56 protein-coding genes, 2 tRNA genes and 1 other RNA gene (1 of these 59 running past the window's edge) are annotated in these 57,671 nt (G+C 63.4%); 33 read left to right on the top strand and 26 right to left on the bottom strand.

What is annotated here, in order from left to right; translation table 11 throughout:
• The 5 genes in view from OES25_07745 to OES25_07725 are tightly spaced (at most 21 nt apart) and all read left to right on the top strand, a layout consistent with a single transcriptional unit that may run on beyond the window.
• Nucleotides 1-88, top strand: the final stretch of a protein-coding gene (locus OES25_07745) for an aspartate kinase (GenBank protein ID MDH3627534.1). 1,307 nt of this gene lie to the left of the window's left edge; 88 of the gene's 1,395 nt are visible here — the last part of the coding sequence; the start codon falls outside the window, past its left edge; the stop codon is at nt 86-88.
• Nucleotides 85-804 carry a hypothetical protein gene (locus OES25_07740; protein MDH3627533.1) on the top strand — a complete coding sequence of 240 codons (720 nt, stop codon included), beginning with the start codon at nt 85-87 and terminating at the stop codon, nt 802-804. The genes OES25_07745 and OES25_07740 overlap by 4 nt, the downstream gene beginning before the upstream one ends.
• A 21-nt stretch (nt 805-825) precedes the next feature.
• Nucleotides 826-1,716 carry a 4-hydroxy-tetrahydrodipicolinate synthase gene (dapA, locus tag OES25_07735; protein ID MDH3627532.1) on the top strand — a complete coding sequence of 297 codons (891 nt, stop codon included), beginning with the start codon at nt 826-828 and terminating at the stop codon, nt 1,714-1,716.
• Nucleotides 1,716-2,549 carry a 2,3,4,5-tetrahydropyridine-2,6-dicarboxylate N-succinyltransferase gene (locus OES25_07730; GenBank protein MDH3627531.1) on the top strand — a complete coding sequence of 278 codons (834 nt, stop codon included), beginning with the start codon at nt 1,716-1,718 and terminating at the stop codon, nt 2,547-2,549. Before dapA ends, OES25_07730 begins: the two co-directional genes overlap by 1 nt.
• Nucleotides 2,546-3,694 (top strand): pyridoxal phosphate-dependent aminotransferase, encoded by a 1,149-nt coding sequence (locus OES25_07725; protein MDH3627530.1) that lies wholly within the window; start codon nt 2,546-2,548, stop codon nt 3,692-3,694. The genes OES25_07730 and OES25_07725 overlap by 4 nt, the downstream gene beginning before the upstream one ends.
• Here OES25_07725 and OES25_07720 read toward each other — a convergent pair.
• The 5 genes from OES25_07720 to OES25_07700 all read right to left on the bottom strand — a co-directional run bounded on the left by OES25_07720 (nt 3,691) and on the right by OES25_07700 (nt 8,767).
• Nucleotides 3,691-4,581 carry a hypothetical protein gene (locus OES25_07720; protein ID MDH3627529.1) on the bottom strand — a complete coding sequence of 297 codons (891 nt, stop codon included), beginning with the start codon at nt 4,579-4,581 and terminating at the stop codon, nt 3,691-3,693. The genes OES25_07725 and OES25_07720 overlap by 4 nt on opposite strands.
• A gap of 61 nt (nt 4,582-4,642) precedes the next feature.
• Nucleotides 4,643-5,824 carry an Mrp/NBP35 family ATP-binding protein gene (locus tag OES25_07715; GenBank protein MDH3627528.1) on the bottom strand — a complete coding sequence of 394 codons (1,182 nt, stop codon included), beginning with the start codon at nt 5,822-5,824 and terminating at the stop codon, nt 4,643-4,645.
• Between the two features lie 25 nt (nt 5,825-5,849).
• Nucleotides 5,850-7,040, bottom strand: coding sequence for a hypothetical protein (locus tag OES25_07710; protein MDH3627527.1), 1,191 nt, complete (start codon nt 7,038-7,040; stop codon nt 5,850-5,852).
• 59 nt (nt 7,041-7,099) lie between these two features.
• A complete protein-coding gene (locus OES25_07705; GenBank protein MDH3627526.1) occupies nt 7,100-7,963 on the bottom strand; it encodes a hypothetical protein in 864 nt (287 codons plus the stop codon).
• Between the two features lie 132 nt (nt 7,964-8,095).
• The gene (locus OES25_07700; protein ID MDH3627525.1) at nt 8,096-8,767 is read right to left on the bottom strand and encodes a helix-turn-helix domain-containing protein; all 672 of its coding nucleotides are present in this window, start codon (nt 8,765-8,767) and stop codon (nt 8,096-8,098) included.
• A 145-nt stretch (nt 8,768-8,912) separates the two neighbouring features.
• On the opposite strand from OES25_07700, the gene lysS reads away from it, so the two are divergent.
• Entirely contained in the window at nt 8,913-10,439 is a 1,527-nt protein-coding gene (gene lysS, locus OES25_07695; GenBank protein ID MDH3627524.1) for a lysine--tRNA ligase, read from the top strand.
• Nucleotide 10,440: 1 nt separating this feature from the next.
• Here the strand turns inward: lysS and OES25_07690 are convergent, their stop codons facing one another.
• The 16 genes from OES25_07690 to OES25_07615 form a co-directional block, all read right to left on the bottom strand.
• Complete coding sequence (locus tag OES25_07690; protein ID MDH3627523.1) at nt 10,441-10,983, bottom strand: helix-turn-helix domain-containing protein; 543 nt, start codon at nt 10,981-10,983, stop codon at nt 10,441-10,443.
• A gap of 99 nt (nt 10,984-11,082) precedes the next feature.
• Nucleotides 11,083-12,381, bottom strand: a complete 1,299-nt coding sequence (locus OES25_07685) for an MFS transporter (protein MDH3627522.1) — start codon at nt 12,379-12,381, stop codon at nt 11,083-11,085.
• The gene (locus tag OES25_07680) at nt 12,378-13,253 is read right to left on the bottom strand and encodes an NAD(+)/NADH kinase (GenBank protein ID MDH3627521.1); all 876 of its coding nucleotides are present in this window, start codon (nt 13,251-13,253) and stop codon (nt 12,378-12,380) included. The genes OES25_07685 and OES25_07680 overlap by 4 nt, the downstream gene beginning before the upstream one ends.
• Nucleotides 13,250-14,074: a TlyA family RNA methyltransferase gene (locus tag OES25_07675; GenBank protein MDH3627520.1), complete on the bottom strand. Its 825-nt coding sequence runs from the start codon at nt 14,072-14,074 to the stop codon at nt 13,250-13,252. The genes OES25_07680 and OES25_07675 overlap by 4 nt, the downstream gene beginning before the upstream one ends.
• Before the next feature lie 5 nt (nt 14,075-14,079).
• Nucleotides 14,080-14,976: a polyprenyl synthetase family protein gene (locus OES25_07670; GenBank protein MDH3627519.1), complete on the bottom strand. Its 897-nt coding sequence runs from the start codon at nt 14,974-14,976 to the stop codon at nt 14,080-14,082.
• Entirely contained in the window at nt 14,973-15,758 is a 786-nt protein-coding gene (locus tag OES25_07665; protein ID MDH3627518.1) for a TIGR00282 family metallophosphoesterase, read from the bottom strand. Before OES25_07665 ends, OES25_07670 begins: the two co-directional genes overlap by 4 nt.
• A 1-nt stretch (nt 15,759) precedes the next feature.
• Nucleotides 15,760-17,307: a ribonuclease Y gene (gene rny, locus OES25_07660; GenBank protein ID MDH3627517.1), complete on the bottom strand. Its 1,548-nt coding sequence runs from the start codon at nt 17,305-17,307 to the stop codon at nt 15,760-15,762.
• A gap of 60 nt (nt 17,308-17,367) precedes the next feature.
• A non-coding RNA gene (gene ssrS / locus OES25_07655) (6S RNA) lies at nt 17,368-17,549 on the bottom strand.
• 97 nt (nt 17,550-17,646) lie between these two features.
• Nucleotides 17,647-17,955 carry a cell division protein ZapA gene (locus OES25_07650; GenBank protein MDH3627516.1) on the bottom strand — a complete coding sequence of 103 codons (309 nt, stop codon included), beginning with the start codon at nt 17,953-17,955 and terminating at the stop codon, nt 17,647-17,649.
• Between the two features lie 15 nt (nt 17,956-17,970).
• On the bottom strand, nt 17,971-18,231 hold the full coding sequence (locus tag OES25_07645; GenBank protein ID MDH3627515.1) for a hypothetical protein: 261 nt from the start codon (nt 18,229-18,231) through the stop codon (nt 17,971-17,973).
• A 54-nt stretch (nt 18,232-18,285) separates the two neighbouring features.
• Nucleotides 18,286-20,349 carry a phenylalanine--tRNA ligase subunit beta gene (gene pheT / locus OES25_07640; GenBank protein ID MDH3627514.1) on the bottom strand — a complete coding sequence of 688 codons (2,064 nt, stop codon included), beginning with the start codon at nt 20,347-20,349 and terminating at the stop codon, nt 18,286-18,288.
• Entirely contained in the window at nt 20,346-21,371 is a 1,026-nt protein-coding gene (gene pheS, locus OES25_07635; protein MDH3627513.1) for a phenylalanine--tRNA ligase subunit alpha, read from the bottom strand. Before pheS ends, pheT begins: the two co-directional genes overlap by 4 nt.
• 12 nt (nt 21,372-21,383) lie before the next feature.
• Entirely contained in the window at nt 21,384-21,746 is a 363-nt protein-coding gene (gene rplT, locus OES25_07630) for a 50S ribosomal protein L20 (protein MDH3627512.1), read from the bottom strand.
• 54 nt (nt 21,747-21,800) lie between these two features.
• Nucleotides 21,801-22,004, bottom strand: coding sequence for a 50S ribosomal protein L35 (gene rpmI / locus OES25_07625; GenBank protein MDH3627511.1), 204 nt, complete (start codon nt 22,002-22,004; stop codon nt 21,801-21,803).
• A gap of 10 nt (nt 22,005-22,014) precedes the next feature.
• Entirely contained in the window at nt 22,015-23,955 is a 1,941-nt protein-coding gene (gene thrS, locus OES25_07620; GenBank protein MDH3627510.1) for a threonine--tRNA ligase, read from the bottom strand.
• 35 nt (nt 23,956-23,990) lie between these two features.
• Nucleotides 23,991-24,065, bottom strand: a tRNA-Val gene (locus OES25_07615).
• Between the two features lie 226 nt (nt 24,066-24,291).
• Here OES25_07615 and aroF point away from each other — a divergent pair.
• From aroF to OES25_07595, 4 genes are read left to right on the top strand one after another with little or no spacing between them, the layout of a single operon-like run.
• Complete coding sequence (gene aroF, locus OES25_07610) at nt 24,292-25,152, top strand: 3-deoxy-7-phosphoheptulonate synthase (GenBank protein MDH3627509.1); 861 nt, start codon at nt 24,292-24,294, stop codon at nt 25,150-25,152.
• Nucleotides 25,149-26,003 (top strand): MBL fold metallo-hydrolase, encoded by an 855-nt coding sequence (locus tag OES25_07605; GenBank protein ID MDH3627508.1) that lies wholly within the window; start codon nt 25,149-25,151, stop codon nt 26,001-26,003. The genes aroF and OES25_07605 overlap by 4 nt, the downstream gene beginning before the upstream one ends.
• Before the next feature lie 3 nt (nt 26,004-26,006).
• On the top strand, nt 26,007-27,119 hold the full coding sequence (gene carA / locus OES25_07600; protein MDH3627507.1) for a glutamine-hydrolyzing carbamoyl-phosphate synthase small subunit: 1,113 nt from the start codon (nt 26,007-26,009) through the stop codon (nt 27,117-27,119).
• A gap of 25 nt (nt 27,120-27,144) precedes the next feature.
• On the top strand, nt 27,145-28,290 hold the full coding sequence (locus OES25_07595; protein MDH3627506.1) for a hypothetical protein: 1,146 nt from the start codon (nt 27,145-27,147) through the stop codon (nt 28,288-28,290).
• Here the strand turns inward: OES25_07595 and radA are convergent.
• Nucleotides 28,278-29,642, bottom strand: a complete 1,365-nt coding sequence (radA, locus tag OES25_07590) for a DNA repair protein RadA (protein ID MDH3627505.1) — start codon at nt 29,640-29,642, stop codon at nt 28,278-28,280. The genes OES25_07595 and radA overlap by 13 nt on opposite strands.
• A gap of 1 nt (nt 29,643) precedes the next feature.
• Nucleotides 29,644-30,987, bottom strand: coding sequence for a replicative DNA helicase (gene dnaB / locus OES25_07585; protein MDH3627504.1), 1,344 nt, complete (start codon nt 30,985-30,987; stop codon nt 29,644-29,646).
• Nucleotides 30,988-31,172: 185 nt separating this feature from the next.
• On the opposite strand from dnaB, the gene OES25_07580 reads away from it, so the two are divergent.
• From OES25_07580 to OES25_07485, 20 genes are all read left to right on the top strand, one after another.
• The gene (locus OES25_07580) at nt 31,173-33,356 is read left to right on the top strand and encodes an alkaline phosphatase family protein (protein ID MDH3627503.1); all 2,184 of its coding nucleotides are present in this window, start codon (nt 31,173-31,175) and stop codon (nt 33,354-33,356) included.
• 2 nt (nt 33,357-33,358) lie between these two features.
• On the top strand, nt 33,359-34,507 hold the full coding sequence (locus OES25_07575) for a peptidoglycan DD-metalloendopeptidase family protein (protein MDH3627502.1): 1,149 nt from the start codon (nt 33,359-33,361) through the stop codon (nt 34,505-34,507).
• A gap of 57 nt (nt 34,508-34,564) precedes the next feature.
• Nucleotides 34,565-35,734, top strand: coding sequence for a S41 family peptidase (locus tag OES25_07570; protein MDH3627501.1), 1,170 nt, complete (start codon nt 34,565-34,567; stop codon nt 35,732-35,734).
• A gap of 8 nt (nt 35,735-35,742) precedes the next feature.
• A complete protein-coding gene (locus tag OES25_07565; GenBank protein ID MDH3627500.1) occupies nt 35,743-36,993 on the top strand; it encodes a hypothetical protein in 1,251 nt (416 codons plus the stop codon).
• Nucleotides 36,990-39,002, top strand: coding sequence for a tetratricopeptide repeat protein (locus OES25_07560; protein ID MDH3627499.1), 2,013 nt, complete (start codon nt 36,990-36,992; stop codon nt 39,000-39,002). Before OES25_07565 ends, OES25_07560 begins: the two co-directional genes overlap by 4 nt.
• Nucleotides 39,003-39,019: 17 nt before the next feature.
• On the top strand, nt 39,020-39,604 hold the full coding sequence (locus OES25_07555; GenBank protein ID MDH3627498.1) for a hypothetical protein: 585 nt from the start codon (nt 39,020-39,022) through the stop codon (nt 39,602-39,604).
• Nucleotides 39,601-40,527, top strand: coding sequence for a 4-(cytidine 5'-diphospho)-2-C-methyl-D-erythritol kinase (locus OES25_07550; protein ID MDH3627497.1), 927 nt, complete (start codon nt 39,601-39,603; stop codon nt 40,525-40,527). Before OES25_07555 ends, OES25_07550 begins: the two co-directional genes overlap by 4 nt.
• Before the next feature lie 101 nt (nt 40,528-40,628).
• Nucleotides 40,629-40,703, top strand: a tRNA-Gln gene (locus OES25_07545).
• Between the two features lie 48 nt (nt 40,704-40,751).
• Entirely contained in the window at nt 40,752-41,693 is a 942-nt protein-coding gene (locus OES25_07540; GenBank protein ID MDH3627496.1) for a ribose-phosphate pyrophosphokinase, read from the top strand.
• Between the two features lie 101 nt (nt 41,694-41,794).
• Entirely contained in the window at nt 41,795-42,499 is a 705-nt protein-coding gene (locus OES25_07535) for a 50S ribosomal protein L25 (GenBank protein MDH3627495.1), read from the top strand.
• Between the two features lie 15 nt (nt 42,500-42,514).
• Nucleotides 42,515-43,126: an aminoacyl-tRNA hydrolase gene (gene pth, locus OES25_07530; GenBank protein MDH3627494.1), complete on the top strand. Its 612-nt coding sequence runs from the start codon at nt 42,515-42,517 to the stop codon at nt 43,124-43,126.
• A gap of 55 nt (nt 43,127-43,181) precedes the next feature.
• Nucleotides 43,182-45,221 (top strand): sodium-translocating pyrophosphatase, encoded by a 2,040-nt coding sequence (locus OES25_07525; GenBank protein ID MDH3627493.1) that lies wholly within the window; start codon nt 43,182-43,184, stop codon nt 45,219-45,221.
• A gap of 184 nt (nt 45,222-45,405) precedes the next feature.
• A complete protein-coding gene (rpsF, locus tag OES25_07520) occupies nt 45,406-45,981 on the top strand; it encodes a 30S ribosomal protein S6 (GenBank protein MDH3627492.1) in 576 nt (191 codons plus the stop codon).
• Nucleotides 45,978-46,262 (top strand): 30S ribosomal protein S18, encoded by a 285-nt coding sequence (rpsR, locus tag OES25_07515; protein MDH3627491.1) that lies wholly within the window; start codon nt 45,978-45,980, stop codon nt 46,260-46,262. Before rpsF ends, rpsR begins: the two co-directional genes overlap by 4 nt.
• 23 nt (nt 46,263-46,285) lie before the next feature.
• The gene (rplI, locus tag OES25_07510) at nt 46,286-46,861 is read left to right on the top strand and encodes a 50S ribosomal protein L9 (GenBank protein ID MDH3627490.1); all 576 of its coding nucleotides are present in this window, start codon (nt 46,286-46,288) and stop codon (nt 46,859-46,861) included.
• A complete protein-coding gene (locus OES25_07505; GenBank protein MDH3627489.1) occupies nt 46,861-47,355 on the top strand; it encodes a hypothetical protein in 495 nt (164 codons plus the stop codon). Before rplI ends, OES25_07505 begins: the two co-directional genes overlap by 1 nt.
• Nucleotides 47,355-47,528 (top strand): hypothetical protein, encoded by a 174-nt coding sequence (locus OES25_07500; protein ID MDH3627488.1) that lies wholly within the window; start codon nt 47,355-47,357, stop codon nt 47,526-47,528. Before OES25_07505 ends, OES25_07500 begins: the two co-directional genes overlap by 1 nt.
• Nucleotides 47,525-47,911 (top strand): VanZ family protein, encoded by a 387-nt coding sequence (locus OES25_07495; GenBank protein ID MDH3627487.1) that lies wholly within the window; start codon nt 47,525-47,527, stop codon nt 47,909-47,911. Before OES25_07500 ends, OES25_07495 begins: the two co-directional genes overlap by 4 nt.
• Before the next feature lie 67 nt (nt 47,912-47,978).
• Nucleotides 47,979-48,896 carry a hypothetical protein gene (locus OES25_07490; protein ID MDH3627486.1) on the top strand — a complete coding sequence of 306 codons (918 nt, stop codon included), beginning with the start codon at nt 47,979-47,981 and terminating at the stop codon, nt 48,894-48,896.
• Nucleotides 48,897-49,979, top strand: coding sequence for a glycosyltransferase family 9 protein (locus OES25_07485; protein ID MDH3627485.1), 1,083 nt, complete (start codon nt 48,897-48,899; stop codon nt 49,977-49,979).
• On the opposite strand, the gene OES25_07480 is transcribed toward OES25_07485, so the two are convergent.
• On the bottom strand, nt 49,917-51,113 hold the full coding sequence (locus tag OES25_07480) for a pyridoxal phosphate-dependent aminotransferase (protein ID MDH3627484.1): 1,197 nt from the start codon (nt 51,111-51,113) through the stop codon (nt 49,917-49,919). The genes OES25_07485 and OES25_07480 overlap by 63 nt on opposite strands.
• Before the next feature lie 80 nt (nt 51,114-51,193).
• Between OES25_07480 and OES25_07475 the strand changes: the two genes are divergently transcribed.
• The 3 genes from OES25_07475 to OES25_07465 are packed head-to-tail and all read left to right on the top strand — an operon-like array spanning nt 51,194 to nt 54,916.
• Entirely contained in the window at nt 51,194-52,597 is a 1,404-nt protein-coding gene (locus OES25_07475; protein ID MDH3627483.1) for an acetyl-CoA carboxylase biotin carboxylase subunit, read from the top strand.
• Nucleotides 52,598-52,625: 28 nt separating this feature from the next.
• Entirely contained in the window at nt 52,626-54,314 is a 1,689-nt protein-coding gene (locus tag OES25_07470) for a propionyl-CoA carboxylase (GenBank protein MDH3627482.1), read from the top strand.
• On the top strand, nt 54,311-54,916 hold the full coding sequence (locus OES25_07465) for a biotin/lipoyl-binding protein (GenBank protein ID MDH3627481.1): 606 nt from the start codon (nt 54,311-54,313) through the stop codon (nt 54,914-54,916). The genes OES25_07470 and OES25_07465 overlap by 4 nt, the downstream gene beginning before the upstream one ends.
• Nucleotides 54,917-54,918: 2 nt before the next feature.
• Here the strand turns inward: OES25_07465 and OES25_07460 are convergent, their stop codons facing one another.
• Nucleotides 54,919-57,024: a dehydrogenase E1 component subunit alpha/beta gene (locus tag OES25_07460; protein ID MDH3627480.1), complete on the bottom strand. Its 2,106-nt coding sequence runs from the start codon at nt 57,022-57,024 to the stop codon at nt 54,919-54,921.
• A 69-nt stretch (nt 57,025-57,093) separates the two neighbouring features.
• On the bottom strand, nt 57,094-57,671 hold a 578-nt coding region (locus OES25_07455; GenBank protein ID MDH3627479.1), incomplete at its 5' end, for a PQQ-binding-like beta-propeller repeat protein.

The raw sequence follows: 57,671 nt of genomic DNA, 5'->3' as shown, positions 1-57,671 counted from the left end.
TCTGCTGGCGGTTCTTCCACGTGCCGCGCTCGGGGAGGCGGTCCGCGGTCTCCATCAGCAGTTCTTCGCCGGGGTCGATACGCGATGAAGTATTCGCTGGTCGGACTTGGCAAGATGTCGACCGCGGTCGATGAGGCTGCGACGCGGCTCGGTCATCAGCGGGTGGGTGGGGTCTCGCGTCTGGCGAACGAGCCGGCCATCGCCGATCAAATCGGGGTCCCCGACGTTGTCTTCGAATTCACCGCTCCCGGTGCGGGACCTCGTCATGTTCAGCAACTCGTGGACGCGGGGCTGAAGGTCGTCTGTGGGACAACCGGGTGGGAGGTGTCGGAGGACCTCGCGACGCAACTCCGCGCGAGCAGCGCCGCCGCGTTGGTTCACGCCGCAAACTTCTCTATCGGGATGACGCTGTTTCGACGCGGTGTCCGGGCACTGACGCGAGAAGCTAGCACGCGACACGGGTATCTGCCGACACTCGAAGAGGTTCATCATCTCCAGAAACTGGATCGGCCCAGCGGCACGGCATTACGTCTGGCAGACGATATCGTGGCCAACGATCCCGCGCTCGCGGGTTGGCGGTTCTCGGATGATCGCGTCGACGACACGAAGTTGTCCATCCACGTCGAACGGATCGGAGCGACTCCGGGAACCCATCGGGTTCGATTCTCTTCGCCGGATGACACGATCACGATGGAACACTGTGCGCATGGCCGTTCGGGATTCGCACGCGGAGCCGTGGCGGCGGGGGAGTATCTTCTCGGTCGTACGGGGTTACATGACTTCGAGCAGGTTCTGGAAGCCTAGCTCGAGGACGGAGAGGGGAAGATGGATCGACTCACAGGCGCGATGACGGCACTGGTCACACCGTTCGACCGCGATGGCCGGGTGGATGCCGAGGCCCTGGCTTCACTCGTTCGTCGTCAGATCGAAGAGGGTATCGATGGCCTGGTCCCGTGCGGCACGACGGGTGAAGGTGCAACGCTCGACGCCGACGAGCAGGAGGCGGTCGTCCGGGTGGTCACGGAGACCGCCGCCGGTAAGGTGCCGGTGCTGGCAGGCTGCGGCAGCAACGACACGCGTCGCACCATCGAGGCCGGTCGCCGGGCGATCGGCGTGGGTGCCGATGCGCTTCTCGTCGTGACTCCCTATTACAACAAGCCGAACCGAGCGGGGATGATCGGTCATTACCGAGCCGTCACCGAGGCCTGCGACCGACCGGTGATCGTCTACAACGTGCCGGGTCGAACGGGGCAGAATCTCCCCGCCTCGTGGACGCTGGAGCTCTCCGAGCTACCGGGCATCGTCGGTGTCAAGGAGGCGTCGGCCGATCTCGAGCAGATATCGGAGATCCTGCGACACCGATCCGCCGGGTTCGCCGTGCTCTCCGGCGATGACGCTCTGACCCTATCGACGGTGGCGCTGGGTGCCGAGGGCGTTATTTCCGTGGTCGCGAATCAGGACCCGGCAGGGATGTCTCGGCTGGTCGCGTCGACCCGGGAGGGAGACCTGGACTCGGCGCGCAAGCATCACTTTCGTCTTCTCCCGTTGATGCAGGCCAACTTCGTCGAGAGCAATCCGGTGCCGGTAAAAGCCTCGATGGAGTTGCTCGGTCTCTGTTCCGGTATGCCGCGGCCTCCGTTGGCACCTGCCGACGGGCGGACCCGTGAGCGACTCTCGGCTGCCCTGGACACCGCCGGACTGCGGCGGGTGTCGTAATGGAGCGGTTGCAGCAAGAGGTCGAGTCGCTTTTCGCCGAAGCCGAAGCGCCCGATGACTCCGTTGAGCGTGTGGTCGGGCGACTGCTCGATGGGTTGGAGGACGGGACGATCCGTTCCGCAACTCCGATGGAGGACAGCGCCTGGAGGGTCGAAGAGTGGGTGAAGAAGGGGATCCTGCTGGGCTTCCGGCTGCGTGAGTCGAGAGACTATGCCGATGGAACCCTGCGATTCAGAGATCGGGCTTCCATGCCGCTTTGGGACCCGACGAAGACCCGTCGTGATGTCCGGGTCGTGCCCGGCGGCAGTGCCGTTCGTCGTGGCGCGTTTCTCGCCGACGGTGTGGTGATGATGCCGCCGGCCTACGTCAATGTGGGCGCGTACGTGGGTTCGGGTACGATGATCGACTCGCATGCGCTCGTCGGTTCTTGCGCACAGGTCGGTGCTCGCGTCCACCTGTCTGCCGCGGTGCAGATCGGCGGGGTCCTGGAGCCGATCGGCGCCAGCCCGGTGATCATCGAGGACGACGCGTTCATCGGCGGTGGTTGTGGGGTCTACGAAGGGTGTCGTGTCGGTCACGGTGCGGTCCTGGCACCCGGCGTTATCCTCTCCGCGTCGACACCGGTCATCGACCTGGTGCATGGCCTGACGTTAAGGGGTGCGGTCGATCGTCCACTGCGGGTACCTCCGCGGGCCGTGGTCGTCCCGGGCAGTCGCCCCGCAACGGGCGACTACGCCGTCGAGCACGGGGTTCAGCTTCAGACACCGGTGATCGTGAAATACCGCGACGACGGAACGAACGCCGCGCTGGTGCTCGAGGAAGCGCTGCGGTGAGATGGCGTCCTGCAGAGCGGATGGATGGCGTCGAACGGACGATGATCCGTCAGATCTTTGACGGGGCGCCTGCGGACGCGATCAACCTAGGGCTTGGACAACCCGATCTGATCACCCCACCCGGTCCGTGTCGGGCCGCGCAGTTGGCGATCGACGAGGGCAAGACCTTCTACACCTCGACCGCTGGGCTCCCGGCGCTCCGCGAACGACTTGCCGAGCGATACGCCCCGTTCACGAGCGGTGCAGAGTCGGTGTGCGTCAGCGTGGGCTCACAGCAGGCGTTGTACGCCAGTTGTCTGACCCTCGCGGGACCCGGCGACGAGATCCTGGTTCCCGATCCCGGTTACCCGGCGTACCCGGTCGTCGCCCGGCTGGTCGGAGCTTCGGCCGTCTCCTATCCGATTCGCGGCGAGAGCGACTTCAGCCTCGATCCCGCAGACATCCTCGACCGTGTGACGGATGCCACGCGGGCCGTGATCCTATGTAGTCCATCGAACCCGACCGGTCGTTGCGTCGACGCCGCTCGCTTGCGTGTCTTGACCGAAGAACTGTCTCGACGCGGTGTGCCGTGGATCTCCGACGAGATCTACAGCGGGCTGACCTACGACGGGGTGTTTGTTTCTCCGTCCAGGTTCAGTCGCGACGGATTGATCGTCTCGAGCGTCTCGAAGGATGTTGCGATGACGGGCTGGCGAGTCGGTTGGGTTGCCGGCTCCGTGGAGATCATCGAGCGGATCACGGCGGCCCAGCAGTACCTCGTGACCTCTGCGCCCAGCGTATCCCAGTACGCGGCGCTTGCGGCCCTTGGGGCCGAGGGCCGGGAGGATCGTGTCGCTATCCTCGATCGGTTCCGCGTACGACGGTCCTTCATGGCGGCGGCGCTGGAGCGGATCCCCCATCTTCGCTGGAGGTTACCGGACGGCTCGTTCTATTTCTTCGTCGACTGCTCGGCATACGGCGACGATATCGAGTTGGCGAAGTCCTTCCTCGAGCAGGAGAACGTCGTCACGATTCCCGGTAGCGCCTTCGGCGAACAGGGTCGAGGGTATCTGAGAATCTCGTTCGGTGTCGGGAGGAATCAGTTGGGCATCGCACTCGAGTCGCTGCAGCGATTTCTCTCTCGCCGCGAGGTCAGCGCACTCTAATCGTGGTCGTGGCCTTCGTGTTCCTGCTCCGTTTCCAGTAACGCCTCGAGGAACATCGCGCGTTCGCCGACAAGCGTCATGAGTTCGTCGACCTCTTCCTCGTCACGACGCGCCAGGTACTCGTACAGCGTGGTGATGTCGTTGGTTCCGGTCAGCGGCAACCATGCACGGAGTGAGGACTCCTGGATCTCCAGGGAGTCGCTGAGCGTCGCCTCGCGTAGCGTGTCCCGTGCGCGGCCGCCAATCCTGGCCAACGACTCGGCCGCGAGTTGACGCAGCTCCGCATCGCCGGACTCCAGTTGGGTCTTGAGGAAATGTCGGGCGGAGTCTCGACGAAAACCGACGGTCGAACGGATCACGAGGGGCAGCAGGGAGGGTTCCTCGAGCGCGGCGTCGACACACGCCGGTAGCGTTCCGTAGGACTGGCGCTTCGCCAGCTGCGGGATCGCGAGCCGCCGAGCGTCCAGCGATCCAAACCAGACCGCCCGATCCATCGCGGGAAGAAAAGAACGGGCGACACCGGAGGTCTGACGTGTTCGGGCGGCGATGATGGTCAGGACCACGTCTCCAGCCTGCGTCGGATCGACATCGGCGACGACCCGTGCGAGCCCGTTGACCGCCGACTCGCCCATCGCGATCAGTTCCTTGTGGGCCTCAAAGGCGACCCACGCGTTCCGGGGCACGGACGGATCCGGCCACGCCAGTTCGGCCAGCAACAGAACGCGTTCATCTCCGCCCTGGGTTCCTTCGATCGCATCGAGGAGAGTCTGGCGCGCCTGTTGCTTCTTTTCGGCGGGGGATGGCTCCATGTCGGCATGGATCGGTCCGGTTGATGCGAAGGCGAGCAGCCCGCAGAGAAGCATTCCGGGAGTGAGGGAGCATTTCATCGGTTCTGCCCTATCTGGAAGACCCAGAGACTATACCGTCGGGGCCGGGTGACAGCCACGTTCAGGACTTCGGGGTCCAGCCGCTCTTGAATCGCTCGAGGAGGCCGGGGCCTCGGGTCGCCGAGGTTTCCTCGTCGCCGCTCTCGATGCCGAGGGGCGTCTTCAGGCCCATGGCGATCCGTTCGAACGCCGATCGCTGAGGGCTCTCGTCCGAATCGGCCGCGACGGGTGACCCCGCGTCGCCGGACTCGCGAATCGCGGCATGGAGTGGTATTTCGCCGAGAAAAGGGATTCCGCGCTTTTCCGCCTGGGCACGGCCGCCGCCGTGCCCGAAGATCTCGCTTCGCTCATGACAGGCAGGGCACTCGAAGAAGCTCATGTTCTCGACGAGGCCGAGGATCGGCACGTTGACCTTCTCGAACATCGCGATCCCCTTGATGGCATCGGCAAGGGCGACGTCCTGAGGGGTCGTGACGATGACGGCGCCGGCCAGGGCCACACGCTGGGACATCGTGAGCTGAGCGTCTCCGGTTCCGGGAGGCATGTCGACCAGGAGGAGGTCGAGATCGCCCCAGACCACGTCTCTGAGAAGCTGCTCGAGGGCCTTCATGACCATCGGGCCGCGCCAGATGACCGCGGCCTCGGGGTCGACCATGAAGCCCAGCGACATGAAACGGATTCCCAGCCTATCGAACGGCAGGATCCGCCGTCCGTCCTCGGCGAGTCGAGGTTCACGGTTCCGGGCTCCCAGCATGATCGGGATCGACGGGCCGTAGACGTCGGCATCCAGCAGCCCCACCCGCAGGCCAAGTCGGGCCAGGCTGACGGCCAGATTGACGGCGACGGTGGATTTCCCGACGCCTCCCTTGCCGGAGGCGACGGCGACGATCCGGTCGATACCCGGCACGAGGCGAGGGTCCAGTCCACCGGCGGCCGGTGCGGAGCGAGTGGGGGGCGGCGGGGAGGACGCCATCGGGAGGGACGACGCCCCGCCCGGGGCCGACGATTCTCCGGTCCACTCGACCCGTTCGACGCCGTCGAGTTCAAGGAGCGCGTCACGGAGCGTCGTCTTGAGCGACGTCATGCTGCCGTCGGCCGGAAGCTGGAGTCTTAACCGCAGACAGCCGTCGGCGAAGGCCAGATCGGAGACGATCCCGAGGTCCAGGACGCTTCGTCCGAACCCCTGAGGCCTTAGCCCCATGAGGGTCTCGTGGATACGCTTCTGGATGCTGCCGTCGTCCACGATGGTTCTCGGAAGGGGCGTCGTTCTAGAAGTGGAAGCGGACGCCGCCGAAGAACCCCTCGTATTCCGCCGACTGCTCTTCGCTGGCGATGGAACTGAGAAGTTGGTTGCCGATCTGCGCCACTTCGCGACGACTCTCGATGCCCACGTTGCTGTAGGAGCTGCCTCGGAATCCGCCGTAAAATTCGACCGTCTTGTGGATCTGGTAGTTCAGCGAGACCTCGGTGTCGATGACCGAGCCGGATAACGACCGCTTCTCGTCGAGGAAGCTATCGACGACCGTGATCTGGTCGATGAAGTCGACGGCCGGTCCCAGCGCGCCGCCGGCGCTAACCTGGATGATCTCTCCAAACAGGTCGTACGGGGGCTCCATCACGGTCGTCACACCCGTCAGGGGGTCCTGGAAGGTAAAGGCATGGGAGATGGAGGTGTACTCGCTCCGGACCTTTCCGCGAAGGAATGCCATGCCGACGCTCGCGCGCAGCTTCAGCTTCTTGCTCTTGAGCATCGCGGTTTCGAACTCCATTCCCATTTCGAGACCGCGCCCGCTGTAGCGCGAGGCCGTGTCGACCACATCCGGACGCGGGTCCAGGTCCGGCCGCGGAAAGGTGACGAGCGGCGGAATCAGCGGCGGCAGGCCGTCCACGATGGCGTAGTAGCTCGCATTGGCAATTCGACGATGCGCAACCCGACGCACGCCGACCCACCAACTGCCGTTGACACGGTTGGTCTCGAACGCGGCACGCTTGTAGTTGATACGGAGGTCGCGAAGCGTCGTGTCGAATTGCGAATCGTAGCCGTCCGCGAGGCCGTCGTCGTTCAGGCCCGCGAGTAACGGGCTGGCCATGCTGGTGGTGAAGATGTAGTTGCCGGGAGACGACTCGCCGAGGAGGACGTCCTCGTCCCGATGCTCCAGGTAGGAGAGCATGAGCGCGCCGGCATCTCGCCTGAACTCCAGGCCACCGGCATAACGAAACGATTCGCTGGTCCCGTGCGTGGGGCGCTGATAGACCTCAAAGAACGGGTTCGTCGCATCGAAGACGGTTGCCGGGGAGTAGTCGAGTCCCGTTGGTTGGGCGACCCAGATTTCGATCTCTGCAATGTACTTGAAGAGGGATCCATCGTCGTCACCCTCCGCCTCCTGGGCGAATGCCGAGCCGACCACGAAGAACACGATCATGAGCGTCAGTAGGGCGTAACCGGTCAGTTTTGGCATGCGAACAATCCTCGACGTCTAACGTATGGGAAGGGAGCCTATGTCCGTTCTTCTCGTGTCTATCTTGCGGTAAACGAGAAACTGAATCCGGCACCCGTCACCGCGTCGCTGGATGCGGAGCCGATCACCGACACCGTCAACCCGTCCTGCGAGAGAGTGCCTGAAAGGTTGGCCTCGCGTCCGTTGGTCTCGATCCCCATCGGGGCTCCGGCACCGCGGCGGGCGCGCACGATGATGGTGTCGCCCGGAGAGAGGTCGACCAGGAAGTTCTCTTGTCCGTCGACAACGGTCGGGCCCGGGTCGATGGCGGAACATAGTCCGTTACCGAGACCGTAGGTCATCGGATCGAAGTCGCTGAGAGGATTGGAGGTGGAGCGAGCCACCCGCGTGTGAGCCTGCGAAAGTTTGAGCGGATCCCGGAAGCGGAACGTCCGCATCATGCCGCCATCGTCGATCATGACGGTCGGCTGGCTGGTGCCCAGCACCAGGGGCCGAGAACTGTTGTCGTATCGGCTGAGGTTGATCAGCGGGTCGTCGGTAAGACCCGCCGGGGACGAGACGATGACCTCGCCGGTGGTCCCGGCGGGGATGACGCTGATCTCGACGGTATAGCTCCAGGGAACCGACGTCGGGTTCACGTGACTCGTGTCACTGGCCAACAGGTCGCGGCAGAAGTTGAAGAGATCCGGAACGCCATCCATGTCGATGTCGTCGGGTTGGCCGTTGTTGTCGTTGTCTTCGTACATCTCCCACACGCGGTAAGAGCGAATGCCCTGTCCACCGAGAAAACCGATGACATTGACGGCGCTCATCTGAACCTCGTACGTGACGGGTCCTGCACCAATGGGTTGGGTCGAGTCGCAGCCGATGGTAAAGACGGACAAGACCAGCAACACGCCTACCGTGGCGAGTACGCGCAGCATCGACAAACCTCCTCATTAGGAAAACGGCCGTAAAAATACTCGACCCATCATCGTACGTCAACTTGTGGAGGGCAGAATCCCACCAGGACTGCGGCAAATGAGCCGCAAGGGGGGAGAAACGCGTGACGATCGTCAGTGGTCCGAATCGGCCTCGGGGGATCGGGGGCGAGGGGCGTCCAGTTCTCGAATCCGGCGAGATCGCTCCATCACGCTGCTGAATTGCTCCTCAATACTCTCGCTGGTCGCAGAATTCCGTGTGAGCATCTCCATCGCCTGAATCTTCTCGCGGGCGGCGGCCAGCTCCAACTGGGCCGACTCCAGCTTGAGGCGTCCCTGACGCAGCTCGGCGTCCTTCCGCCTATGCTGCTCCGCCAAGCGTTGTCGCTCGCTGAGAGACTCCTCCAGTTGTCCCTGGATGGCTTCCAGCTCGCTGCTGAGCTCCATGTACCTCAGCCCACCGGCCCGAACCATCCCGTACTGAACCAGGAGTTGTTCGTGCTTCATCTGCAGGGTCTCGAAGAGGCTTCGTGGAACCGCCTCCTCGTGGACCTGAAGGCCGGCCGTGGACCGTGTGGCGAGGGCACCGGGTTTGTCGGCCTGAGGCGTAGGCGGCGTCTCCGCGTCACGCACGGTTCCCAGTTCCAGCCCGGCTTCAGAGAGGTCGTGCTCCGAGACGAAATACTCGGGCCCGAATCGTCCGTACCGTTTCTCTGCGTGAAGTCGGCCGCTTCGGATATAGCGCCGGAGGGTCGTGACCGAGCGCGAGGTCTGTTCGGCAGCTTCGCGCAACGTCATGCTTTGCATGGTTCCCTCTTTCTGCGGATCACGGCGTACACCGCTCTTCTACCATACGGCTCCCATACGAAACAAGATTGTGTAATTCGGATTGCGACGCTCGAGGGCCACGGGCTATCCTTCGTGCGAACGATGTTGACGGGGGCCGGGGAAGTTGGAATCCAGTTACTGGGCAGATCTTGTCGCCGGAGAGATCGAAGAGACGGGACGACGCCCGTTTCTGTCAACCGGTATTTCACCTTCGGGCGAGATTCATATCGGCAACGTCCGAGAGGTGTTGACGGCCGACGTCGTCTATCGGGTCCTCGGCGAGCGTCGCGACGATGTGACGTTCAACTACGTCGCCGACGACTACGACCCGCTTCGTCGGGTCTATGATTTCCTCGACAAAGCGACCTACGAACCGCTCGTCGGCCAACCGTTGTCCAACATCCGCTGTCCCTGCGGCGAGCACGACGATTACGCGCAGCACTTTCTGGAACCCTTCCTGGCCGCGCTGGGGCGTCTTCGGGTCGATGTGCAGCTGGAACGTGCCAGCGAGATGTATGTCTCCGGGAGGATGACGCCTTACGTCCTCAAGGCGCTTCAGGGTCGTGACCGGATCGTCGAGATCCTTCATCAGCAGACCGGAAAGCAGTTCGCCGACGGGTGGTCCCCCTTTAATCCGATCTGTGAGACTTGTGGACGGATGGCGGGCACGGAGCTTACCGGTTTCTCGACCTCTGCAGAGACAATCGCCTACCGCTGTCCTTGCGGCAGTGAAGGGGAGCGGCCGATCGCAGGCGGTGGGAAGCTGACCTGGAGAGTCGATTGGCCGGCACGCTGGGCGATGTTCGGCGTCACCGTCGAGCCGTTCGGGAAGGATCACTCGACCCGCGGAGGCTCCTACGACACTGGAGTTCAGATCGTCCGAGACATCTACGGGTTCGAGCCACCGTTTCCGATCCCGTACGAGTGGATCCGACTCAAGGGGGGCGGGGACATGTCCTCCAGTAAGGGCAACGTCCTTTCGGTCGGAAAGATCCTGGAGGTCGTGCCCCCCGAGGTATTGCGTTACATGATCGTGAAGGATCGACCCGGACGTCGAATCAATTTCGATCCCGGGATGGGTATCCTCCGCTGGGTGGACGAGGTCGACGATCCGGAGACTGCGGATCGCGATGAGCGTGCACTTGAACTCTCGCGAGCGGCGGGATTCGAGCCGGTCGGGGTGCCGTTCAAGCATCTGATCGTGGTCGGGCAGGCCGCGGGTTTCGATGTCGACAACGCAGGCGCCATTCTCAGGCGTACCGGTTTCGCCGACGTGGACAACTCCGCGCTAGCGACCCGTCTCGGTTATGCCCAGCGCTGGTTGGATGCGTTCGGTCCCGAGGAGATGCGGTTCGAGGTGCAGAAGGAGCTACCGTCGGCGGTGGCGGATCTCGACGACGATCAGCGGCGATTTCTCGGTGAGCTGGCCGTTCGGCTGACGGATCAACTCGAGGGGGATGGGATTCACGACGTGATCTACGAGGTGGCCGGCGGATTCGAGGGCGTGAAGCCCGGTCGCCTGTTCCAGTCGATCTATGTCGCGTTGCTGGGGAAGGCACGTGGCCCGCGGGCCGGCTGGTTTGTCTCTTTGCTGGGCGTCCCGTTTTGTGTCGATCGGTTTCGCGAGGCCTCGATCGCGCCGGGATCGTAGGTCAGGACGCGTCGCCGCCTGCGATGTGGGGAGATTCCAGGCGACGCTCCGCGTCCTCGGTGACCTGTGAGAGGACGGCTTTCTGGATGCGACACGCCGCCTCCAGGAGTTTCACGGTCTGCGTCGAGTGAGTGGCCAGTTGCTCGGCGAGTACAGCGGACTGTGCGTCTTCGCTGCCCATCTCCTCCTGGACGGCACGGGCCGCTTCTCGCATGATCCGCAGCGCTTCCGATAGCCGGACTCGCTCGTCGGCCTCGACCTCGCGCAGGAGGCAGGCGGTCTCGAGGAGCTCGGGGGTGATCCGGGGCTGGTCCTCCGATCCATTTTCCCAATGGTGGCCGGTCAGGACCCACTCGACGCTCGTGTTGCCGATACGGGCGACCTCGACCAGGCGGCGAGGCTCCGGCACCACGCCGTTTTCGTATTTGTGGATCGCCGATTGGGTGGTGCCCAGCAAACGCGCGATCTCCCACTGACGCATCTCCGCCGTCAATCGGATCTGACGGATCCGGCGTCCCATAGCCTTCTTGTCCAGTTCTCGCATGGTGAACCCGACCCCTCCGGAGCGGCACCCGGCCTCGATCGACCGGGGGACCCCAGGGGTCGAATATAGGGCCGTCGCCGGTCCGGGCAAGGTGGGGGTCTAAGAGGCCTCGCGGGGGACCTGAACCCTACGAAGAATCAGGATTCCAGCCAAAAAGAGGGGAAGCAGGCCGAGGACCGCCAGCCGTTGCTGGCCGGTACCGGAGGCGATGGTGCCGAAGAGCAGGATGACGACGATCGCCCCGACCTTGGTCGCGAGGATGTAGAAACCGAAGAACTCCGATTCACGATTGGCGGGGCTGATGGACGCCATGATCGAGCGAGCGACGGCCTGGGTGCTGCCCATGCCCGACGCGGCGCCGCAGGCCAGGAACCAGAAACCGACCTTGCTCTGAACGACCGCGCCGACGAAGACGATCACCAGCCAGACGAACAGGGTGCCGATGAGGACGCGTTTGCTGCCGACGCGGTCCGCCAGCCACCCGGCTCCGATCGTGCTGGGGACGGCCACCAGGTTCGCCACGATGAAGAGGAGCTGGAGTTCCTGTCCGGTGATGTTGAAGCTGACGGTGGCGAAGATCGCGCTGAATTTGATGACGGCCTCGATCCCGCCGTAGAACACCGTCGCCGCCATGACGAACAGGGCGATGTTTCGATGCTGCCGAACCGCGAGGGTCGTCTGCCAGACCCTGGCGAAGCCGGTCCGCACGAGTCCGGTCCAGCGCTTCGTGGCGACCCTCGAACGCTCCTTGAGGAACAGGAATGTCGGGATGGAGAACACCAGGAAGAAGGCTGCTACGACGAGGAAGGAGAGCCGGTGACCCCGCACCGCATCGGGCACCAGACTGAGGCCGGCCCCGTCGCTTGCGGCTGAAGTCAGGCCACCGCTGAGGAGCGGCAGGCAGACGACCACGGACAGGAGACCGCCGATGAAACCCGTGCCCCAACTCCACGCCGAGATTCGGTTCATGTTCTGCCGGGTCGAGATCTCCGGAAGAAATGCGTTGTAGAAGATGTACCCGCTCTCGAACCCGAATGAGGCGATGACGAACAGCCCGAATGCGAGCCACAGATCGCCGGGGCCCGCCAGTGCGAGCGACGCGGTTGCCAGGACGGTCAGGACCGTCGACCCGATGAGGAACTTCTTCTTGGCTCCGGAGCCGTCGGCGATGGCGCCAAGAACGGGGCCGCTGACGATGACGAGAAGGTAGGAGGTGGCAGCGGCCAGGCTCCACAAGAAGTCGCCATTCTCTGAGTTGGGACCGACGACCGCGATCCGGAAGTAACGTGAGAACGCGATCGTCGAGATCATCGTCGTGAACGACGAATTGGCGAAATCGTAGAAGCAATAACCGACGACCTCTCGTCTGCGCACCCCGGGTGGGGTGGAGATCGTCACCGTTCCCCCCAGCGGAGTTTGCGTCGCAGGACCTGGAAGAACTCGCGGTCGTTGACCCGGACCAGCCGCACCGGTTCCGGCGCGCAGTCGATCAGGAGACGGTCCGTGTCGTTGAGCGGAAAACCGATCTGGCCGTCCAGCGTGGCGTAGACCTGCTCTCCGGAGCTTCGTAGCGATATCTCGACGTCCGCGTTCCCGGGGACGACGAGGGGACGGAACGTCATGCCGTGGGGGCAGATCGGCGTGACAACGAAGGCACTCATACGTGGGTCGAGGATGGGGCCGCCTGCGGAGAGGTTGTAGGCCGTCGACCCGGTCGGTGTCGCGACGATCAGGCCGTCGCTGCTGTACTCCGCGACCCGGCTGCCGTCGACACGAACGTCGATCTGGATCATCCGCGATAGCGCACTCTTGGTGATCACGGCATCGTTGAGGACGATATACTCGCGGGAGATTCCTCCCTCGGGGACGTGTTGGGCCCGCAGGGCCTGACGCTGCTCGATGGTGTAACGGCCTTCCAGCACCTGCTGAACGCCGGAGTCCACCTCTTCGGGCTGCATCTCCGTCAGAAAGCCCAGGCTGCCGAGGTTGATGCCCAGGAGCGGGACCCCCCGACCGCTCACGAGGCGTGCGGCCGCCAGCAGGGTGCCGTCTCCGCCGGCCACGATGCCGAGATCCAGATCGTCGGGAAGGTCATTGGGCAGGAGCCCGTCGTCGCGCCCCATCGCGTGAGCAGTCTGAGACTCGAAGCAGACGGCGATCCCTTCCTGCTCGAGACGTCGGGCGATGTTGTCGACGATCCGCGGGCCATCCGAATCGACCTTGGCCACGAAGAGGACTCGACGAAAACGCGGGCTGGACGTGCCGCTCATGAATCGTCCCCGTCGAGGTTACAGAGCCCTTCGATGACAGACGCTATCGTACTCTCCGCGAGGGAACCCGTGGCGCTTCCTAATCCGATATGGATAAAAAATTCACGATTGCCATCGGTGCCTGCGATCGGAGACCGGCAGAGCCCCCGGACCGACCAACCCGCCGCCCGAACGAATTGGACGATCCGTTCCGTCACGGCCTGGTGCAGAGACGCGTCACGCACGATGCCACCCTTGCCGACCTGGCCCCGTCCAACCTCGAACTGAGGCTTGATCAGGCTGACGATCTCTCCGTCCTCTGTCAGGCAACCGGCCAGGGCCGGGAGTATCCGTTCGATCGAGATGAAGGATACATCCATCACGGCGATCGATGGGGTCTCGGGTAGCTGCCCCGGCTCGAGATGGCGGGCATTGATCCCCTCCATCACGATCACCCGCGGGTCGTTCCGTAGGCTCCAGTCCATCTGCCCGCGTCCGACGTCGATGGCCATCACCGGCTTCGCGCCGGCCTCCAGCAGGACCTGGGTGAATCCACCGGTCGACGAGCCGACATCGACGGCAACACGACCCGTGGCGTCGATCCCGAAGTTCTCCAGGGCACCCATCAGCTTTTCTGCGCCACGGCCGACCCAGCGACGACCCTGGTGGACGGTGAGTTCGACATCGGCGGCGTGTCGCACACCGGGTTTCGACAGTCGCGTCGAGCCCGAGAGCACGCGCCCGGCGAGGATCAGGGCGTGGGCGCGGCTGCGATTCTTCGCGAGGCCCCGTTCGACCAGGATCTCATCGAGACGTCGCTTCTGCGGCGGTTTGGTCGCCATGAATTTCACCGGGATCGATGGAGAGCCAGGTGCGCCAGTGCGTAGAGCGTCTCCGCATGTACGCCGCTCTGTTCCAGATGAGCACGGGCGCGGGCCAGGGAGGCCTCGCCCATCTCTCTCGTGGCGGCCTCGCCGAACATCGCGGGATAAGTCGTCTTGCCGGCCCGAAGATCCTTGCCCGGAGTCTTGCCGAGAGTTTCGGCAGTGGATACCAGGTCCAGGAGATCGTCGGCGATCTGGAAGGTGAGCCCGAGTTCTGCGCCGAAAGCGCGCAGGTCCGCGCAGATCGAATCGTCTGCGCCTGCGAGGATTCCGCCGACCTCGGAGCTGGCTGCAAACAGGGCACCGGTTTTGTGGGAGTGAATCCAGGCCAGCATCGTTTCGTCCGTCGGGCGCTGCTCATGTTCGAGGTCGGCGATCTGTCCACCCACCATCCCGGCGACACCGGCTGCGGTCGCAAGGGTGGTGGACACTCGGGTGCGCCGGCCGGCCAGGTCGTCGCCGGAAGGGAATCGAGAGAGCCACTCGAATGCGAGTGTGTGGAGGGCATCGCCCGTGAGGATGGCGACGGCCTCGCCGAACTTACGGTGAACCGTGGGCTGCCCACGTCGTAGGTCGTCGTCATCCATCGCCGGAAGATCGTCGTGGATCAGCGAGTACGTGTGGATCATCTCGATGGCGGCCGCGACGGGAATGGTTGCTTCCGCCCTTCCGCCGGCCGCCTCGCACGCGGCGAACACCAACGCGGGGCGGATTCGCTTGCCACCCCCAAGAACGGCATACCGCATCGCTTCGGCAATCGTACCCGCAGGCCCCGAGACATCGGGAAGGTTGGAATCCAGATAGCCCTCCACTCGATTCCGACTCTCGTCCAGGAACCGTGAGACCTCCACGTTGCTCATTTCGCGTCCGGGTATTCGATACGCTCGATGGATCGAGCGAGCCCCGTGTCGGGGTTCAATTCGACGAGCGCTCCGCAAAGACGCACGTCGTGCTCCGCCGGCGTGAATCGAACGGGACGTTGGGTAAGGAAGCGTTGAAGGGCTGCATCGCCATCGACGCCGATGATGGAGTCGTATGGCCCCGTCATGCCCAGATCCGTCATGAAGGCGGTTCCGCCGCGAAGGATCCGTGCGTCGGCCGTCGGTACATGGGTGTGGGTGCCGACAACCGCGCCGACACGCCCGTCGAGATACCGGCCGAGCGCCTGTTTCTCGCTGCTGGCCTCCGCATGGAAGTCGACGACGATCCCGTCGCACTCACCGGCTAGATCTTCAAGGATGGCATCCGCCATTCGAAAGGGGTCGTCCAGGTCCGCCATGAACAGTCGCCCCATCAGATTGACCACGCCGAGGCGGAACCCCTGCTCCGATTCGAAGATCGTGGTCCCGCGCCCTGGAGCGGGGTGGGGGTAGTTGGCGGGGCGCAGCAGGTGAGGCAGCTGATCGATCACCTCGAGGATGTCGCGGCGATCCCAGGAGTGGTTGCCGCCCGTAATGACGTCGGCTCCAGACTTGAAGATCTCCTTGGTCGTCGCGGGGGTCATCCCGTTGCCGGCGGCGGCGTTCTCGCCGTTGACCACGACGACATCCGGTTGGTGTCGGTCGCGCAGGTCGCGCAGACCCTTCTTGAGGATGCGACGTCCTGGCTCACCGACCACATCGCCGACAAGAAGAACGCGCACACTACACCGCGAAACGGACCGCGCGACTCTCGCGGATGGCGATGATCTTGATCTGTCCGGGATAGTTGATCTCTTTCTCGACTTCCCCCGCAATCTGCTTGCAGAGGGCGAACGTCTGCTGGTCGGAGCAATTCTTGGCATCGACCAGGACGCGAATCTCCTTGCCGGCCTTGACGGCGTAGGCTCGGTCGACGAACTCGTGACGGGTCGCCAGCTCTTCCAGACGACGCAGTCGCTCGATGAAGACGGCCAGGTTTTCCTTGTGAGCCCCGGGTCGATTGTCGCTCATCCGTTTGGCGGTGCGAACGAGAAGGGCCTCCATGCTTCGTGGCTCGACGTCGCCGTGGAGACTGCGAATCGCATGCACCACGGCCGCATCCTCACCGTGTCGCTCAGCGATATCCGCAGCGGCCAGCAGGGGATGATTGGTCTCCGAGTCATCCACCTGCCCGATTCCGTGCAGCAGTCCAGCGCGTTGGCAGGTGGCCGCATCGGCCGCGATCTCGAGGGCCATGAACCCGGCAATCAACCCGGTCTCGCGACAGTGATGCATCAGATTCTGTCCGTGGGCCGTGTGGTATCGCATCTGACCCAATCGGCTGGCCAGCCGTGGATGGATATCCGAGATCCCCATGCTGTAGGCGGCGTCGTTCCCATGCTCGAGAACCCGCTCGTCGAAGTCCTCGCCGACCTTGGCCACGACCTCTTCGATCCGCGCCGGATGGATGCGGCCATCGGCGACCAGTCGCTCGATCGAGATCCGTGCAACCTCGCGTCGCACGGGATCGAAGGAGGAGATGATGATCGAACGCGGGGTATCGTCCACGATCAGGTCGATTCCCGTCGCCATCTCGAGGGCGCGGATGTTTCGTCCCTCACGACCGATGATTCGACCCTTCATCTCGTCGCTCGGCAGCTCGAAGAAGCTGACCGTCGTTTCGACGACGTCCTGGATATTGACCCGCTGCGACGCCTGGACCATCAGGTTGACGGCTTCGCGTTCCGCGGAACGGCGCGCCTCGTCCTCGGTCTTACGGGCCCGTCGGGCGGCCTCGCTCCGGGCCTCTTCCTCTATCTGTTCGACCAACTCGAGCCGTGCTTCGTCGGCCGACAGGCCGGCGATCCGCTCCAGGGTCGTTTGGCTGTCCTTCTGCTGCGTTTCGGCGAGGGCCAGGAGCCGGGTCCGCTCAGAGTCCTTGGTCTCGATTCGGGCCTGCATTCGCTCGGCATCCTTACGTTGCCGGCCGAGCTCGCTTCCCTCCCGTTCGAGTTTCCGCGTCCGTTGTTCCGACTGGGCCTGTCGCTCCTCCAGCTCGCGTTCCAGTCGATCGAAGTCCTCCTGGCGACTCATCGCCTTTTCCTGGGCTTCGACCTCGATCTCCTTGCGACGTGCCAGGGCCTCCTGTTCCGCTTCACGGAGGAGTTGATCCCGATGTTCGGCGGCGGCAGCCAGGACTCGACGGGCTCTCAGACCCCCGACGACGGCCGCAATGATCCCCGCCAGGCTACCGAGGACAATCGGTGCGACGATGACGAATTCTTGTTGCAAGTTTCGCGGCCCCTACGCCGTGAGGCGGGGAGCGTGGACCGGAGAAAACTGGAACGGGTAAGGAACCCCGCGAGGTCGTGAGGATGGTTTAAGTTGAACCGGGTTCGCCAGGTGGGATTCCAAGAACCGCTTCAGGCTTCCTCTTCCGATGAGAGGCCTGCTCACCACGGTCGCATATCAGATTCCCGATGCGTGAGTGTTGGCTCAAGCTGACCAGTCCTTCACGTGCCCCGCAGGGCCATCCTCAATTTACTCTCTGGTCTGTTTTGCGACCACAAGAGAGATCCAGACTTTCTCCAATACCACACTGCCACCGTCTTCGCGGCTGTGTGTGTGACCCTATTCTGCGAGTGCCTCGTCCAGAAGAGTCACCATCCGGGTCAACCGTCGCTCGTGGTCCTTGTCCGGATTCCCGGACGCCGATCCACCGTCACGGCTGGCTCGGATGTAGTCATCTGCCAAATTCAAGCAGCCGAGAATCGCGATCTTCATCGAGTCCGCGGTCCCGGTCGCCGATGCGACTTCGCGCATCTTTCCGTCCACCAGCCTCGCTAGCTGCAGCAGGTACTCCTCATCCTCGTGACCACGAAGGTGGTACGTCGTCCCGAGAATCGTGACCGGCGTCGCTTTTGCTGGTGGTTCGCTCATTCCCTATCCCTAATTTCAGACGCCGTCCGCAATCGAGTCCGGCTCACGGGACTCTTCCAGTGTCTGACGGATCAACTGCAACAATTCGTGACGTGTCGAACGCCATCCGTCGCTGTCGCCGCCCTGCTCGACTTCCAGGCCCGCGCCGTTGCCATCCAGGGTCTCTTTCAAGAGCCGCAACTCGGCTTCGAGCTGCTGCTTTTCGGCAGCGAGCTTGCTGAGCCGCTTGACGGCCAGCCCGACTCGTTGCTCTAACTGACGGATCGTATCGCTCATATCCACAAGATCTTACAACGATCCGGGACCGGTTGTCTCTAGCCGTCTGCGTCGTCAGTCACCCTGGCGGATCTCGACGCCGAGATTCCGGCCCAGGGCGTCGATCATCGCCCGACGATAGCCGTCGATTTCTTCGTCGGTCAGCGTTCGATCCTCCGGCGACAGGGTGGCCCGCAGCGTGAGGGATGCCTCGCCGGCCGCCAGTGGTGGACCCTGGTAGCGGTCGACGGCGTTGAAGTCCACCGGTGCGGGGGACGGGACGTCGGTCACGGTCAGGAGGAGCCGCTCGTACGACAGGTCCGCCGGAACGACCACCGCCAGGTCACGATGCACGGCAGGGTAGCGAGAGATCCGGCGGTAGCTCACCGTCTCGGTCCGGCCGACATGATCCAGCACCAGCTCGGCGAACAGGATTCCATCGGGCAGATCGTCGCAAAGATCCGGGTGGATATGACCCGCCCAGGCGACGGCTTTACCATCGGGGTCTTTCCAGGTCACGGCCCGACCGGGTTGGTAGGCCGACGGACCACCGGCCACCGGGAGCCGCTTGACGGAGGGCTGTAGGCCTGCGAGAAGTCGCTCGACGAGGCCCTGCAGTTCGGGGAGCGTCACGCAGTCCGTCGGACGCGACCAGTGGCGCGGTCTCGCCGCCCCGGACCACGCCAGACCGAGCCGTAGGGACTCGTGTGGGAAATCGCCCTCGGCCGCATCGTCGGGACGGAGAAAGACCCGCCCGACCTCGAAGAGACGGACGTCCGTCTGCCCCCGTCGGTGGTTCAGCTCGGCGGCCCGCCGAAGAGTCGGGAGGATCGACCGACGCATCTGGGACAGCCAGTCGGCGATCGGGTTTTCGACCTGCATCGGTTTCGGGCTGTCGGGCTCGACCCATGCGGCATCTTCGCCCTGTCCGACCATGGAGTAGCCGAACGCCTCGTGAAAGCCCAGCTGAGAGGTCAGGTCCCGCGCCCGCTCCTCGGTGGCTCGCTCGCTCCGCGAGGGTGGCGCCGGGCGAGCCTCGTCGCCGACGGTGGGGATGTTGTCATAGCCGACGTGACGGGCCACCTCCTCGACGAGATCGGCCTCGACCTCCAGATCGACACGCCAGCTCGGCACGGTAACGTTCCAGACGCCCTCGTCGCCGGGCATCGGGTCGAGTTCCAGGGCCGCGAACGCGGACTGGATGTGGTCCGACTCCGGCGAGAAGCCAAGGAGTCTTGGCAACTCCGATTCACGGAGTGTGCGCGACGGGCGGACGTGAGGAAGTGGGTGTGCATCGATCAATCCGGGTGCCGGCTTCCCACCGGCGAGTTCGCCGAGAAGACGCTGCGCAAGACGTTGCGCACGCAAGACACCCTCGGGGTCCGCCCCGCGTTCGAAGCGGTGGCTTGCATCCGTGTGCATTCCGAGGCGACGCGCCGTGCCTCGGATGGACGAAGGAGCGAACCACGCGGCCTCGATCAGAACCTGTTCGGTGCTCTCGCCTATCTCGCTGTCGGCGCCGCCCATCACACCGGCCAACGCGAGGGGACGTTCGTCGTCGGCAATCATCAGGGTGTTCGCCGTGAGCGCACGCGGTTCGTCATCGAGTGTGGTGAACGGCTCGCCGTCCGTCGCGCAGCGAATCCGAACATGGCCGCCCTTGAGGGTCGCAGCGTCGAAGAAGTGGATGGGATGGCCGGTCTCGAGCAAGACGAGATTGGATGCATCCACGACGTTGTTGATCGAGCGCAATCCGCAGGTGGTCAACCGCTCAACCACCCACGCGGGGGACGGACCGACCTGGACGTTTCGGACCAGGGACGCCGTGTAGCGACGGCAAAGATCCGGCTCGTCGATGGTGACCGCAAATGAGTCGGTGACGGGTGCGCCGTCCGCCGTCGGCGGGTCGATCTCTTCGGCCCGCTCCACGCCAAGTCCGGCGGCGAGCTCACGCGCCAGGCCGACATGACCGAGGCAGTCGGGACGGTTCGCGGGGATGTCGATCTCCAGCGCGACGTCCGTGGCTCCCGCATCGAGGCTGTCAACCGTCAGCCCTCGAGAGGTCAAGAGTTCGGCCACGCGCTCCGGGCCGGCGTCGGTCGGGCAAAGCGCCCGTAGCCATTGGTAGGAGGCGATCATGACGGAAACTGCTGAAGGAAACGGAGATCGTTCTCGACCAACAGCCGGAGATCGTCGATGCTGTGGCGCATCATGGCGATCCGGTCGATCCCGAGACCGAAGGCGAAGCCGGAGACCTTTTCCGGGTCCAGGTTCACCGCACGGAAGACCTCCGGGTGAACCATTCCGGCACCCCCGAGTTCGATCCAGCCGGACCGCTTGCAGATCCTGCATCCCGCGCCGTCGCACATCGTGCACGAGACGTCGTACTCGCAACCGGGCTCGACGAAGGGAAAGTAACCCGGGCGAAGACGCATCCGTGCGTCGTCGCCGAAGAACCGTTTCCAGACCGTCGAGAGGGTTCCCTTGAGATCGGCCATCGAGATGTTCTCGCCGACGACCAACGCTTCGAGTTGGTGGAACATCGGCAGGTGAGTCGCGTCGAGGTCTCTGCGAAAGACCCGTCCCGGACAGACCATACGGATCGGCGGTGGCGTGCGTTGCATCGTCCGAATCTGCACGGGGGACGTGTGGGTGCGTAGCAGGAGGCCCCCGGACAGGTAGAACGTGTCGGTGGCGTCTCGAGCTGGATGATCCGGCGGAAGATTCAGCGCCTGGAAGTTGTGGAAGTCGTCCTCGACCTCCGGTCCGGACTCGATGGTGAAACCGAGATCTCGGAAGATCTGTTCCAACTCCCGTCGGGTGCGGGTGACCGGGTGCAGGGACCCGGGCCACGGGTGGCACGCGGGTAGCGAGATGTCGACGGCTTCGCCGACGATCTTCCGGTCGCTCTCGGCCTTGCGGGCTTGTGCGATCGCGTCGTCCAGGGACGCCTCGACGGTCTTCTTGAGCTGGTTGATGGCCTGACCGAACGCCGGACGTTCGTCCTTGGACAACGCCCCCAGCTGCTTCATCAACGCCTGCAACTCGCCCTTGCGACCGAGAAAGCGAACCCGCACCTCGTCGACGGCCTTCGGGTCGTCGCGAGCCGCGGTCAGTGCCTCGTCGAAGGCCTGCCGGATCCGGTCGAGATTATCCTGCACGGCGACAGGCTCCTAGGAGCCCTGAATCGCCTGCCTGGCCGCCTGGATGACTTGACCGAAGACCTGAGGCTCTTTGACGGCGATGTCCGCGAGAATCTTTCGGTCAAGATCGACGCCTGCAAGCTTCAGTCCGTGCATGAGTCGAGAGTAGGAGAGGTCGTGCTCGCGGGCCGCAGCGTTGATCCGCGCAATCCACAGTCGACGGAATTCACGCTTGCGAACGCGTCGGTCGCGATAGGCGAAACGCAGCGAGCGCTGTACCTGCTCACGGGCGATCCGGTACAGCTTGGATTTCGCGAGATAGTAACCCTTCGCTCGGCGAAGGATCTTCTTGCGCTTCAGTCGTCGCTTGTTGCCTCGTTTGACTCTAGCCATCGCTTCACTCCTTGGCCGTCGGATGGACTTGCATCCGCTCGGCGCGAATCGGCTCTACCGCCTTCCGTAGGGCAGCATGTGCTCGACCTTCCGCTGGTCACACTCGGCGATGACCGTTGGGGTGTCGAGCTTGCGTTTTCGCTTCGTTGTCTTCTTTGTCAGAATATGACTCTTGTAGGCCTTCGAACGTTTGAACTTACCCGATGCCGTGGACCGGAATCGCTTGGCAGCGCCACGATGGGATTTCAGCTTCGGCATCTCGACTCCTCTAACTCGATTTATCCGTCGTTTCGGCACCAGGCTCTTTCCATTCCAGAGCCTGGTCGATGAACGCGTCCAGGGTCGAAGAACCCTGGTCGCCCCCCTTACGCAACCTCACGGCGATGGTCTCGGCCTCCAGTTCTCGATCGCCGAGAACCAACATCACCGGTACCTTGGCCAATTGCGCCTCGCGGATTTTCGCGCCGATTTTCTCATTTCGCAAGTCGGTGCCCGCGCGGAAGCCCCGATCCTTCAATTTCCAGGCAATTGAGGCCGCGTAATCGGCGGTCCGGTCGGTGATGGCCAGCACGCGAACCTGCTCGGGAGCCAACCAGAAGGGGAATGCCCCTCCACAGTGCTCGATGAGGATCCCCAGAAACCGCTCCAGCGAGCCGAGCATCGCGCGATGGATCATCACCGGTCGTTGCAACTTGTCGTCGGCATCGTGGTAGCCCAGATCGAACCGATCCGGGAGCACGTAGTCGAGTTGGATCGTGCCCAACTGATGCTCGCGCGCGAGCGCATCCTTGACGGTGAAGTCGATCTTCGGGCCGTAGAACGCACCGTCCCCCTCGATCACCTCGAAGGGGTGCTCCTGGGCCTCGAGGGCCTGCTGCAGTGCGGCCTCCGAGCGGTCCCAGATGGCGTCGTCTCCCGCCTTCTTTTCGGGTCGTGTCGCCAGGCGAATCGACGTCTCGAAACCGAACATCCCGTAACACTCCAGGATCATGCGCGTCACCATCGCCACTTCTTCCTGGATCTGATCCTGGGTGCAGAAGTGGTGAGCGTCGTCCTGGGCGAAAGTCCGCACCCGAGTCAGGCCGGATGTCGCTCCGGAAAGCTCGTATCGATGGAGTCGGCCGAAGTCGGCGAAGCGGATCGGCAGGTCCCGGTAGGAGTGTCGCTTCTCTGCGAACATCAGGCAATGCGATGGGCAATTCATCGGTTTGACCGCGTACTCACGCTCATCCACTTCGGTGAAGTACATGTTGTCGCGGTAGTGCTCGTAGTGCCCGGACGTCTTCCAGAGTGACGCGTCGAAGATCTGCGGCGTCACGACCTCGTCGTACCCGTAGCGCCGGTAGAGGCCACGGACGTAGTCGATGAGGCCGTTGTAGACCGTCGCGCCACGGGGGTGGAAAAACGGGCTGGCAGGGGCCTCGGGATGGAACGAGAACAGGTCCAGCTCTTTGCCGAGTTTTCGATGGTCGCGTCGCCTGGCCTCTTCCAGTCGGTGCAGATGGGACGCCAACTCCTTCTTCGAGAAGAAAGCGGTCCCGTAGATCCGCTGAAGCATCTTCTCTTTCTCGCTGCCGAGCCAATAAGCGCCGGCGACAGAGAGAAGCTTGAACACGCCCAGGCGGCCGGTCGAGGGCACATGGGGCCCTCGGCAGAAATCCGTCCATTCACCCTGCTTGTAGATCGAGACCTGCTCGCCGCCCTTGGTGGTCGCGAAGTAGATCTTGTACGGCTCTTGCTCTTTCTCGAAGAACTGGATCGCCTCGTCTCGGGGCAGATCGACTCGCTCGATGGGCAGGTCTCGCTGGATGATCTCCGCGACCCGCTTCTCGATCTTCTCGAGATCGGTCTCGGTGAACGACTCCTCGCGGTCGAAGTCATAGTAGAAGCCGTTCTCGATGACCGGTCCCTGGCCAATCTTGGTCCCCGGGAACAGCTCCTGGACCGCCTGAGCCGTTGCGTGGGCCGTCGAGTGCCGCAGGACTCCAAGGGCCTCTTCGTCCCGAGCGGTGAGGATCTCGACCCGCGCGTCGTCCTGGATCGGACGGGTCAGATCGTAGAGATCCCCGTCCACCCGGGCGACGACGGCCGCCTTGCCGAGGCGGGGGCCGATCGAATTGGCCAGTTCCAGGGCCGTGCCCCCACGGGGGAGCGGCCGGACGGACCCGTCCGGCAGCGTGATCTGGATTTCGTCTGAATTCTGGGACACCGGAGACCCCACCTGCTACGCCGGACCGCCGTATTTGGTAGGCGCGGGCGGTTTCGAACCGCCGACCTCTGCCATGTCAAGGCAGCGCTCTCCCACTGAGCTACGCGCCTGAACCGAGCCATTCTGCGGACGCGGGACCCGTCTCTGATTCGAGGCCCGCGGAAAGTAGCACAGGCCCCAAACCGAGTCAATAAAAGGAGTTCCGAGCGACGTTGGGGTTCAAACGGGTTGAATTCCAGGGCCCCATTCGGATACCATCCCGTCCCGTCAACACCGACCCGTAGGGCCGACCCCGTGTGGTCTGTCCGGAGTGACGGTCACCCCAGAGGTGGATGCTTGGACCCGCAGACAGCCGCCCATGGCGACGCCCCGCGCTGGCCGCGGGTCGCCCGCAACCCATCGCGCCCGCAAACACCGATGGATGTCCTTGGACATCGGGTCGGCGGGGGAGAACTGACTCTGATCGCCGGGCCGTGTGCCGTCGAGAGCGAAGAGCAGCTCATGCCCCTGGCGCGCTCGCTGAAGGCGGCGGGGGTTCAGTGGATTCGCGGAGGCGCCTACAAGCCAAGAACCAGCCCCTACGAGTTCCAGGGGCTCGGGGTCGAGGGGTTGCGGCTCCTGGCGACCGCCCGAGACGAGTTCGGACTGGCGGTCGTCAGCGAGGCGGTCGACGAGACCTCTCTGGCGCGGGTCGAAGAGTGGGCGGACGTGATTCAGATCGGCGCGCGGAACATGCACAACTTCGAGCTGCTCAAGCGGGCCGGCCGGACGCGCAAGCCGATCTTCCTGAAGCGAGGCTTCTCGGCGCAGATGGAAGATCTTCTCTGGGCGGCGGAGTACATCGCCAATGCGGGAAATCCGGACATCCTTCTTTGTGAGCGGGGGATCCGCACGTTCTCGGACCATAGCCGTTTCACGTTGGATCTCTCGATCGTGCCACGGCTTCTCGCCGCCAGTCGTCTCCCCGTTTTTGTCGACCCCAGTCATGCCTGCGGTCGACGCGAAGACATCCATGCGCTGGCACGTGCCGCCGTGGCGGTCGGCGCCGACGGCGTCATGCTGGAAGTTCACCCCGATCCCGAGTCCGCCCGGAGCGACGGGCCTCAATCGCTGAGCCCAGATGAGTTCTTCGGAATCGCTTCGGATCTTCGTCATGTTCACGCGGCCCTCCGTAGTGGGGAAGAGGTCGCCACATGACCCGGTTCACGGTCGGCGAACTCGATGTCACGATGCTGGATGCCGGACACGTTCTGCTCGACGGTGGCGCGATGTTCGGCGTCGTTCCGAAGGTGCTCTGGGAGAGGGAGAGATCGCCGGACGACAAGAACCGGATCACTCTGGCACTGAATCTGATGCTGATCGACGATGGGAAGCAGAAAATCCTCGTCGACACGGGCGCCGGGGACAAGGCGAAAGAGAAGACAAGGTCGATCTACGGACTTTCCGGTCTGGGTGCCTCGGATCTTCTGGCCCCCGTGGGTCTTCGCCCCGACGATATCGACCTCGTGATCAACACGCACCTGCATTTCGATCACGCGGGTGGCAATACCGCCTTCGATAGCAGCGGGGAGTTGGTGCCCGCCTTTTCGAATGCACGATACGTCGTCCAGCAACGCGAGATCGATGCCGTACGCTGGGATCACCCGCGAATGAAGACGGCGTACGTCCAGGATGACTTCCGCACGCTGCTTGACGATCCCGACCGACTCCAGGTCGTCGAAGGGCCTCACGATCTGGGGAATGGAATCGAACTCGTTCCGGCGCCGGGGCACACCCAGGGCAGCCAGCGAGTGGATCTCCGCGAAGGCAACGCGCGTTGGTCCTATGTCGCGGACCTGATTCCCACTGCCAGCCATCTCCGCCCCAACTACGTCATGTCATTCGATGTGGAGCCGTTGATCACGATCGAAACCAAGATGGCGCTGGTCGCAGAGGCCGCACGAGAGAACTGGAAAATCATTTTCGAGCACGATACGGATTACACCGTCATCACGCTTGAGGAAACCGCCAATGGCGTGCGGCCGCTGCCGGTCGATCTGGAGTCCTGATTCGTGGAAGCGAAACTCGCACTGGAAGACGGACGGATATTTCGCGGGCGGGCGTTCGGTGCCGTGGGTGAAGTGACCGGTGAAATCGTATTCAACACCTCGATGACGGGCTATCAGGAGGTGCTGACCGACCCGTCGTATCACGGGCAGATCGTCGCCATGACCTGTCCCGAGATCGGCAACTACGGCACCAACGTCCAGGATCAAGAGTCCGACGACGCCCATGTCGAAGGATTCGTGGTTCGAGAAGTTTCCGTCCTGCCTTCGAACTGGCGGGCCAATCAGGGTCTGCCCCAGTACCTCCGTGAACGCGGGATTCCCGGCATCAGCGAGATCGATACCCGTGCACTGACACGACACATCCGCAGTCGCGGTGCGATGCGTGCGGTCCTGTCCTCGGTGGTTCGTGACGAAGCCTCGCTGGTCAAGCGTGCACAGGAGTCGCCGCATCTTCACGATCAGGATCTGGTCCAGGACGTGACCTGCGATCGGGTGGTCGATTGGGCGGAGCCCAGGCCGACCCGCTGGCGAACGGCACTCGACGACGGCGGGGTCCGCCGACGCTGTGTCGCGTTCGACTTCGGCATCAAACGGAACATCCTGCGTCTGCTCCACGAGCACGGGTTTGACGTGTCGGTGGTTCCCGCATCCACGAGTCACGAGGATGTGCTCGGACTGAAACCCGACGTTCTATTTCTCTCGAACGGGCCGGGCGATCCGGCGGTACCCGACTACGCGATCCGCACGGTAAGTGAGTTGATCGGCAAGGTCCCGCTGTTCGGAATCTGTCTGGGGCACCAAATCGCGGCGCTGGCCATGGGGGCGACGACGTTCAAGCTGAAGTTTGGACATCGCGGTGCGAACCACCCGGTTCAGGATCTGAGGACCGGTCGCGTCGCGGTGACCTCTCAGAATCATGGGTATGCGGTGGACCCCGATTCGCTTCCAAAGGATGTCGAGGTGACGCACATCAACCTGAATGATCAGACATGTGAGGGGTATCGGTCCGAAGAACGACGCGTGTTCGCGGTGCAGTATCACCCCGAATCCTCACCGGGTCCTCACGATTCCATTGACCTGTTCGGAGAATTCCGGGCGATGGTTTCCGGCGGCTGAACCCGCAACGAAGGGAAAGGAAACGATGACCGACTGGAAGTCTTCACTGCGGTCCGATCCGATGCCGTGGTTGCTGGAAACGGCGTGTGCGCCGATCCGCTACCGAGTCTTGACCGAGCTCATGGAGTTGGGCCGGGACGATCCGGAAGTTCAAAAGGTTCGTCTGGAGGTGCAGGACTACGCTCCTGCGCTGCAATTGCAACGGGTCCAGCGCAAGGACGGCAGCTGGGGTGGACACGTTTCGGCAGGGGATCCACGCAAGTACCAGGCGTCCATCGAGAATTCGTTGTACCGGCTCTACGAATACGGCTGGGATCGGGAGAGCAAGCCGGTCAAGGCCGCGGCGAAGACGTTGCGCACGTTCCTGACCAAGAAAAAGGACCTGAAGTTCTTCGAGTTCAGCAAGCTCGTCAAGGCGGACGAAAAGCGGAATCGATACTACCGCTGGTTTCTTCGGATCCTGTCGATCGAACTGCTGGTGCGCGGAGGCTACCTCGACAGCAAGAACCAGCACCTGGTCATGGAGATGCTGGATCGAACCTCGGCTTTTGTCGACAGCCCGGTATCCCGCAACCCGGTGGAAGAGATCGGCGCGGCGATCCCGCTCATCCGTCCGCAGGCCTGGCAGGACGGCTACACGTTCATGCCGGATATCTACCTGTTGCGCATGTTCGCGTTCTCGCCGTGGCTACTCAACAGTCAGGCCGCACGGATGCGGCTGAAGAAGATCTTCGATTACGTCGTCTCTCCGACCTATCAGGATCTGGCGCCCGAACTCGGCCTGGTCCGCACCGACAAGGGGTCCTTCGCAAGATCGCATGGTCTCGCGGTGTTGCCGGCCGAGCACTACCTGAAGAAGGGTCACCTCGACGAGCTCATGATCTTGCTCGAGATCTTCTCGCGGCTGGGGCTGATCAATCGCTACCCGATCCTGATGTCCCAGTTCGAGTGGCTGGTCTCCCAGCAGGGCAAGGATGGACACTGGAACTTCTCGACGAAGCTGATCAATGACTCCAGTCGTTGGACCCAACTGCTTCGCGTGGAGAAGGACTGGCGCAGCCCGAACCGGAAAGAGGCGGACATGACCTTCCGCATGCTGCTGATCATGAAGAACCAGTGGGAACGTCAGGTCACAATGCTCGGTCGTCGCGACGACGGTTATCCGATCTGATCGACTACCGCCGGTCGCAAGGTCTTCAACGCATCGCCGATCCGCTCGCAATGAACGCAGTGGATATCCGATGGCGGCGAGCCGCCTGTGGAGACCGCAGGTAGGATCGCCTGTCGGAAACCCATGCGTGCGGCCTCTTTCAAGCGCAGTTCAACCTGCGGAACGTCGCGAAGTTCGCCCGTGAGCCCGATCTCACCGAAGAGAACCGCGTCATCCGGAAGCGGACGATCCGAGACGCTGGAGACGAGGGCGGCGGCGACCGCCAGGTCGCTGGCTGGGTCCTTGAGGCTAAGTCCACCCGTTACGTTGACGAAGACATCGCGATCGGACAGCGAGATTCTGGCGGATCGCTCCAGGACCGCCAGGATCATGGCAAGTCGTCCGGCGTCTACGCCTAGCGCAGTTCGACGTGGCAGGCCGGGGCGCGCCTCACCGACGAGCGCCTGAACCTCGACGAGGAGCGCTCGCTGCCCCTCGACGGCCGCCATGACCACGGAGCCGGCCGTCCCGGTCGTGCGCTCGGAAAGAAATCGCTCGCTTGGATTGGAGACCTCCGCCAGACCCGAAGCCGCCATCCGATAGACACCCAGTTCGTCGGTAGGACCGAAACGGTTCTTGAGGCCACGGAGCAGACGATGCTCGCGGCGGCGATCACCCTCGAACTGTAGGACGCAATCGACGAGGTGCTCCAGGGTGCGGGGGCCGGCGATCGCTCCGTCCTTCGTCACGTGACCGACGAGCACCAGGACGTGACCCCGTTCCTTCGCGTTGTCGACCAGGCGTCCGGCAGAGTGGCGAACCTGTTGAACGGATCCGGGAATCCCGCTGCTCTCCGCCGAGCGCAGGGTCTGAATCGAATCGGCGATGACGACCGTCGGGTGCACCTGCCCGATGGCTACTTCGATCGCCTCGACACGGCTCTCGCACATCACGTGTAGATCGGCAGAGCTGACCCCCAGGCGTTGCCCGCGCAGGCGAATCTGAGAGATCGACTCCTCGCCGGACGCGTAGAGGACCGGCAGGCCTCTTCTAGAGAGAGCCGCAGCAGCCTGCAACAGCAACGTGCTCTTGCCGATACCGGGCTCTCCGCCCACCAGAACTGCGGAGCCCCGGACCAATCCGCCACCCAGAACGCGATCGAACTCGTCGAGTCCGGTCGGGATTCGATCCTCGACAGGAGTGTCGATCTCGGTGAAGGCCTGGGTGACGACGTTGTCGACGGTCGAATCGGGAGAGGTGGAGTCCATCGATTCCCGAATCGTGTCCCACGAGTCGCACTCGGGACACCGACCCAGCCACTTTGCGGTCCGGTACGAACAAGATTCGCAAACGAAACCCGGACGCCGCGGCATGTCAGAACTCCCGATACTCGGGATTCACGAATCTCGTGAACTGGCGAATGAAGTTCAGATGCACGGTGCCCGTGGGCCCGTTGCGTTGCTTGCCGATGATCAGCTCAGCCTTGCCCTCGAGGTTGGGGTCCTCCTTGTTGTAGACCTCCTCGCGGAAAAGAAACATCACGACGTCGGCGTCCTGCTCGATGGCACCGGACTCGCGCAGGTCGGAGAGTTGCGGTCGATGATCGCCGCTGCGTTGTTCCGGCGCGCGGGATAACTGCGACAACGCAAGCATCGGCGTGTTCAGTTCCTTCGCCAGCTCCTTGAGCGATCGGGAGATGTCCGAGATTTCCTGCTGTCGGCTGGTGTACCTACCGCTGCCCTGCATGAGCTGCAGGTAGTCGACGACGATCATGTCGAGGCCGTGCTCTCGCGCAAGGCGGCGGGACTTGGCTCGCATCTCCATGATCGAGACACCGGGGCTGTCGTCGATGAAGATCGGCAATTCCGAAAGGCGTCCGTAAACGCTGATCAGTTTCTGCCATTGAACTTCGTTGATCCGACCCGTTCGAAGACGATGCGCATCGATCTGCCCCTCCGAACAGAGCATTCGCAGGAACAGCTGTTGGTGGGACATCTCGAGGGAGAAGATCCCGACCCGCTTGCCGTGCTGGGTCGCCGCGTGGAGGGCCATGTTGATGGCCAGGGCGGTCTTTCCCATCGATGGGCGGGCGGCGAGGATGACCAGATCCGAATTCTGTAGACCCGAGGTCATCTCATCAAGCTGGGGGTATCCGGTCGCCACGCCGGTGATCAACTCTTGTCGTTCGGTCAGCTCCTCGATCCATCGCAGGCTCTCTTCGGCCGCGACGCGGAGCGGCACAAAGCCGCTACCAAGACGGTTCTCCGAGACCTGGAAGATCGCCTTCTCTGCCTCGTCGACCAGCTCGTCGGTTGTGGCTGTCGGTTGGACGGCAGAGCTGAGGATCGCCTGCGTGGTGCGAATGAGATCGCGCAGGACGGATTTCTCACGAACGATCCGCGCGTAGTGTTCGACGTGGGCGGAGCGCGGGATGCCGTCCATCAGCGACGCGAGGTAGGCCGGGCCTCCACACTCCTGCAGTTCCTGTCGACGCTCCAGTTCGTCCTTCAGGACAACGATGTCCGGCGCCGAGCCGGCTTCGATCATCGTCTCGAGGGCGCTGAAGATCTTCTGGTGACGAAGTGAGTAGAACGAAGCGCCGCTGATCAGTTCGCGGGCCTTGTCGTACTGGGCGGCGTCCAGCAGGATCGCGCCGAGTAGCGACCGCTCCGCTTCATCGGCATGCGGTAGAGTCTCGACGACGCTTGACGGGGACATAACCGACGACTCACCCGAAGAAGATTGTTGGACAGAATGACCGCGAAGGGAGGCATCGTATCACAGCGCCGAGGCGGCGATGTGCCGCAAAGGGTCCTCGGTGTTAACCTCTTTGACGCTGAGAATTTTGAGAGGGTGTGACTGTGAGAATTCGATGGTGGGTCGGAGTTACGGTATTTCTCTTGATGGTGAGCGGCCCGCTGTTCAGCGCGGACGCGCCTTCGAAGGTCGTCGTGATCGGCTTCGATGGTGCCGACGCCGCGCTGGTTGAGCAATGGATGGATGCCGGAGAACTCCCCAACCTCGCCCGCCTGCGAGACGAGGGCAGCTACTCCCCGTTACTTCCCACCAATCCACCACAGACACCGGTCTCCTGGTCGTCGTTCGCGACCGGTCTCGATCCGGGTGGAACTGCGATCTTCGATTTTCTCAAGCGAAATCCCGATGACTACCTGCCGGACTTCGCGATGAACAGCGAGACAAGAAAGACGTTTCTCTTTGGCGAAGACAACGCGCTCTATCTCGGCGCCATGGGGGGCGTCGCTGTCGCGATATTGGTTCTCATCGTTGCGATGCTGCTGCGTAAACGAAAGATGGGCCTCGTCGTTGCGGTCGTCCTAGGTGTCGCTGCGGGGATCGGGCTGGGTGCCGTGTCGCGGACCTACCTACCCAGGGAGGTCCCGACGGCGATCAACAATCGACAGGGCGACACGTTCTGGAAGCTGGCGTCCGATGCGGGCAAGCGAGCCACGATCATCCGTGTCCCGGCTACGTTTCCCGCCGATCCTCTCGACGATGGGGCGATGCTCTCAGGTCTCGGTGTTCCGGATATGCGCGGTCGCATCGGGACGCCCTCGTTTTACACCTCCGATCGTCGCTACGACCCCGGTGATAACGAGTTCAGTCTCGAGTTGATCGCGTTACCCGCCCGAAGAGGATCGATCGAGACGCGGTTGGTGGGACCGCTGAACAAGCCGTTCTACGAGTACGAGGTGGACCGCATGACGGCCGCGGCGTCTCCCGAGGAATTGTCGGACGCCCGTCGGGACGCGCGGCTCGAGTTGGACGATAGGGGAATCAAGAGTCGTCTGGACCTACCGCTAACCATCGAGGCCACGGATTCGACGGTCACGGTGGAACTGGGCGGTAGACGGGAGACGCTGCAGGTCGGCGAGTGGAGTGAATGGTTCGAGCTGGACTTTCCCGTCAATGCGCTGGTGGATCGGTTGTCGCCGTTGACGGGTCTTGGAAAATTCAAGCTGCTCCAGCTCGAACCGGAGTTGGAGCTGTACTTCAGCCCATTGAACTTTCATCCGGACTGTCACGCGATCGAGTTTGCGTCTCCGCCGTCCTTCTCGGAGGATTTGCACGACCGCTACGGTCTCTACAAGACGATCGGTTGGGCCCTGGACACCTGGTCGTTGCCTTCGGGTTTCGGGGACGAGGCGTTGTTCCTCGAGGATATGGAGCAGACGGTTACACAGTACGAAAAGATGATGGAAGGCATGTTGGCCAGCCGTGATCAGGATCTCTACGTGCAGATCTTCAACTTCACGGACCGGATCGGTCATCTCTTCTGGCAGTTCATGGATCCCGGCCACCCGTTGTTCGACCCGGTTCGTTCGGAGCGATGGCGCGGTGAGATGTTGAAGGCTTACAAGCGGATGGACGACATCGTCGGGCGTGCCCGGGAGCTGGCCGGCGACGAGGCGCTGTTCATCGTCTGCTCGGATCACGGCTTCTCCACGTTTCGTCGTGGCGTGAACTACAACAACTGGCTCGTCGATCAGGGGCTGCTCGTTCTCAAGGATCAGCCGACGGACAAGGCGACGCTGGAGAAGCTCTTCGAGACCCGCGACCTCTTTACACATGTCGACTGGGATCAGACGAAGGCCTACGCGCTGGGGTTGGGGAGTATCTACATCAATCGCGTGGGTCGCGAGAGGAACGGGACGGTCCTCCCCGGGCCGGAATACGACGCGGTCGTCCAGCAAATCAAGGAGGGTCTGGAGGGCCTCGTCGACGAGGCCACAGGCCTGAAACCCGTCGCAAACGTCTGGACGCGCGAGGAGATGTATGGCGATTTCGATCCCCGTCTGATTCCCGATCTGCGGGTGAGCAACACTGAGGGCTACCGGGTGTCGTGGCAGACAAGCCTGGGTGGTTTCGGCGCCGAACTGATCGAGGACAACACCAAGGCCTGGTCGGGAGATCACTGCTCGCTGGAGCCGGAGTTGGTCCAGGGGATTCTCTTTTCGAATCGTCCGCTTCGGCTCGATTCACCCACCATGGTGGATCTGATGCCGACGATCCTGGAAGCCCTGGGAGTTGCCGCGCCGGCCAACATCGACGGCGAGTCGATGTTGTAACGATGGGGCCCCGAGTTGCGGCGTTGCTCATCGGTGTCTGGCTGGGAGTCCTCCCGGTGGTCGTCGACGCATCCTCGGATTCGACCGCCCGACTCGAGCAGCTACGTCAGCAGATCCAACGCCTGGAACTGGAGCTCGAGCGTCTCAAGCGCGACGAGCGGGGCATCCTGGGCAAATTGGAGCGACTGAGCGCAGAGATACAGCTCCGCGAAGTCGAACAGCAGGCGGTCAAGCTCGAGGTTGACTCGGTTCGGGAATCGATCGCCGGGCAGTCGGCGTCGTTGGCAACGCTTCGCGAGGCCCAGGAACAACGTCGAACGTACCTCCAGTTTCGGCTTCGCGAACAATACAAGGCCGGCGAGAACCACTGGCTGCGAAGACACCTGGACGACAGCGGTTCGTCCACCGGCGGCGAGGGCATCCGCTACGCATCGTTCCTCAGCTCCCGCGATGCGCGAATCCTCAGCGAGTATCGAGAGTCCGAAGCCACGATCGAGGTCGAGCGCAAGAAGCTGTTGGGTCAGGAGCAGGAACTCGGTCGCGTGTCCAGCGAACTGGTCAACGCGCGCAAGCGTCTGCGCAACGCCCGCTCGCTTCATACGACGCGCCTCGAGTCGATTCGCACCGATAGTCGACGACGTGAAACGGCCCTCGCGGAACTGCGCACGGCGGCGGACGATCTTGGAGACTGGGTGGGAGGCTTTCAGGAGCAGGGGCGCCGGCCTGCCGGGGCTGCCGGGCTGGACGTCCGAAAGTTCAAGGGGCTGCTGGACTGGCCGGGACGCGGCAAGGTCAGCTCCGGGTTCGGAACCCAGATCCATCCGCGATTCAAGACCCGCGTCCCGCATCCCGGGTTGGATATCGAGGGGAGTTTCGGCAGCCCGATCCATTCCGTCTTCGAAGGCGAGGTGGTCTTCGCCGCATGGATGCGTGGGTACGGCCTCACGGCGATCGTCGATCATGGTAGCGAGGTCCTCTCGATCTACGCCCATGCCTCGGCGTTGCTGGTCGAGTCCGGGGAACGTGTCGATGCGGGACAGCGAATCGGCCTCGTGGGGGACAGCGGCTCGTTGCGAGGCAGTTTTCTCTATTTCGAGCTTCGCGAGGTGGGAAAGCCGGTGGATCCCGCCCGTTGGTTGCGTCCCCGATAAAGCACGCTTGCATCGTCGGTTGGGCGGGGGTAGCTTGAACCTCCAAGGGAGTTTTTCATGCGACCAGGCCGGGTGACACTATTGAGCGTTTCCACATTGTTGACGCTCGTGCTCGTCGGCGGCGGGTTCTTCCTTCAGGTCGGAGCCGGCGAGTCCTCGTATCGTCAGGCCGTACTGTTCGCGGAAGTCCTCTCGTTGGTCATGGAAAATTACGTCGATCCTCTGGATTCCGACGAGGCCCTCCGCGGAGCGTACGAGGGCATGCTCTCGGGTCTGGATCCCCAGGGCGCATTTCTCTCGGCGGAAGAGGTGGAAGCCTGGAAGGCCACCACTATGGGGGATGCCGACCCGGGATTCACGCTCCTCAAGTCCGGACGCAGCATGCAAGTCGTCGCTTTGCGCGCCGAATCCGCAGCAGCGGAGGCCGGCATCGAACTCGGCGACCAGCTACGTAGCATCGATGGCCTGCCGGTCCGGAACCTGTCCCTGGCCCAGGCGCGTCGCGCGCTCTCGGGCGAGAGCGGGACGGATGTCGTGGTCGAGATCGTCGATCCCGGTGAGGGCTTCCAGCGCAACGAGCTTGTGCTGCAACGGCGTATTCCCAGCGAGCCCGCCTATCGCGTCGAGGTCGTGGAAGGCATCGCCGTTCTAGAGATCGACGACCTCTCCAGGATCGATATGAAGCAGTTGGCCGACGAACTCGGTAACGTGGGTTCCCGTGGTGTCTCCGAGCTGCTTGTCGATCTGCGAAACGTCGCCGAGGACGTCACCCGTGACGTCGCGGTTGTCGGTCGCTGGTTCGGCAAGAAGACTCTCCTGCGTCTTCGCGAACCCTCCGGGCGTCAACTCGAAACCGTCCAGGGGACACGAGGTCCGGCCATCTGGGAGGGGCGCGTTGCGGTGCTCGTCAATTCGGCAACGGCCGGTGCGGCCGAAGCGTTCACGGTCCTCCTGCGAGACTACGCGGAGGCCACGGTCTACGGCGAGAAGACATATGGACTTGGGTCCGAGGCGCGACTGTTCGAGCTGGAGTCCGGTGTCGGACTGCTGGTCTCTGCGGCGGTCTGGGAGACCGAGGCCGGGTCCCGCTGGTACGAGAGCGGGGTGCGCCCGGACGTTGAGGTCTCCGGTGAAGGCGAGAACTACATCGGCATCCAGGGCGACCAGCTTCAACAGGTCCTGAATCGGATCAAGGAAGACGCGAACGCCGACGACCCGCCGGCCTGAATCGCGCAGTGACCCATTCGCCCCTCGCGTGGCTGGCCGGCATCGACGATCAGCTCCGACACGGCGTCCGTCTCGACGGTCCAGACCGCGAACGGTTCCAGGATCTTGTTCGTGACGCTTCGTTGCGCTCCGCGTTCGAGGCGTTGCGTGAGGACGACCAGCCCGGTCGTCGATCCACGCTTCGCGCGCTACTGATCGCGGCGATCCGCGATGGATGCGAAGAGCCCTTCTTGGTTCGCGAGCGTTCGATCGTTGAGACCGCGGCCCCGAAGCTTGACGTCGAGAGTTGCATGCTGCTTCCCGCGGCATCGGAGGCGCGCACGCGTGGGCTGCGGGATTGGTCTCGGCTTTACCGAGACCTCGAACCGATCATCCATGATCGATTCCAGTGGATCGACCAGCGTTGTCGCGACTGGGGACTGGCGGGTCGTCAGGCCGCGTTCGCCCATGTCGAGGGTCCCGCCGACGCCCTTCCGCTGGAACACTACGAACGGGAGATGCTGGAGCCCCTCGATGATCGGGTCCAGGCCTGTCTGAGGGATCGGCAGAATCTCCGCTGGCCCGGTCACCTGGTCGAACGTCTGCCATCGTCTGCGATCGACCGTGGCGTCGATCGCTGGCATGGGTTCGGGCCGGCCGCAGGTCCATCACGGTTTGGAGGGCCGACCGGCCTGCGCGACTCGTTGGGTTCCATCGGCGTGGCCCGACGCGATCGATTCGTCCGAGAGGAGGTCGGTGTGGCCGAGGCGCGCTGGGGCGACCCCGCGTTTCGGCAAGGCGCCCGCACGCTTCACGCGCGACTGGCCATCAATCCGGATTGGCTTGCCGAGTACGGAATCCGGGTCGATCGCTCACTGGCCGACGGACTGCTGATGGGCGAGCTGCTGGCGCCCCGTATCGCCTGGGCCTACGTTTCGGGGGAACGGGACGAGGCATGGAAACGGGCAACCGGGGAGGACGCCACCATCGCGGACCGCATGACCATGGACGGGATCGAGTCCCCGGGGCTATCGCTCCTCCGGGGGATGGCATATGGCCTCCTGCTGGAGGAGAGGCTGCTGAGTCGATTCGGCTGGGGCTGGTACCGGTCTCCTGCCGGAATCCGTTGGTTGAAAGAGATCTGGGACGGCGAACGGGGGCAGTCGGCAGAACGCATGGCCGCAGACGCGGGCATCGGTACAATAGATGGGACCCCGATTCTCGATCGGAGTCTGCAGTCCCTCGATATCGAGGTTCGAAGACGGATGGAGACTTCATGAACGATTCGCTTCCCTCTATTCGACGGTTCCGTGCCGTGGCTCTGGCTCTCGTGATCGGCAGCCTGGCGCTCTCGCTCGCCGGCTGGACCTCCGCTCAGGCTTCCGGGCCGGACGCGCGGACCCCGAAGACCGAAACGGAGCAGCGAGGTGACGCCTACGCACACCTGATGCGGGCGGTATTCGCCGCCCGTAGCGGGGACACTCGAAAGGCGGCCCACGAGATTCGGTCCGCGATCGCCGCGCAACCCGACGAGGTGGGTGTCCACGTCCAGGGTGCCGAACTCATGCTCTGGATGGGACGCCGCCAGGACGCGGAAGAGTTGGCCCGCGTTGCGCTCGAGATGGATGGAGAATCCGCAGAGACGCTTCTGTTCCTTGGTGACTTTCATGCGATGCAAGCCCTCGGCGGGTCGCGACCGGATCCGGAGAGCCGTCGCAAGGCCCTGGCTTTCTACAGTAAATTGATCGAGCGTGATCTCGATGACGACGACGTCCTCCGCCGCACTGCCGGGCTGCATCTCCAGGCCGGCGAGGTCGAGGGCGCCATCGCGACCTTCGATCGACTCCTGGCCCGACGACCGGGCGATCGTAGTGCGACCATCTCCCTGGTTCGGCTCTACCTGGATGACGCACGCGAACCGGAGGCGTTGCGGACATCGTTAAACTACCTGGCCAGTTATCCCGACGACGTGGGGCTCCTGCAGTTGGCCGCCCAGCTCTCCAGCAAGCTGTCTGCCTGGAGCGATGTGGTGGAGATCCTCGGGGCCGGCGCCCTCTCGGAAAAGCGGGCGTCGCTCTCGCATGCCCTTTACGGCGAAGCGCTGCTCAAGCTCGGTCGTGACGCGGAGGGAACGGCGGCTCTGGAGCTTGCGGTGAAGGCCCGCCCCGGAGACTCGGGGCTACGCTACAACCTGGCGCGGATGTACCGCGAGATGGGTCGTCTGGGAGACGCCGCGGACGAGGCCCGCGAGCTGGCTGCAGAGATTCAGGCCGAGCCGGACGCACAGGTCCTCCTGGGTGAGATCTTGACCGATCAGGGTGATATGGAAGGAGCCATCCGAGCGTTCTCCACGGGGCTGGAGTTGGTCGTCGCCGACGATCGCCCGGAGGAGTCCGGCTACCGCGACGCGATCCGACGACGGATCGTCCGATTGCTCTTGGCCCGTGAGGATCTTGCGCAGGTTCCCGAGATCCTCGGTCAACTCGAGGAGGCGGAGGGCGTCGAGTCGCTGGACCTGCGTGCCCGCGCGGCCGTCGCCAGGAAAAGTTGGGACGAAGTCGGGCATCTCGTCCGCTGGCTCCGTGAGCAGGAGCGACCGGGTCTTGCCGACTATCACGAAGCCTCGATGATGATCGAACGAGAGCGCTGGGACGAGGCCGAGACGCTCGTGGCGGCCGCCATCGAGAACGAAGGCCGATTCGCCCGTGTCCAGTTGGCGGAGCGTTACGCGGCGATCGGCAAGCGGAAGCTGGCCGAGCGACTGTATCGAGACGGCGTGGAGCAGGACACCGAAGACGCCGCTTCTCACTACTACTTCGGCGACTACCTCTACCGTCAGGGCCGATTCGACGAGTCCGAGACCCACATGCGGGAGGCGTTTCGTCTGGACCCACAGCACGGACCCTCGTTGAATTTCCTCGGCTACAGCCTCGCGGAGCGAAAGGAGCGCCTCGAGGAGGCGCTCATGCTGGTCCAGCGGGCGCTGGACGTGGACTCCAGCAACGGAGCCTATCTCGACTCCCTCGGATGGGTCTATTTCCAGATGGAACGTTACGCCGCGGCCCGGGAACCTCTCGAGCGGGCCACGCGCGAGTTGCCAAAAGATGTGACGATCCTGGATCATCTAGGTGATCTCTACGATCGAATCGGTGAAAACGAGCAGGCGGTGGCAACGTGGCGACGAGCCTTGACGATGGGCGACGAGGAGCAACGGGAATCGCTCGAGCGAAAGATCGAGTCTGCCATCCGTGCGACCGGCAAGACCGTCGCCGACGTACCCATCGACTGAGGTCGATCGGACTGGCGTTGCTCGGTCTGTGGGTTGTGGGCTGCCATCGCGGGCCGGACCTGCAGCCGAGATCCACGGACGACCCGGGGTTCGGCTATTACAGGGTCGCGGTGCAGGATGACGAGGGACATCGTCGTCGCTTCCGCATGCTGCTTCACGTCGCGACACCCGATCGAATCCACGCAGAGATCCTGACCCCCGTCGGGACCACCGTCTGGATCCTCGACGCCGGCAACGGACGGTTGTCGATGACCGATGTTCGTCACGGCGAAGCCTGGGTAGGGGACGACGACGGAACGATGCTGGGGGACTGGATCGGCGTGCGTCTCACCGCGCAGAGCCTCGTCGGCGCGATTCTCGAGGGTGTTGCCCCCAACGGTTGGCGGGTCGAGCGCCAGGCTTCGCCGACGTCGATCCTCCCGGAGTCGCTCGAGGTCGAGGACGCCCACGTGCGATTGACCTTCGACCTGCGTCGCATCCGACCGTTGGGTGGAGACGCCGCGAGCCTGGGCACGGGCCGGCCGCCGCCGGGCGTCCAGATCCACGAGCTCGACCGGTTCCCCACCGAACGCATCGTTGACGTCGATGGAGAGGCCCCATGAGCGGCTCTCTCGTCGTCCGCTGTCCGGCCAAGGTCAATCTCTGGCTGCGGGTTCTGGATCGACGTGCCGACGGCTACCACACCCTCGATACGCTGTTTCAGGCGATCGAGCTCTGGGACCGGATCGAGGCCGAGACGGCGGACAATGACGCGCCGCCGTTGACGTTGACGACGGACCATCCGGAGCTTCCGGTCGACGGCTCCAACCTGGTCGCCCGTGCGGTCGAGGCGCTCCGCCGGCGTTTCCCCGACGCCGCCCGTCCGGTTCGCATGAGGCTCTTGAAGCGGATCCCCCTGCAGGGAGGCCTGGGTGGGGGGAGTTCCAACGCCGCCGGAGCTCTCCGGCTCCTCACCCGTCTCTGGAATCTGTCGGTCGAGGAGCCGGTCCTCCACGAGGTCGCCCGGGAATTGGGGGCCGATGTGCCGTTTTTCCTCGTCGGTGGAGCCGCGCGCGGGCGCGGGCGCGGGGATCGAATCGAGGCCGTCGCAGCGGCTCCCAGACGCTGGCTGGTCCTCGGCTTACCCCCCTTCGGAGTCCCCACCGCGGAGGCGTTCGACGCCCTCTCCGGTTTGTTGACACTCCCTGAGATCGGTGATAGTTTTCCCGACCTCAGAGGCGGTAAGTGGCCGTTAGTAAAAGACTTGAGTGCTCTTGTGAACGATCTTGAGCAGCCGGTCTTCAGCCGCTGGCCGGACCTCGGAGTGTTTTGTGACGAGTTGCGAAGACACGGCGCGCAACACGCGATGCTGAGTGGTAGTGGCTCGACTGTTTTTGGACTCTTCGATGAGGGTCCTGCGGCGAAACGGGCGGCCGACGCGCTCCGTGAATGGGGAGCGAAGGATGAGCGGTTTCGAGGGTGGTCGGTGGTACCGACGACGACTACCTCGCAGGGTGTCGTCTTCGAGTCCGGGGGGCGGGTTTGAATTGCCGACGCGACGCCTGGAGCGCGGGGCCATCAACCCAGAGTACGGAGGAGCATCCGTTCGAGGCGTTCGTTTCGTGCGCTTCCAACCGTCATGACGGATGGGGCGTCGCCAAGCGGTAAGGCACCGGCTTTTGGCGCCGGCATTCGTAGGTTCGAATCCTACCGCCCCAGCCAATTCCGTTCGATCCCGTCAAAGACGTTCTCGTCCCGCGTTAAATACCCATGAAGAGTGAACTCAAGGTCTTTTCCGGAAACGGAAACCCGCGTCTTTCCAGGGCGATCTGCGATTACCTCCATTTGCCGTTGGGCGAATGGAACGTCTCGCGTTTCAAGGACGGCGAGGTCTACACACAGATTCTCGAGAATGTGCGCGGGACCGACGTCTTCGTGATTCAGCCGACGGCTCCGCCGGTAAACGAGAACCTGATGGAATTGCTGGTGGCGGTCGATGCCATCAAGCGTGCCTCGGCTCATCGAATCACGGCGGTCCTGCCGTACTACGGCTACGCGCGCCAGGATCGGAAAGACAAACCTCGGGTACCGATTACGGCACGACTCGTGGCGGATCTCCTGGAGGCCGCCGGTGTCGATCGCATCCTGACGATGGATCTTCACGCGCCCGCCATTCAGGGGTTCTTTGACAAGCCCGTCGATCATCTCCACGCGGCACCGGTCCTTCTCGATTGGATCGAGGCGCAGTCCTACGAGAATCTGACGATCGTGTCGCCGGATGCCGGCGGTGTGGAGCGTGCGCGCTTTTACGCCAAGAGGCTTGGCGCCGATCTGGCGATCATCGACAAGCGTCGTATCGAGGCCAACGTCGCCGTGACGATGAACGTCATCGGTGATGTCAGCGATCGGACCTGTGTGATCGTCGACGATCTGGTGGACACGGCAGGGACCCTCGTAGGGTCGGTCCGTGCGCTCAAGGAAGAAGGCGCCAAGTCCATCGTGGGCTGCTTTACTCACGCCGTTCTCAGTGACCCGGCGATGGAGCGGTTGGCCAGTGCCGACATCGAGCGAGTCGTTGTCACCGATACGATCCCGCTGCCGGAGTCGAAGACGCAGGAGCCCAAGCTTCTGGTCCTGTCGGTCGCGGATCTCCTGGGCGAGGCGATCGCGCGAATCCACAGTAGCTCGTCCGTCAGTTCATTGTTTGTCTAGAGAGTTTTGTTCAGGGTCTGAGTTTTAGCGTTTACCCCAAACTATCGAGCCTGTCCGTCCCCGAGTATCGCGGACGGAGCCGGACGAAGGAAGCGATTGTCATGGTACAGAAAAGCAAGCGACTGAAGATGCCCGTCACGAGCCGCGAATCGTTCGGAACCAACGCCAGTCGGCGGATGCGAGCCGCTGGGCGTGTTCCCGGAAACGTCTACGGGATGAACATGGGCTCCTTCGCGGTGAGTGTCGATCCCCGCGAGGTCGAGAACGTCGTTTACAGCGACTCGGGACGCAATACGATTTTTACACTAGCGATGGAAGGCAGCGACCAGAGTCGCGATGTGATGCTTCGTGAGTTGCAGCGGCATCCCGTCACGGACCAACTGATCCATGTTGACTTCCTGCGGGTCGACCCGAAACAAGAGCTGCACGTTTCCGTTCCAGTCGAGCTCGTTGGCACGCCCGAAGGCGTCAAGAACGATGGCGGCATTCTGGACTTCGTTCATCGTTCGGTCGAGGTCAGTTGTCTACCGGATTCGATTCCGGAGCACTTCAACGTTGACGTCTCCGCGCTCGAGATCGGCCATCACATCTCCGTGAAGGATCTCACCGCTCCGGAGGGTGTACAGATCCTGGACGACGAAGAATCGATCCTCGCCGTCGTCGCCGCACCGCGCGCCGAGGAAGAGGTCGAGGTCGTCGACGAGGACGCTGCCGAATTGGCCGAGGGCGCCGAGGGTGCCGAGGGTGCCGAAGCGGCCGAGGGTGGGGACAAGCCCGCCGAGAAATCCGAGGGTGGCGACAGTTGATCCGGCGGTATTCAGGTGACCGATTTGCATGCGATCTTCGGCCTCGGCAATCCGGGGCGGGCCTACGCTGGGACGCGACACAACATCGGCTTCGAGGTTCTGGATCTCCTGGCTCGCCGTCGTGGAATGCGGTTTCGTCCGATGGGCGAGTCGGTGGACGGTTACGACCTTTGCGAGTGGGAGCGGGGCGACCGGTCCGTGATTCTTGCGAAGCCACGTACCTACATGAACCATTCGGGTCTGGCGGTCCGGCGGGTCTGCGAACACTTCGGGATCGCCGCCGCGTCCTGCGCTGCCGTGTACGACGATGCGGACCTGGAGGTCGGCAGACTACGACTACGAACTGACGGTGGACATGGGGGACATAACGGCGTTCGATCGATGATCGAGGCGCTGGATCGAACGGACTTCGGGCGGATTCGTCTCGGAGTTCGCGGCGCGGGTCGCGATGACGTGGAACTGGCCGACTATGTCCTGCAGCGGTTTGAGAGTGCGGAACAGGACCGGGTAACGAGACTCATCGTGGCAGCGGCCGATGCAATCGAGGTTGCGGTCGATGAGGGGCTTGAAATAGCGATGAACCGCTTTAACGGCTTTCGCGCCGATGCGGCGGCTACGGATAACTAATACAGACATGACCGTTGCGGTCGTGGTTTCGATGGAATAAGGAGTGTTCTAGGCGATGGATAACATAGTCTCCCTCCTGCCCATACTGGGCGGGGTCGGGCTAATCTTCGCGATCGTCCTCTACTTCAGCATGCGCAGCGCGCCCGCCGGTGACAAGCGCATGCAAGAAATCGCCGATTCGATCCACGACGGCGCGATGGCCTTTCTGCGCCGCGAGTACTCGATCCTTGCCGGGTTCGTGGTGGTCGTGGCAGGCCTGCTGTTCTGGCAGCTGGGCGGCCAAACGGCGACGGCATTCATTGCCGGTGCCGTCTGTTCGGTCTTGGCCGGATTCTTCGGCATGAAGTCGGCGACCCGTGCGAATGTTCGCACGACGCAGGCGGCCAAGGCCGAAGGACAGGGGCGTGCGCTGTTGCTGGCGTTCAACGGCGGCGCCGTGATGGGCGTTTCCGTCGCATCCCTCGGTCTGGTGGGTGTCGGCATCCTTTTCATCAGATTCGGCGACGTCGCGTCGGCGCAGTACATCAATGGCTTCGCCATGGGTGCATCCTCGATCGCGTTGTTCGCGCGTGTCGGTGGGGGCATCTACACCAAGGCCGCCGATGTGGGTGCCGACCTGGTCGGTAAGGTCGAGGCGGGGATTCCCGAGGACGATCCGCGAAACCCGGGCGTCATCGCCGACAACGTGGGTGACAACGTCGGCGACGTGGCGGGCATGGGTGCGGACATCTTCGAGTCGTACGTCGGTTCGATTATCGCCTCGATTGCACTGGCCGCCACCGCTGCCGGTGAGGGGCTCCGCGTCATCGTCGCCGATGGTGCCGACCTCGAAGGAACGAGAGCCGCGTTGATGGCGTTGCCTCTGATCCTGGCCGGTATCGGCCTGGTGGCCTCGCTTCTAGGCATCCTCTCGATGCGAATCCTGAAGTCTTTCAGCCCGGCTGCCGCGCTGCGAAACTCGACCTTCATCTCCGCCGCGCTGTTCCTTGGCGGTGGTTACGCCTGGATCGCCGGGCAGGACATCGCCAATGGCGTGTTTATTGCCGTACTGACCGGTACGTTCGTCGGGATCGCCATCGGCCTCGTCACCGAGTACTACACGTCTGCCGGTCCGGTCATGCGGATCGCGGATGCCAGTAAGACCGGTCCCGCGACCAACATCATCGCCGGCCTTGCGGTCGGTCTGGAATCCACGGCGATTCCGGTACTGTTGATCTGTGGCGGCATCTACCTTGCCAACATGTATGCCGGACTGTTCGGCATCGGCGTGGCGGCGGTAGGGATGTTGGCCACCGTCGGGATCACGATGTCGGTTGACGCTTACGGGCCGATCGCCGACAACGCCGGCGGTATCTCGGAGATGGCAGGCCTTGGACCGGAAGTTCGGAAGATCACGGACGGTCTCGACTCGCTGGGGAACACCACGGCCGCCATCGGTAAGGGGTTTGCCATCGGATCGGCCGCGCTGACGGCTCTGGCGATGTTCTCCGCCTACACGCAGGCGGCCGGCGGGCCGGACGGCACGCTCCAGATCCTGATTACCAAGCCGACGGTCGTCATCGGGCTCCTGATCGGTGGCGCGCTGCCGTTCTTCATCGGTGCCCTGACGATGACCTCGGTGGGTCGAGCGGCGGCCCAGATGGTCGAGGAGATCCGTCGTCAGTTCAGAGAGATCCCCGGCCTTCTCGAGGGTGACCCCAATGCGAAGCCGGATGCCGCTCGCTGCGTGGATATCTCGACCCGTGCGGCGTTGAAGGAGATGGTTCTTCCCGGCCTGACCGCGGTGATCGCACCGGTTCTTGTCGGCTTCGTTCTCGGAGCGGAGGCTCTGGGCGGCATGCTCGCCGGGGCCACGGTGGCCGGCGTGCTGCTGGCATTGATGATGTCCAACGCCGGTGGTGCGTGGGACAACGCGAAGAAGGACATTGAGCAGGGCAAGGTACCCGGCGAGTCCAAGGGTGGTGACGCCCATAAAGCAGCTGTCGTCGGAGATACGGTCGGAGATCCGTTCAAGGATACGTCCGGTCCCTCGATGAACATCCTGATCAAACTGATGTCGGTCGTCAGCCTGGTGATCGCCCCGTTGCTTATCTGATCTGGCCGGAGGGAGGGTCTCGGACCCTCCCTCCGGACCCCTCGCTGGCAGCGGTCCGCGCTGGGTGTTAAGGTCATTCGGTCTGTTTGGACGGTTTTGAAAAACGTGGATCCGGGACTCGTTCCCGGGCACCCCTCGCTCGCGGCAGGGTCCGTGGGCGGCTTTACTCCATGAGGAGGTGCTGATGGCTCTGTACGAAACTCTCTTTATCACCCCGCCCACCCTGTCAGAGGAAGACGAGAAGGCGACCGTTGACGCGTTGCTCGATGTCGTCAACAGCGGCGGTGGTGACCTTGTCACCTGTGATCGCATGGGTCGACGCCGACTCGGATTCCCCATCCGCAAGCATGAGGACGGTGTCTATATCCGTTTCCTCTACGATGCCGACTCCGAGGTTCCCAAGGAACTCGAACGTCGCATCCGGCTCTCGGATCAGGTGCTTCGATCGTTGACCGTCCTCCTCGAGCGCGAATGGGCGGCCGATGCTCGCAAACGCGCGGCCGAGGAGATCATTCGCCGCGAAGAGGCGAAGGTCGAAGAGGCTCGGCGCGCCGCAGAGGCTGAAGCCGAGGCCAAGGCCAAGGCAGAAGCCGGCGAAGATGCCGAAGCGTCCGCTGAGGCAACGGAGTCGACCGACACGGTCAAGACTCCCGAGAGCCCCGAAGTGTCCGAGCCCGCAACCGCTGAAGTCAGCGAGGCCTTTGAGACGTCGGACACGGCCAGTGCCGAGGCCGTCGCAAAACCCAAGGAAGGTGAATGATGGCGATGCGTGGTGGACCCCGCGGACGGGGTGCTGGCGGAAAAGGTGGCTATGGACGGCGGCGGTTTCTCTTTCGTCGTCGGAAGTACTGCAAGTTCTGCGAAGCGAAGACACAATGGATCGACCACAAGGACCTCAAGACGCTGCAGAACTACACACCTGAGCGTTCGAAGATCTTGCCTCGGCGGATCTCTGGGACCTGTGCCAAACACCAACGGCAATTGATGCAGGCGATCAAGCGGGCTCGCATGATCGCGCTCTTGCCCTTCTCCAGCGACTAGCGGCGAGCGGAGGTACGACGACGATGAAAGTGATTCTTCGAGAGCACGTCGACAATCTGGGCGTACGAGGCGAGGTCGTCTCGGTTGCGCGTGGATACGCTCGAAACTATCTCATTCCAAAGCAGATGGCCTGGGAGGCGACTCCCGGCAACATGAAACAGGTTCAGCATCAACGGAAGCAGTGGGCGGCGGTGGAGGTCCGGGAGATCGAGGTCGCCCAGGCGATGGTCGACCGGCTTTCCGCGCTGAAACTGACAACGACCCGTAAGGCCGGCGAGAGCGGTACGCTCTACGGCTCCGTGACCAACGGCGACATCGCCGAACTTCTCGCAGCCGAGGGTGTCACCGTGGGTCGTCGCAAGCTGATCATCAGCAGCCCGATCAAGATGCTGGGTACGTTCGAGATCGGGGTTCGACTGCATCCGAAACTGAACGGCGCGGTGAAACTGATCGTCGATGCCGAGGGCGGTAGAGTCGCCGATACGGGGACCACCATCGATGAACCGAAGGAAGTCGATCCCGAGGATGACGACCGATCCGACGACGCCAAGACCGAAAGCGCGGATAGCTCGAGCGACACCGAGGTAGCGGAGGCGTGATGGCGGAGGACGGCGGCACGATCGAACTGAAGCAGCCGCCGATAGCTCCCGGTCCTCACGCACCACGCACCTGGTTGGCGATCTTGGCCGCATGGGTCTTCCCGGGTCTCGGTCACTTCCTGCTCGGTCGTAAGCATCAGGGGTTGTTGTTCGGCCTCATCGTCTGGAGTTGTTTCGGCCTGGGACTGGCTCACGATGGGCGTCTGGCCCTTCGAGACAGCCGGCAACCCCTCCTGACCACGATGCAGGTCGTTGCCAATCTCGGAATCGGGCCTGCGGATCCCATCGCCCGAACCGTCGTCTATGGGTCTCCGGTCTATCGGATGACGGGGGTCACTCGCGCGCCCGATCCGCCGACGGCCGGAACGGTGTTCCGCGAACGCGCCCGCTCCAGACACGCGCAGTACGGAACGGCCTACCTCTGGACCGCCGGTCTCATGAACCTCCTGCTCCTGTTCCACGTCTGGGACATTGCACGTGGGAAAGTGCCCTGATGGGAAGCCACTTCCTTCACATGCTGCTTTTCTCGACGCTGGTTTCCGCGTTCTTCGGCAGCCTGTTGCGTCACGATCGCCAGTCCCAGCTGCGGCTCGGTCTCAAGCTCTGGATGGTGATGGTCGGCGGGGCTCTCCTGATGGCCTACGCGATGTACTTCTTTCAGAGGTGAGCATCCTCCAACGGCTCTGGCTCTGGGCGCCGGTGGTGTTGTTCATGGCCTACGTCCTCTCGCTCCAGGGCGACGAAGATCTGCCGTTCGTCGATTCGCTCTGGGATAAGGGCGTTCATTTTGGCGCATTCTGTCTGTTCGGGTTTCTGTGTCTGCGGGCGACTCACGGTGGCCTGCGCCGATTGCCTGCGGCTCGGCCGACATGGATCGCGGCCGCTATCGCGATCTCGTTCGGGGTGATCGATGAATGGCGGCAGGTCTATCTGCCGGGGCGCTACGCGAGTGTGTACGATAGCGTGGCCGATGCTCTAGGGGTACTCCTGTCCGTCGTTCTGTGGCTGAGAGTTCTACCGATCAGAGTCAACCGGGGTAGGAAGAGATGAAGCAAGAACTGGACGAGGCGGATCCGACTTACAGTATTACTTCTGCCTGCAAGCGAACGAGTAGCGAGTGAGTCAACGACGATCCATCCGTGGTCGCGATCATCGAGTCGGACGCGATCTGTTCGGTCGCACGGTCGACCCCGCCGGTAGCGTGGGGGACTTCCTCGATGGCCTCGGCGACCTACTTGCGGTACGGCAACTCAGAGGACTCGCGAAGGCGATCGTCCAGGCCCGCGCAAACGACGCACCGGTCTTGTGGGCGCTGGGTGGACACGTCATCAAGGTCGGCCTGGCACCGATCCTCGGGCAGTTGATTCACTCCGGCCACGTCCAGGGGCTTGCCCTCAACGGTGCCGCCGCGATCCACGACTGGGAAATCGCCGCCATCGGCCAGACTTCGGAAAATGTACAGGACGGCCTGGGGGACGGCTCGTTCGGGCGAGTTGAAGAGACCGGTGCCGCCTTCGCCGCGGCGTGCGCCGATGCTCACGCGTCGGGACGGGGTCTCGGTGAGGTACTGGGATCGCAGATGATCGACGGGCAGCTTCCCCATTTGAAGGACAGCGTGCTGGGCATGGCGGCGGAGGCGGGCGTTCCGGTGACCATCCATGTCGCCATCGGTTGCGACACGATCCATATGCATCCGGCGGTGGACGGCGCGGCTCTCGGCGCTGCAACGTTCAACGACTTTCGGCGACTCGCAACAACCCTCGAGGGAATGAGCGGCGGCGTCTGGTTGAACTGCGGTTCCGCAGTCCAGCTACCGGAGGTGTTCCTGAAGGCGTTGGCCGAGGCGCGGGCGCGTGGTGGAGCGCGACCGCCGATCAGCACCGCAAACCTCGATATGCAGCGCCAGTATCGCACGGAGCAGAACGTCCTCCGTCGACCGACCGCGGCCGGGGGAGACGGCTATCAACTGATCGGCCATCACGAGTTGAACATCCCGCTCCTGGCGGCCGCCATCGAGCACACGGCGGGCTCCTAGGTGCGTGTTCTACTGGTCCACACGGGTTTCCTCGGTGATCTCCTGTTGCTGCATCCGCTTATTCGCAAGCTGGCGGCTGCCGACGCGGTCTCGACCCTCGGGTTCCTGACGACGGCGGTCGGCGACGAGTTGTATCGAGACCTGGTGGGTGTGGATCGTATTCACCGCTTCGAAAAGCGTAAGCGTCGCGCCCACGTGGTGGATCTTGTGCGGCTCATTCGCACGATCCGAGGGGAGTACGACGTCGTGCTCGTGGCCCACCGATCGCATCGGAGCGGCCTGATCGCTCGGTTGTCCGGAGCTCCGCAACGCATCGGATTCGGGCGGGCCGCCGGGCGTTGGGCCTACACCCGTACCGTTCCGTGGGATGGATCGATCCATGTGGCGCGTCGCTACGGCAAACTGGCCCGGCCGATTCTCGGCGACGGGACCGTACAACGGGGACTGCAGCTGCCGATTGACGAAGCGTCGTTGAGCGACGTCCGTTCGATGCTTGGCGACACCGGAGTGGGTCGGGGGCGCCGGCTGGCCGTGGTGGCCCCGGGGGCCACCTGGGCGACAAAACGTTGGACGGAAGCGGGCTTCGTCGAGCTGGGGCAGCGCCTCGTTTCGAAAGGGTTTGACGTCGTGGTGAGCGGGTCGGCGGGCGAGTCGTCGCTCTGCCGTCGGATCGCTTCCCTATGCGAGGGCTCCATTAGCCTTGCGGGGCGCACCGGGCTTCGTCACTCGTTGGCTCTCTTCGCCCTGGCCGATGTGGCGGTCTGCAATGACAGCGGCTCGGGACATCTGGCCGGTGCCGCCGGCTGCCCGGTGGTCAGCATCTTCGGGCCGACCGTCCCCGAAATGGGTTACACGGTGTTCAGCGAAACCGTAGAGACGGTCCAACGCGAGGGTCTTGATTGCCGTCCTTGCCATCGGCACGGTCCCGCGCGTTGCCCGTTACGCCATCACGACTGCGTCAAGACGGTCGAAAGTGGGGCGGTCTGGGCCGCGGTAGAGCGGGTCCGTCGATCCCTGGACTTAGCCCACGCGCCCGGGATACGCCGACAGCGCCTCGCCAACAATGCGCATCGATCGAGTTAGCGACTCGCGGTTGAGTACGTATGCGATCCGGATCTCGTCCTGACCACGTCCCTCGGTGGCGTAGAAGCCATCTCCGGGCGCCACCATGACAGTCTCGTTCTCGAGGTGAAAGTCCTGCAGAAGGAACTCGGCAAACTTCTGGGCGTTATCGACGGGGAGTCCGACGCAGAGGTAGAAGGCACCTTCCGGCTTCTGGACGCGTACGCCATCGATGGCTGCGAGCCCGTCGAGAACGGTGTTACGTCGACTCTCGTACTCGCGGATCACGCCGTCCATGTAGTCCGGTGAGATGTCCATGAACGCCGCACCGATCCATTGCCCAAGGGTCGGGGGGCAGAGACGCGCCTGACCGAACTTCAACGCGGCGTCCAGCACACCGCGATGGTGGGTCGCGATCCATCCGACCCTGGCACCACAGAGAGAGACACGCTTCGATAGGCTGTCCGTGAGGATGACGCGATCCTCGATGCCCGCCAGCGTTGCGGCGCTCCGATGTCGGAGACCGTCGTAGGTAAACTCTCGATAGACCTCGTCGGAGATCAGGAACAGATCGTGACGTCGGCACAGTGCGCCGATGCGCTCCATCTCTTCGTCGCTGTACACGGTCCCAGTGGGGTTGTTGGGCGAACAGAGCACGATGGCCTTGGTCCGCGGGCCGATCTTGCTCTCGATCGTCTCCGCCGACGGAAGATGGTAGCCGTCGGAACCGTGAGTCGTGATCGGCACCGTCCGGACGCCGATCAGTTCCGCGAATCCCGTGTAGTTCGTATAGAACGGTTCGAAGACCAGAACCTCGTCACCCGGGTCGGCGATCGCGGCAAAAACGAACAGTAGGGCTTCGCTGCCGCCGGTGGTCACGAAGATCTCATCATGGGCGTAACCCAGTTCCCAGCGATCGTAGTAACGCTTGATCGCGTCGATGAATTCCGGTAATCCCTGCGAAGGCCCGTAGGCCACATTCGTTTGATCGAAGTTGCGTAGCCGCTCAAGGATCTCCGGAGGTGTAGCGATATCCGGTTGGCCGATATTGAGGCCATAGACCGTCCTGCCACGCTCTCGGGCCTCCACGGCAAACGGCGCAAGCCGGCGAATGGGTGACGCGGGCATGTTCAGGGCGCGATGAGAGATCTTCACGGTCGACAACCTCCTGTGGCTAAAGTCTAGCAGGCACCGATGAAGCTGGTAAGATTCCACTTCCAATTGGGAAGACGACTTTGTTTCGACGAATCCTGATCGCCAATCGCGGCGAAATCGCTCAGCGCATCATCCGCGCGTGTCGCGCCCTCGACGTGGAGAGCGTGGTCGTCTTTTCGGAGGCCGACCGCGACGCTCCCTGGGTCGCGTCGGCGGATCTCGCGATCTGCATCGGGCCCGCGCGGAGCGCCGCTTCCTATCTGGATGGCGCGTCTATTCTGATCGCTGCCGAGCAGTCCGACTGTCAGGCGATCCACCCGGGGTACGGTTTCCTGTCGGAGAATGCGCGTTTTGCCGCCCAGTGCCGGCAGATGGGGATCGCGTTCATCGGTCCGCCGCCGGCGGCGATCCGGAAGATGGGGGACAAGGCGATCGCTCGACAGACCATGCAGGCTCTGGGAGTGCCGACGTTGGTCGGCTCGTCGGGAGTCCTGTCGGGGCTGGATGAGGCGCGTGAGGTGGCCACCCGCGTGGGGTTTCCCGTTCTGCTGAAGGCCGTCTCCGGTGGAGGGGGCAAGGGGATGCGTCGTTGCGCGGACGCAGACGAACTGGAGCGCGGTTTTGCGGAGGCCACCCTCGAGGCAGGTACGGCGTTCGGCGATTCGAGCCTGTACCTCGAGAAGTTCTTGACCTCTGCACGACACGTCGAGTTTCAGATCGTTGTGGATGCACGCGGGCGGGCTATTCACCTCGGCGAGCGAGACTGCTCGATCCAGAGAAAGCATCAGAAACTTGTCGAAGAGTCCCCGTCGCCCGTGGTGAGTGACGACGTTCGTCGGAAGCTCGGTAAACGGGTCGCCGACGCCTGCGCCGCGTTGGGCTATCGCGGCGCGGGAACGGTCGAGTTCCTTCGGGACTCCGACGATCGTTACTACTTCATGGAGATGAACGCCCGATTGCAGGTCGAGCATCCGGTCACCGAGATGGTTTACGGGGTCGATCTGGTTGTGGCTCAGTTCCGGATCGCCAGTGGGCAGGCCCTCGATCCGGCGATGGTCGCCGCCGGCAATGAGACGCGACCGCAACGGCATGCGATGGAATTCAGGATCAACGCCGAAGACCCGGTTCGGGAGTTCGCGCCCGATCCCGGTGTCATCGAGGGTCTGAGGTTACCGCCGAAGCAGATCGACGGAGCCGAGGTTCGCTGGGACTCGGCCGTTGTCGAGGGCTACCGCATCCCACCGCACTACGATTCGATGATCGGAAAACTTATTGTCTCCGGGAAGGATCGCGAGGCGACTCTGGCCGCTTCGCGCAAGGCGCTGGACGCGATGCGCATCACCGGGGTTCACACGACGATTCCATTCCATCGTAGGCTGTTGGAAGACGGTGCATTCTGCCGTGGGGAGTTCGACATCGAGTTTCTCCAGCGTGGCGATCTACTGAAGTCGCTCGCGATCGATCCTGCGACGAAGAAGGAGTAGTAACTTGGCCCGGGTCATTCTAGAACCGATGGGACGTGAACGGCAGCAGTGGCTGCCGGATGACGAGTTCGAGTCACGTCGTGAAGCGATGGAGACTCGAATCCGGGAGCTGACGACGTTGCGTGACGACGTTCAGGCCGGATGGGGCGAGAAGTACCACGCACGGGTCAGAGAGAAGGGCAAGCTGACCACCTGGGATCGGATCGAGGCTCTGCGGGATCCCGACTCGGAAGTGTTTCCGGTAGGCTCGCTCGTGAACCACGGCGAGGAGTTCGGCGGACGCACCTCACCCGGGGCCGGCGTCGTCACCGCGTTCGTCCAGATCGAGGGGCGATTCTGCGTCGTCATCGCCAACGACAACACGGTGGCATCGGGCTCCTGGTGGCCACAGACGCCGGAGAAGACACAGCGCGCCCAGGAAATGGCCCTGCGACTCCGTCTCCCTGTTGTCTATCTCGTCGACTGCTCGGGGTTGTTCTTGCCCGAACAGGCGCGGACGTTTCCCGGTCAATACGGTGCCGGGGGCATCTTCCGTATGAACTCCCTGCTGTCCGACGCCGGGGTGCCACAGATCGCCGGTGTTCATGGGGATTGTATCGCCGGTGGCGGATATATGCCGATCATCAGCGACATCGTCTACATGACGGAGCAGGCGTACATGGTGATCGCGGGCGCCGCGCTGATCAAGGGTGCCAAGTCGAAAGAGATCACCTCCCTCGATATCGGGGGCGCGGATGTTCATGTGCATCTGTCTCGTTGTGCCGATCATCGGGTCCCTGATGACGAGACGCTGTTGTTGAGAATCCGTGAGGAGGTTCGTCGCCTCCCAGGCACCGCCGCCGACTACTACCGCTACGGGGAAGATCCGGCAGAACCGCACTGGGCCCCGCAGGATCTCGACGGGCTGTTTCCGGAAGATCATCGGATGGTCTACGACGTGCGAGAGGTGTTGGCGCGACTCGTGGACAACTCGTTGTTCTGGGAGATGTTTCCCGATGTGGGCAAAGAGATGGTCTGCGGGGTGGGCCGGGTCGGCGGCCTGTACGCCGGCTTCATCGCAAACAATCCCGAGCTGACTTCCGATCCCGATGACCCTTCCGTGCCACGTCCCGGGGGCATCCTTTATCGCGACGGCATCGCGAAGATCTCGCAGTTCTCTCGTTGTTGCAACGACGACGGGATCCCGATCATCTGGCTTCAGGACGTCTCGGGATTCGATATCGGCGTCGAGGCCGAACGTCAGGGACTGCTGGGCTACGGATCGAGTCTGATCTACACCAACTCGACCAACACCGTTCCGATGTTCACGGTTCTCCTACGGAAGGCGTCGGGGGCGGGGTATTACGCGATGGCCGGATTGCCGTATCAGCCGGTGGTGCAGTTGGCGACACCGATGACTCGACTGGCGGTCATGGAAGGGCGAACGTTGGCGATCGCCGCCTACCGCACCAAGCTGGACGAGCAGTTCAAGGTGCTGGAGGGTGACGACGCGGAGAGCACGCGGGAGGGAATGGCCCGTACCGAAGCTCGAATTCAAGAGGACATGAATCCGGTGGCGGCGGCCGCGCGACGGGATGTGGATGAGATCATCACGCCCGGCGAGATACGCCCGTGGTTGGAGGCCCTCGTCAGGATGGCCTACCAGTCGACCGGCTATCGACGAGTGAAGAATCCTCGCATCTGGTCCCTCCACGATCAGGCGAGGTTGCAATCGTGAGTTCGTCGCCCGACCTGGTGTACGCCGAGCTGGAGTGCGTCGTCGAAGAGACCGAGCAGGGACTTCAGGTAATTGCCCCGGCGATCGGCTGGTGGGTCGGGCCACCAGCGGTCGGAACACGAGTCACGTCCGACGACGCAGTGGGTATCCTGGAGCGGCTTCATCGACGATTCCGACTCGTGTTACCACGCCACGTCGGAGGGCGGGTCGTTGACGGGGTGGCGGGTAAGCGAACGCGTGTCGCGATCGCCTACGGCGAGAGACTACTGACCCTCGACAGGAGCGCGGCGCTCGTCACCGACGACAACGACGCCGCGATCAACACCGCTTCGTCGGGTAGAACGATCCAGATCCTCGCACCCACCGCCGGTGTGTTTTACTGTCGTTCCGGTCCCGACCGTCCGCCCTTCGTCACCGTAGGCGATGCCGTGGTGGTGGGGCAACCCGTCGGTCTCCTCGAGGTGATGAAGACCTTCAGCCAGATCGTCTTCTCCGAGGAAGACGGCTGCCGCGAAGCCCGCGTCAGCGAGATCCTGGTGACGGACGGCCAGGAGGTGCGAGCCGGTCAACACCTTCTCACGCTCGAACCTGGCGAGGCGTAACGCTACCAGTTGACGAGATCGCGAACGGCATCCTGAATGTCGGCGACCTGCGGCAGGATGAAATCTTCCAGCTCCGGCGCGTAGCCGACGAACGTATCGGTGGCGGCCAGCCGACGCACGGGTCCGTCGAGCTCCGTGTACATCTCCTCCGATAGACGCGCAGCGATCTCCGCTCCATAGCCCCATGACTTCGCATCCTCGTAGAGGACGAGACACTTGCTGGTCTTTCGTACGGAGTCCCGGATGGAGTCCCAGTCGACAGGCGATAGCGTCCTGAGATCGAGGATGTCGGCAGTGATGCCCTCGTCCCGCAGCCCACGGAGTGCCTGCACCGACCGATGGACCGTCGCGCCGTAGGTCACGATGGTGATGTCGTCGCCTTCCTGGACACGGTGGGCCTTCCCGAACGGGATCATGTAGTCGGGTCCCGGATAGACACCCTTGTTGTAGGTCTGGCGATACAGGTGCTTGTGCTCGAGGAACAGGACGGGATCGTCCGCCCGGATGGCGGTGCGCAGGAGTCCGTTGGCGTCGAGCGCGTTTGACGGACAGACAACCCGTAGGCCGGGGTTGTGGGTCAGAAGCGAGGCGCCGGATTGACTGTGATAAATGGCCCCGCCGCGAATGTAGCCGCCATACGGCACGCGGATCACGACCGGGCAACTGAACGCATCGGCGGATCGCCAGCGCATCGTCGCCAGCTCGTTGCGGATCTGATGGTAGGCGGGCCAGATGTAGTCAAAGAACTGGATCTCGACCACCGGACGCAGACCTCGAAGGGCCTGACCGATGGCGCGGCCGACGATGTTTGCCTCGGCGAGAGGGGAGTTGAAGACGCGGGTCGCACCAAACTCGCGCTGCAGGCCCCATGTCACCTTGAACACACCGCCCTTGCCCTTCACCTCGTCCAACGCTTCCGGTCGAGCGTCCGCGACGTCCTCGCCGAACAAGAGGATTCTGGGGTCGCGACGCATCTCGTCCCGCATGCAGCTGTTGATCAGATCGACCATCGTCGTCGGTTGTCCATCGGTGGCCGGTTGGCTTTCGAACAACGAGGAGGTCGGGTCGACATCCTCGGAGTAGACCCAGCGAAGCGCCGACTCGGGCTCGGGACGCGACGCCTCGAACGCACGGTCAGCCGCCTGTTGGATCTCTTCATCGAGTTGTTGGTCCAGCGCGGTCAACACCTCTTCGTCGACGATGCCCTTCTCGACGAGAAGGCGGGGGAAGGTCACCAGGGGGTCGCGGGCGGCCTCCTTCTCGCGCTCCGCCGCGGTCTTGTAGTGGCTCTCGTCGTCGGATAGCGAATGGCTATAGGGACGGATCACACTGGCGTGGATCAACGCCGGCCCCTTGCCCTGGCGACAATGTTTGTGTGCCCGTTCGAGGGCCTTCACGCTGGCGACGACGTCGCAGCCGTCGACGTCTTCGATGTGGAAATTCGGATAGGCGGCGACCAGCTTGCTGATGCTGCCGCCCGGGGTCTGGTCGGCAACCGGGACGGAGATCGCGAACCCGTTGTCCTCGACCAGGTAGACCACCGGCAGCTTCATGTTGGATGCGGTGTTAAGCGATTCCCAGAACTCGCCCTGGGACGTCGTCCCATCGCCGGTGGTCACGAGAACGACTTCGTCGTCGGCTCGGTCGACGTCGGTTCCCTCGATGTTGCCGCCATAGCGACCGGCCTCTGCGGCACCGACGGCTTGCAGGAACTGGGTGCCTGTCGGAGAGGACGTATTGGCGATGTTGAGCGGTCGAGAAGAGAAATGGGCCGGCATCTGGCGACCGCCACTCTGGGCGTCCTCGGGGGTTCCGGCGGCCTGCAGGAACATCTCGTAGGCGGACAGGCCAAGGCCTGCGGAGGCGGCTCGATCACGGTAGTAAAAGAAGAACCAGTCCTTCCCCGGCTTGAACACGTGGCCGACGGCCGCGCCGATCGCCTCGTGGCCGACACCGTTGATCTGGAAGAAGATCTTGTTCTGTCGCTTGAGCTGGATCTCCTTGTCGTCGACCTTTCGCGAGATCAACATGGTCCGGTAGAGATCGAGAAGTTGCCGTCGGTCCAACCCATCAAGCTTCTTTTTTGGAGTCTCAGTCTTCGGCGCCACGCTTGCTCCTAGATTCGGGCCCTCAAGGTCGAGGGGGTTTCGGTCGGCGCGTCGAAGCCCGTCGGATCCTCAGGGGGTCTCGGGTGACGCGGCCGCTCGGTCAGATCCGTCATTATAGCCATTTTCTTCCCCTACGTCGTCGCCATCCTCCCGATCGGGCGGGACGAGCGAGAGCACGACCACCGAGGCGGAACGGGGGTCGTAGCCCTGTCGGGCGACGAGAATCAGCCCATTCGGGGTGACGACGGGGGAACCGACCAGGCGATCGTCGGGGTTGCTGAGGCTGTAAGTGGCCGCCGTGGAGCCGTTCAGGGGGTCGAGGGCCAGCATCTTGCGTCCGTCGTCGGGGATCACGAGGATGACCTTGGCCTCCGCCCCTTCGGGGTGATCGATATCCTCGATCGGTGCCGAGACGAGGGAGCGGGAGATTCGCTGTCCCAGATCGGCCACCCATAGACGATGCCCGTTTCGCCGACGGACGCCGTAGATCTGGTTGTCCAGTGAAGCGAAGACAATCCGCCGATCATCGACCAGGGGGGGCGCCGGTGTGTGTCCGGACACCCGAAGCCTCCACAGCCGTCGCCAGCCCCGACGACACGACCCGCAGCGCTTCTCGGCAACGAGCCAGCCGTCGGGATCGGTCCGAT

The sequence above is a fragment of the Acidobacteriota bacterium genome (assembly GCA_029861955.1).
Taxonomy (GTDB): domain Bacteria; phylum Acidobacteriota; class Polarisedimenticolia; order Polarisedimenticolales; family Polarisedimenticolaceae; genus JAOTYK01.
The sequence above is the reverse complement of the archived record's forward strand: the minus strand, read 5'-3'. Positions and strand labels throughout refer to the sequence as shown.

Bases quoted from the DNA above. Each gene is read 5' to 3' on its own strand.
- OES25_07535 (MDH3627495.1), top strand. From the start codon at position 41,795: ATGGTACAGAAAAGCAAGCGACTGAAGATGCCCGTCACGAGCCGCGAA.
- OES25_07705 (MDH3627526.1), bottom strand. From the start codon at position 7,963: ATGCTGCGCGTACTCGCCACGGTAGGCGTGTTGCTGGTCTTGTCCGTC.
- OES25_07710 (MDH3627527.1), bottom strand. From the start codon at position 7,040: ATGCCAAAACTGACCGGTTACGCCCTACTGACGCTCATGATCGTGTTC.
- OES25_07680 (MDH3627521.1), bottom strand. From the start codon at position 13,253: ATGAGCGGCACGTCCAGCCCGCGTTTTCGTCGAGTCCTCTTCGTGGCC.
- OES25_07675 (MDH3627520.1), bottom strand. From the start codon at position 14,074: ATGGCGACCAAACCGCCGCAGAAGCGACGTCTCGATGAGATCCTGGTC.
- OES25_07700 (MDH3627525.1), bottom strand. From the start codon at position 8,767: ATGCAAAGCATGACGTTGCGCGAAGCTGCCGAACAGACCTCGCGCTCG.
- OES25_07570 (MDH3627501.1), top strand. From the start codon at position 34,565: ATGCGACCAGGCCGGGTGACACTATTGAGCGTTTCCACATTGTTGACG.
- OES25_07595 (MDH3627506.1), top strand. From the start codon at position 27,145: ATGACCGACTGGAAGTCTTCACTGCGGTCCGATCCGATGCCGTGGTTG.
- pheT (MDH3627514.1), bottom strand. From the start codon at position 20,349: ATGATCGCCTCCTACCAATGGCTACGGGCGCTTTGCCCGACCGACGCC.
- OES25_07550 (MDH3627497.1), top strand. From the start codon at position 39,601: ATGAGCGGCTCTCTCGTCGTCCGCTGTCCGGCCAAGGTCAATCTCTGG.
- OES25_07730 (MDH3627531.1), top strand. From the start codon at position 1,716: ATGGAGCGGTTGCAGCAAGAGGTCGAGTCGCTTTTCGCCGAAGCCGAA.
- OES25_07720 (MDH3627529.1), bottom strand. From the start codon at position 4,581: ATGAAATGCTCCCTCACTCCCGGAATGCTTCTCTGCGGGCTGCTCGCC.
- dapA (MDH3627532.1), top strand. From the start codon at position 826: ATGGATCGACTCACAGGCGCGATGACGGCACTGGTCACACCGTTCGAC.
- OES25_07470 (MDH3627482.1), top strand. From the start codon at position 52,626: ATGGGACGTGAACGGCAGCAGTGGCTGCCGGATGACGAGTTCGAGTCA.
- OES25_07505 (MDH3627489.1), top strand. From the start codon at position 46,861: ATGGCGGAGGACGGCGGCACGATCGAACTGAAGCAGCCGCCGATAGCT.
- OES25_07560 (MDH3627499.1), top strand. From the start codon at position 36,990: ATGAACGATTCGCTTCCCTCTATTCGACGGTTCCGTGCCGTGGCTCTG.
- OES25_07525 (MDH3627493.1), top strand. From the start codon at position 43,182: ATGGATAACATAGTCTCCCTCCTGCCCATACTGGGCGGGGTCGGGCTA.
- rplI (MDH3627490.1), top strand. From the start codon at position 46,286: ATGAAAGTGATTCTTCGAGAGCACGTCGACAATCTGGGCGTACGAGGC.
- OES25_07740 (MDH3627533.1), top strand. From the start codon at position 85: ATGAAGTATTCGCTGGTCGGACTTGGCAAGATGTCGACCGCGGTCGAT.
- OES25_07605 (MDH3627508.1), top strand. From the start codon at position 25,149: ATGACCCGGTTCACGGTCGGCGAACTCGATGTCACGATGCTGGATGCC.
- radA (MDH3627505.1), bottom strand. From the start codon at position 29,642: ATGCCGCGGCGTCCGGGTTTCGTTTGCGAATCTTGTTCGTACCGGACC.
- OES25_07580 (MDH3627503.1), top strand. From the start codon at position 31,173: ATGGTGAGCGGCCCGCTGTTCAGCGCGGACGCGCCTTCGAAGGTCGTC.
- dnaB (MDH3627504.1), bottom strand. From the start codon at position 30,987: ATGTCCCCGTCAAGCGTCGTCGAGACTCTACCGCATGCCGATGAAGCG.
- OES25_07645 (MDH3627515.1), bottom strand. From the start codon at position 18,231: ATGAGCGATACGATCCGTCAGTTAGAGCAACGAGTCGGGCTGGCCGTC.
- rpsF (MDH3627492.1), top strand. From the start codon at position 45,406: ATGGCTCTGTACGAAACTCTCTTTATCACCCCGCCCACCCTGTCAGAG.
- rpmI (MDH3627511.1), bottom strand. From the start codon at position 22,004: ATGCCGAAGCTGAAATCCCATCGTGGCGCTGCCAAGCGATTCCGGTCC.
- OES25_07500 (MDH3627488.1), top strand. From the start codon at position 47,355: ATGGGAAGCCACTTCCTTCACATGCTGCTTTTCTCGACGCTGGTTTCC.
- OES25_07575 (MDH3627502.1), top strand. From the start codon at position 33,359: ATGGGGCCCCGAGTTGCGGCGTTGCTCATCGGTGTCTGGCTGGGAGTC.
- OES25_07690 (MDH3627523.1), bottom strand. From the start codon at position 10,983: ATGCGAGAACTGGACAAGAAGGCTATGGGACGCCGGATCCGTCAGATC.
- OES25_07670 (MDH3627519.1), bottom strand. From the start codon at position 14,976: ATGAGCAACGTGGAGGTCTCACGGTTCCTGGACGAGAGTCGGAATCGA.
- rplT (MDH3627512.1), bottom strand. From the start codon at position 21,746: ATGGCTAGAGTCAAACGAGGCAACAAGCGACGACTGAAGCGCAAGAAG.
- OES25_07540 (MDH3627496.1), top strand. From the start codon at position 40,752: ATGAAGAGTGAACTCAAGGTCTTTTCCGGAAACGGAAACCCGCGTCTT.
- rpsR (MDH3627491.1), top strand. From the start codon at position 45,978: ATGATGGCGATGCGTGGTGGACCCCGCGGACGGGGTGCTGGCGGAAAA.
- OES25_07650 (MDH3627516.1), bottom strand. From the start codon at position 17,955: ATGAGCGAACCACCAGCAAAAGCGACGCCGGTCACGATTCTCGGGACG.